Raw genomic sequence first — 57,180 nt, 5'->3', positions numbered from 1 at the left:
CGTTGCCGCAGGCGATGGGCACGTCGGTGTCCCAGGGGACGTGCTTGCGTCCCAGGACCGCGGAGTGCACCGAGGTCGAGTACACGGGCAGGCCCAGTCCGGCCACGGCGGCACTGTCGCGCAGGCCCCCGTCGGTGACGACGCCGGCCGCGCCGCGCCGCAGCGCCCGCAGGGCGAGGATGTCGCCCAGAGTGCCCGCGTCGGCCTCCCGGCGGGCGTCCATGACCAGTACCTCGCCGGGCAGGACGGACTCCACGGCCCGTTTCTGGGCGTTCATGCCGCCGCCGTGGCGGGCGAAGAGGTCGTCGCGCAGCGGAAGATAGCGCAGTGTCCGGGCGGTGCCGACCATCCGCAGATCCGGTCGGACGGGGCGGACACCGTCGACGTAGCAGCCGCTGAGGCCCCGCTTGCGCAGCTGCGAGGCGAGGGTGGCGACGGAGAGCGAGGTCAGGGCCTCCCGCCGCTCCGGAGTCAGTACCGGTTCGACGGGGGTCCCGTACGCCGCGGCCCGGTCCTCGGGGAGGGTGCGGGGCATTGCCCCGTACTCGGCCAGCGGACCCCCGGCCTCGACGACCGGGTTGGCGAGCCGGCCCGTGCTCTGCCCGGATCCGCTGACCTCGACCTCGACCAGGTCGCCCGGCCCCACCACACCGGCGCCGCTCGGCGTGCCGGTGAGGATGACGTCCCCCGGCTCCAGGGTGACGGTGCGGCTGAGGTCGGCCACCAGGCGGGCGAAGTCGAAGAGCAGGGTGTCGCTGGTGTCGTCCTGCACTACCTCGCCGTTGACCCAGGTGCGCAGGCGCAGCGCCGCCGGGTCGACCGAGCGGGCGTCCAGCAGCCGGGGGCCGAGCGGGGTGAAGCCGTCGGAGCCTTTGGAGCGCAGGTTGGAACCGCGGTCGGCGTAGCGGAGGTCGTACACTCCCGCGTCGTTCGCAGCCGTCACCCACCGGATGTGCCGCCAGGCCCGGTCCGGCGGCACCCGGTGCGCCCGTTCCCCGACGACCAGCGCGATCTCGCCCTCGAAGGACATCAGCTCGCAGCCTCGCGGGCGGACCAGTTCGTCCCCGGTGCCGGCGAGGGAGGTGGCCGGTTTGAGGAAGTAGGACGGCTGGTCGGGGACGCGACCGCGCTCGGCGGCACGGCTGCGGTAGTTCAGGTGGACGGCGACGACCTTGCCGGGGCTGACGCCCAGGGGATGCGGCATGAGGGCTCTCCGAGCGGTGGGTCTGGAAGCGGACGGGCCGGGGGCCGTACGGCCGGACGCGCCGGAGCACGCGGCGCCGTCCACGGTCTCCCGGCGGCGGCCCGGGTGGCTTGTGCGGGGACGCACACCCGTTGACCGCCAGCGAACGCCGAAGAGGCCGGACCCTTGGCGCGGGGCCGTCGGCACGGCACAGTGGGCTCAGTCGTTGGGGTTCAAACGATTGTGACCTGACCGAAATATGCGAAACGTCCAATCGGGTGCACGATGACTGACCAGTCGGGACCCCCGAGGGAGGCACCATGTCGCTGGCCCTGCGTACAGCAGATCTGCCCCAGTCCGAACGCTTCGACTTCTGGCGCGACATCGTCTGCGACGCTTTCGTCCCGCTGCGCGCCGAACCGGGCGACGGCCCCTTCCGCGGTCAACTGCGCGGCCTGAGTCTGGGGGAGCTGCAGGTCACCGAGATCGAGGCCACGGCGCACACGGTGTACCGCACACCACGCACCATCGCCTCCTCCGACGCCGACTACTTCAAGCTCGGCCTCCAGCTGCGCGGCTACTGCCTGCTCGCCCAGGACGGACGCGAGGCCCCCCTCACCCCCGGCGACTTCGCGATCTACGACACGACCCGCCCTTACACCCTGTCCTTCGACGACAGCTACCGGCAGCTCGTGCTCATGGTGCCGCGCACCGTGCTGCGTGTCCCGCCGGACAAGGTCTCCCGGATCACGGCCGTCCGGGTGTCCGGGCGCAACGGCATCGGCGCCCTGGTCTCCCCCCTGCTGCTGCGGCTCGCCGACCATCTGGACGAGTACGAGAACGTCGGCAGTCTCCGGCTTGCCGACAACATCGTGGACCTGCTGGTGACCCTGCTGTCGGAGCGGCTGGAGACAGAGGCGCCGTCACCCGACTCCGGGCGGCGCGCGCTGATGATGCGGATCGCCTCGTTCATCGAACGGCACCTGGGAGACCACGACCTCGGCCCCGAGAGCGTCGCGGCCGCGCACTTCATCTCCACCCGCTACCTGCACAAGCTCTTCCGCGACGAGGGCACCACGGTGTCCGCCTGGATCCGCGAGCGGCGCCTGGAGCACTGTCGCCGGGACCTGCGCGACCCGCTGCAACTGAGCCGCCCCGTGGGGGCGATCGCGTCCCGCTGGGGCTTCGCCGACGCCGCCCACTTCAGCCGGGTCTTCCGGTCCGCGTACGGGGCGAGCCCGCGCGAGTACCGGCTCACCAGCGAGCCGGCCGGCGGTCTCACCCTGTCGCTCGACTGATCCGCGCCGGTCACCCGCCGACTGGGCACGACCCGTCAACCGCTGTTCCCTCACGGACAAGACCCCCTGGCCCCGAACGGAGACGCTGGTCACGCAGCCTGGCAGGACCGCGTCAGCGGCCTGCGGCAGACCAGCGGGTACCAACGGGACAAGATGAGGCGGGCACCGGTATGGACGTCGTTCGGGGCAGTTTGTTCATCGGCGGCGAATGGGCCGGTGCCGCCGGCGGGGCGGAGTTCACCAGCTTCGACCCGGCGACGGGCGAGCCCGTCGGGCTCTTCGCGGAGGCCGGCCGGACGGACGTGGACCAGGCCGTGGAGGCGGCGAGCGAGGCTCTTCTCGCGCCCGGCTGGGCCGGCATCACGGCTGCCGCCCGAGCCCGACTGCTGTGGCGGGTGGCCGACCTGATCGAGGAACACGCCGGAGAACTGGCCGAGTTGGAGACCCGCGACCAGGGACAGCCGCTGGGGATCGCCCAGGGAGTGAGCGTGGCCGGCGCGGCCGAGCACTTCCGGTACTACGCCGGCTGGTGCACCAAGATCGAGGGCACGGTCGCGCCGGTGTCCTTCCCGGACACCCTGCACTACACCCGGCGCGAGCCGGTCGGCGTCTGTGCGCTGATCACACCCTGGAACTTCCCCCTGATGATCGCGAGCTGGAAGATCGCCCCGGCGCTGGCCTGCGGCAACACGGTCGTGGTCAAGCCCGCCGAGCAGACCCCGCTCACCACGCTGCGGCTCGTGGAGCTCATCGAGCGGGCCGGTGTCCCGGCCGGTGTCGTCAACCTGCTCACCGGCGGACCGGACGTGGGAAGGGCCCTGGTCGAGCACCCCGGCGTCGACAAGGTCTCCTTCACCGGCTCCACCGCCGTGGGCCGTGAGATCGTGCGGGCCTCGGCAGGCAACCTCAAGCGGGTCACGCTGGAACTCGGCGGCAAGGCGGCCAGTGTCGTCGCCGCCGACGCCGACATCGACTCCGCCGTCGAGGGCTGCCTCCAGGGCGCTCTGCTCAACAGCGGCCAGGTCTGCGCCGCCTACTCCCGCTTCTATGTGGACCGCCGTCGCGCCGACGAGTTCACCGAGAAACTCGCCCGCGCCGCCGCCGGACTGCGCCTCGGCCCCGGCATCGACCCCGACACCCAGCTCGGCCCGCTCGTCAGCGACGAGCACCTCGCCAAGGTCGACTCCTACGTCCGGCGGGGCGTGGCCGAGGGGGCGCATCTCGTCACCGGCGGCAGCCGGGAGAACGGCGCGCTGGAGCGGGGCAACTTCTACCGCCCCACGGTCTTCGGCGGCGTCCACGACGACATGGCCATCGCCCGCGAGGAGATCTTCGGCCCGGTGCTCCCCGTACTCGCCTACGACGATCCGGACGAACTGGCCACCCGGGTGAACGACAGCGACTACGGCCTCGCGGCGGCCCTGTGGACCCGGGACCTGTCCACCGCCCACCATCTCGCCGCCCGGGTCCGGGCCGGCGCGGTCTTCGTGAACATGCTGCCGATCCCGGACAGTGCGGCGCCCTGGGGCGGGTTCAAGGCCAGCGGCTGGGGCCGCGAGATGGGGAAATATGCCCTCGACGTCTACACCGAGGTCAAGGGCGTCTGGATGCATCTGGGCTGAGCCCGGTCGGAAGCGGCCTCACGGCGACGCACCGGGGGAGACGGGGTTCCGGCCGCCGTCGGTGAACCCCGGTCGGGCTCCGGCCGCGGAGCTCTGACCCGCCCGGCGCCGTGGTCGGGGAGCTGCGTCAGGCCGAGGGCGGCGGTCAAGGGGCGGTTCCGCAGGGCCCCGTGATTGCCGCCCTCGTACGCTCTGGTGCCGGTGTCCGGCTCCGACACGTGGGCGCCGGGCGGTGCGGCCTACCGGTCCGTTCCCGTCACCCGGGAGCCGCGTGATGCCGGCAGGCCCGACCACGTCCCGCGTGGCCGACGCGATGCCGCCGTGCAGCCACGAGGGACCCTTGAGCCGGGGCGCCGTGATGGTCATCTTGCCGGTGCGCCGCGCGAACTCGACGGCTGAGGCCCGGGAATCCGGCTGACTCGGTAGGGAGGGGCAGCAGCGCTAATTGCGCACGACGCGCCACCGGTTGTCGGCCGTGCCGTCGTCCGAGTCCTGGACCGCGAACGCGCCGACGGCGGTGGAGCCGCCCGCGACGGCGAGGAGTTTGCCGCTGTTCTCGTTACGGATCTTGTAGGTGCCGTCGTTCTGGTCCAGCAGGCTCCAGCGGTGGTCGGCGGTTCCGGAGTCCGACCATTGCAGGACGGTCGCGTCGTCGGCCGTGGACATGTCCTGGACGCCGAGGACCTTGCCGCTGTGGGCGTTGCGGATGCGGAAGGCGGCGCCGTCGTTGACCAGCTCCCAGTTGTGGTCGGCCGTGCCGCTGTCGTTCCACTGCAGGGCCCGGCCGCCGTCGGCCGTGGACATGTTCTGGATGCCCAGGACGAGACCGCTGCCGGCGTTGACGAGGCGGACGGTGGGGGCGGAGCCGATGCTCCAGTAGACCGTGTAGTTGTGGCCGTGCGCGTCATGGAACGGTCCGAGGTCGACGGTGGAGCCGTTCGCGGTGGCGGTGAAGGTGAGCGGGCCGGTGGAGGTCCGTTTGATCGTGGAGGTGTCCAGGGAGGGCGGGGAACTCAGCGCGGTGTCACCGTAGTCACCGGACAGGACGAGCGGACCGTAGGTGATCGCGGCGACCTTGGAGTTGTCGTTGGCCGGCCGCATGATGATCCGCATGGGCAGGCGGACGGTCACCGTGTCGCCGGCGGTCCAGGAGCGGGTGAGGGCGGCGTAGCTGCCGGGGGTGGCGGTGACGTTCTGCGGTGTGCCGTTGACACTGATCACGGCCCCGGTGGTCCAGCCCGGGATACGGATGCGCATCGTCCACGTCCCGGAGGCGTTGCCGGTGACGACCAGGGTGCTGGTGTCGGTCGCCGGGAAGGACGTGGTCTGCGTGACGGTGAGGCCGCGCTCGGTCCAGGTGAGGACGGACGGTACGAACAGGTTCACGGTGAGGGTGCTGCCACCGTCGTGGAAGTAGACGGAGTCCATCAGCCGGGTGTGCATCTCCAGGCCCGTGCCCTGGCAGCACCAGAAGGTGGTGTAGTCGGTGCTCCAGGTGCCACCGCCCCAGGCCGGGCCCACACCGCGCCGGCCCCCGGGCTTGAGGGGAGTGAAGTAGGTGACGTGGCCGTGGGGGTCGGCCGGGTTCTGCTGGCCGATCATCTGGTTGAGCCACGCCTGCTCGTAGTAGTCGAACAGAGCAGCCCGGTCGGGGGTGAGGGCGTAGAGCTCCCGGGTGAGGCTCAGCATGTTGATGGTGTTGCAGCTCTCGCAGGTGTCCTGGTTCAGGTAGGCGGCGATGGCGTTGGGAGCGCGGAAGTGCTCTGCCTGGCTGTTGCCGCCGATCGCGTAGGTGTGGGTGCCGACGCAGATGTTCCAGGCGTTGGTCGCGATGTCCCGGTAGCGCGTGGTGCCGGTGGCCTTGTACTCGCGGGCGGCGCCGATCCACTTCGGTACCTGGGTGTTGGCGTGCAGCCCGCTGAGTGCGTCCGTGCCGGCCGCCAGCGGGTCGAACACCGTGGCGTGGTCGAACCGCTTGGCCACGGTCAGCCAGCGATCGTCCCCCGTCTGCTGGTAGAGGTCGGTCAGTACGGTGTTCATACCGCCGAACTCCGTGCCGAGCATGGCCTGTGTCTGCGCCGTGGTGAGTCGGCCGGTGCGCGTGTCGACCCAGCCCGCCAGGGCCAGCAGGACGCTGCGGGCCTGGGTGCTGCCGATGTAGCGCCACACGTCCAACAGGCCGGCGAGAGTCTTGTGGATCGTGTAGTACGGCACGTTGCCGTTGCTCAGGGTGCGTGCTTCCAGGGCCGTGAAGTCGGACTCGGGGTAGCCGGAGAGATATCCGGTGCCGAAGCCGACGGTGCCGTTGTTGGCCTGGCACTTGGCCAGTTCCGCGACCATGTACGTCGCCTTGTCCCGGCACACGGTGTCGCCGGTCACGGCGTACAGCTGGGCCCAGGCGGTGAGGAAGTGGCCCTGGACGTGGCTGCGGAAGGGGAACGACGGCGCGTCCCAGCCGCCGTTCGCGGTGGCGCCGCCCGTGGACAGACCGTGGTTGGCGCGGAAGACGTACAGCAGCCGGTCCACGTCGACGAACCGCAGGTAGCTGCTGGTGCGGTTCTGGTTGTCCAGCCAACGGCTCGCGGTCAGCCGGACCTGGCCGAAGTCGAAGGGGTGTGCCAGCACCCCGATGTCGGCGCGGGCCGGAGGTACCACGGCGGCCCGGGCGGGGGCACTGCCGAGCACGGGTCCGGCGGAGGAGGCGACGACTGTGGCCCCGGCCACCTGCAGGAGGCGGCGTCTGCTGACAGAGGAAGACATCGTGTGCCCTTTCCATGACGGGGGACTCTGGTGGGTGGTTCGGACGACGCGGAAGGACCGGTCGGCGTACGAGCGCGGGTGCCTTCCTCCTGAGGGGAGGGCCGGGCCCCGCTCCGGCGACTGCGCGGCGTTGCCCGGTCAGGGGCTGGTCAGTTCGAATCGGGTGACCTTGACCGAGCCGCCGAGCGCCAGGGTGGCGTAGTTGAAGACGGCGTACCGGTAGCCCATGAAGAACCGCCACTCGTTGCCCATCGTGAACGCGGGCCCGAGACGGACGAAGGTGGTGCCGTCGGTGCTGTAGGAGAAGGTTCCCGGTCGGGCCGCGCCGGGGCGGATGTCCGCGTCCGCGCGCAGCCAGACACGGCTCCCGGAGATGCCGGCGCTCGCGACCTCGGTGCCGGTGCCGGTGGTGTTGTAGCTGTTGTCCATGGTCAGGCCGTTGACCATGACCACCCGTGTCGCGCCGCTGTCGCGCTTGACGCCGATCCAGGCCGAGGAGTTGCGCAGCAGCGCGAGCCCGGCGCGGTCGCCGTCCTTCATGGCGGAGTGGTCGAGCTGGATCGTCGCGGTGGACGTGGGGCCCTGGATGCGGTGGGTGAGGGTGTTCCGGGCCCAGTACAGGTCGTCGGTGACCGTGGCGGTCCGGAGGGTGAGGCCGTTGCTGACGGACCACTTGCTGTTGTCGGGGTTGTGGTTCCACTCCCACTTCGGTGTGAGGGTCGTCCCGCTGAAGGTGTCGACGCCGGTCAGCGGGGTGACCTGGCGGGGCGGGGCCGGGACGGCGGGGGTGGGGTAGGAGGCGCCCCAGGCGTTGCTGACGAGTTGTACGGTCGGCCAGCCGTCCGAGGTCCAGGTGATCGGGGCGAGGACGGGGATGCGGCCGCCGGGGTAGGCGTCGACGAAGGCCATGTAGTACCAGGCACCGTTCTGGGTCTGGACGAGTCCGCCCTGGTGCGGGACGCCGCCGCCGGAGACCGGTCCGGGCAGGTCGAGGAGAACCTGCCGCAGGGTGTAGGGCCCGAAGGGGCCGCTGGTGGACTTCAGGACGTACTGCCCGTTCGCCGGACGGGTGAGAAAGATGTAGTGGTTGCCGTTGATCTTGTAGAAGCGGGAGCCCTCCAGGGCGCCGATGCTCGAGGGCGTGGCGAAGACCTGCTGGGCCCGGACCTGACTGCGTCCGTCCGCGGAGAGTTGGGCGACGCTGATGGTGGTGTTGCCGTAGGCCACGTACATGGTGTCGTCATCGTCGATGAGAAGGCCCGCGTCGTAGTAGGCGTTGTCGATCGTCGTGAGCCTGCTCCAGGTGCTTTCGACGGACGTGGCGGTGTAGATGTACGTCTTGGAGAAGTCGATCTGCCCCAGCCAGTAGAACGTCTTGTTGCTCGGGCGGTAGTTGAGGGACGAGGCCCAGACGCCCCTCACATAGCCCCGCGCGCCGTTCAGGTCGTACTTCGCGCCGAAGTCCAGCGTCGGCACGGAGTGACCGGCGAACTCCCAGTTGACCAGGTCGTAACTGCGAAGGACGGGCGCCCCCGGCGAGTAGTGCATCGTGGAGGCCGAGCAGTAGTAGGTGTTGCCGACCCGGATGATGTCGATGTCCGCGAAGTCCTGCCAGATCACCGGGTTGGTGTAGGAGGCGGCGACGGCCTCGGGACTCACCGCGGCGGGCGGGGACGCTGCCGCGCGTGCTCCGGACGCGGCAGGCACCGAGGCTCCGGCCAGCAGACCGGTGGCCGTGGCCAGCGCCGAGCGGCGACTGTGCTCTTGGTTGAGCCATGACATGGGCGTTCGCTCTCCTTCGTGTGACGGGACCGGACGTCAGCGGGTGACGGGGTTACACGACGAGGTGCGTTGCGTCAGGGGAGATGCCAGGGCGTCGGTTCCCCGGTGTACAGAGCTCGGGTGTCGCGCGGGGCAGTGGGCCGGCCCGGGTTACGGACCGGCCGCCCGAGGGCTCCCGCCGGATGGTGGGAATACCCGGCTGCCGTGACATGACAGGGGGGCCCAGCAGGCGCTGCTCGTCTGGGCATACAGACTCCATGGGCGGTCGGGGCCCGCCGTACGACCACTTGCGCGTCGTCGGGCGTCCGGCGTGGTGGCGCGTGGAAGGGCCTTGCCGGTGCTGATGATGCGGGTGCTGTCGTGCCTGGGGTGTGCCGCGTGCGGATCGACCGACAGTCATGTTCGATATCACGACCATCGATCGGCCCGTCGGTCGCCTTGGATACTAGAAGGCTCAGAGGGAACGTCAATACCTCTCGCACCGAACGTCTCGTGACGGACGGCGGCCGCCTCGGCGGTGCTCCTCGCGGCCTACTGCCCTTCTCGCGTGCGGACGTCGCCGTCACCGTGCTAGCCCGGAACACAAGGGTGATCGTCCCGTGCCACGGGGTGGGTGACGGGAAGGAGAAGGCGGAAGGTGCAGCCCGGGCCCGGAAGAGTGTCCAGTTCCAGCCGACCGCCATGGTTCGCGGCGATGGCCGACGCGATGGCGAGGCCGAGGCCGGACCCCGCTTCGGCCTCCGTGCCAGGACCTGCGGCGGCTCGGTAGAACCGGTCGAACACGTGGGGCGCCTCGTCAGGTCCGATGCCGGGGCCGCCGTCGGAGACCTCGACCACACAGACCGGGACGCCCGGCGGCAACGGAGGACAGACGCTGCTCCGTCCGGGGCGGTCCGCGCCCGTGGCTCCCGCGTCAGTCCGTGTGGTGCCGACCCCGACACGGACCCACGTCCCGGCGGGGGTGTGGACACAAGCGTTGGCCACGAGGATTTCCACCACCTGAGCCAGCTGGTGCGGATCGCCGAGTGTCTCCACAACGGCGAGCTCGCCGTCCCGGCCGGCCTCGTGACCGTCGCCCATGGGCTCCAGGCCGACGCGGTGGCCGCTGTGACGTACCGCCGCCGTCGTCACCGCGTCGGCGGCCAGGGCGAGCATGTCGACGGTCTCCCGTTTGAGGCGTGGCGTGTCGCCGAGCTTGGCGAGCGTGAACAGATCGCCCACCATGCGCGTCATGCGGTCGGCGTTGTGCGCGATCTGCTCGTACGCCTCGATGCGCCGCCGGTCGCTCATCCCGGGCTCGTGGAGGAGGAGTTCCGCGAAGCCCTGGATCGAGGTGAGCGGCGTGCGCAGCTCGTGGCCCGAGTCGGTCATGAAGCGGCTCAGACGGGTCTCGGACGCCTCGGCACGTCGCAGGGCCGCGCGCAGTCGGTCGAGCATGGTGTTCAGCGCGAGACCGAGGCGGCCGACCTCGGTGTTCGGGTCGGGTGCGGGAACACCGAGGTCCAGCGCACCGTCCGTGATGCGCTGCGCCGCGTGCTCGATCCTGGTGAGCGGTCGCAGGCCGAGACGGACCGCGGCGTTGCTCAGCAGGACGACACCGAGGGCTACACCCGCGTCCAGCACGAGGCCGAACCAGAGGAGTGTGGTGGTCGCGCCGTCCACGGTGTCGAGGGGGAGCGCCACCACGGCGCGCATGTTCCGGGGCCCGGAGTCGGTCACGAGCCGCCAACTCCGTTCCCGGGTCCCGGTGTCGTCCCGTACTGTGACGGGCTCGTTGTCGGCCGGCTGCAGACCGGCGTTCGTCTCCGGCAGGGGAGGGCCCGCCCCGTCGCCGAGGGAGTCCGCGAGCAGGAGGCCGTCGGTGCCGTAGAAGTACACGTGGTAGTCCGAGGGCAGACCGTCGTCGGGGTCGGGATGCCGCAGGGCTCCGGTGTCGGCGATCTGCAGGTACACGTGGGTGGGGGGACGGAAGTCGAGGAGCCGGTCGTCGATCTGGTCGATGAGCCAGGACCGCAGCACGATCAGCCCGGCGATCTGGCAGACGAGCACCGCCGCCGCGGCCGGCAGGCAGGCCATCCAGATGAGGCGTCCGCGCAGGGAACGAGGTCGTGACGGTCGCAGCCGAATTCTCACGAGGCGGTTGTCCCGGCTCCCTGGCGGGGCAGGCGCAGGCAGTAACCGACCCCGCGGACTGTGTGGATCAGAGCGGGCGGTGTTTGGTCGATCTTGCGGCGGAGATTCTTCACGTACGTGTCGACGATGCGCGTGTCGCCCGCGAAGTCGTACTTCCACACCAGCCGTAGGATCTCGGCCTTCTCCAGCACACGCTCGGGGTGGGACAGCAGACAGGTCAGCAGCCGGAACTCGGTGGGGGACAGCTTCAGCGGCCGGTCGGCACGCAGTACGTCGTGTGTGCCCTCGTCCAGGATCAGATCGGCATAGCGCAGCTCCCGCCGAGGGCTCCACGCGGACGCGGGCGCGCTGCCTCGGCGCAGGATGGCTCGGATCCGCAGCAGTACCTCCTGTACATGGAAGGGCTTGGTCACGTAGTCGTCACCGCCGGAGCTGAGCCCGACGATCCGGTCCTCCACCTCGCCTCGGGCGGTGAGGAACAGGACAGGGGTGTACGCACCCAGCGTCCGTAACTCCCGGGTCAGCACGAACCCGTCGGTGTCCGGGAGCATCACGTCCATCAGAATGAGGTCCGGGCTGCGGCGGCCCGCTTCGAACATGGCCTCCTGCCCGGTGCCGGCCGGCACCACCGCGTAACCCGCGGCGCGCAGGGCGGACGTGAGCAGGGCGCGGATACCCGGGTCGTCCTCCACGATCAGAACGGTGTGGCGGGCACCGGGTGTCGACGGGGCGGCATCCTTCTGGCTCACGGCTCCGACTCACCTCGGACATGTAGGCAGACCGGGCCCGGGGGCCCGGTCGGGGACGGAGGCGCGATGCTATCCACGGTTTCTGTGCGGGGCATGAGCATGGGGCCCTCGCTCCCTGAACGCCCGATGAGATCGCGTCAGGTGCAAGGACCCCCGGAGGTCCGGAAGGTGACGTGGGCCGGCGTCCCGGGCGGGACTGACAGACGGGAAGCCCGGGACGCCGGTGTCTCAGCCGGTCACCTGCGTGTCCTTGGCGAGCGCCTCGGTCCGCTGGGTGACGGTCTGTTCGAGGGCCGAGGCCGCGGTGTCGAGGTCTTCGCTGTCGGCTCCGGCGGCGCGGGCCTCCTCGGAGATGGTCTGCAGCGCGTCCGCGGCGGCTCCCGATCCGTAGAGCTTCTGGTAGAGCGAGCGGTAGGCGTCCTTGTAGACATCGTCCAAGGAGTCGGACTCCAGGAACCGTTCCTTCAGGATGTGTCCCGAAGAGAATCCGCCTCCGCCTCCGCCGGTGCGGTCCTGGCCCTCCCCGCCACCGTTCTGGCCACCGCCTGCGGCTGCGCCGGGCATTCCCTGGGGAGCACCGGAGGGAATGCCCTGGGGCGCTCCGCCCGCCGCGCCGTCCTGCCCGGCCTCCGGTGCCGTGCCGTTCCCCGCGGAAGCACCCTGCTCGCCGTTGCCTCCTCTGCCCCCTCCGATGCTGAAGGTGTCGTCCGGCCCCGCTGTGGCGTCTCCGCTGAAGGTGAGGTTGTAGTCCCAGCCGAGGACGGAGAACTTCTTGGTGTCCAGGTCGTACCACAGCAAGTAGTTCTTGCCGGGGCCGGCCATGTCGTCGCCGTTCATCAGGAGGTTCTGCATGGCGACGTAGTTGGCCAACGACTCGACGTCGACGTACGTGTCGAGATCCCGCGCGAACTCCTCGTCGGAGGCGCTGTTGACCCACTTGATGAGCTGCATGACCGGTTCGAGGTCCTGACTGCCCTTCTTGTTCAGCTGCTTGAACGACGACTCGTAGTCAGTTGGGTCATCGCCGTTGTAGGCGAAGCTGCCACCGGCCTTCGCCTTGTAGAGCACTCCGTTGCCCAGGTCCTCGGCGTAGTCCGTGCCGGGGCTCTCCACCATCAGGCGGGTGACGGCCGGCCGGTTGTTCACCTGTACGGATGCGAAGCCGAAGCGCTCTGCCGCCTGGCCGCTCTCCTTGGTCAACGCCAGCGAGAGCGCCTCGTTGAGCGGCACCTGCGCCTCGCTGCCCGGCCTGAGCGAGATCTCCCGCTCGCCCTGATAGGCGCGTCCCTCGACGTACTCGTCGATCTTGACAAGCCAGGGCAGTTCCTCGGGCTTGTCCTCGGACAGGTTGTACGACACCATGCCGCCGCCCCTGCCGCCGTTACCGCCTCCGGTGGCTCCACCCGTGCCACCAGTGCCGCCGTCCGCGCCCCGGGCGCCGCCCTGACCGCCCGTTGCGTTCGTCGCCTCGCCCGACGGGCCCGCGTCGGCGTCACCGGCGCCCTGCGGAGCGCCCTGCGCGGCATTCGGCATGGTCCGGCCGCCACCGGGCATGTTCGAAGTGCCACGCAGGGACATCAGTGTGGAGTTCCCCTTCAACCGGATCCCGACGTCTTCCAGATAGACACCGTCGATGACGAGGTCGGCCTGTATGTAGTCCTTGGTGCCCTCGTCGCGGAACTCCTCCATCATCTCCTCGAACCTGCTCTGGTCGTACGTGAGCTGGATCGAGTGGGACACGGTCCGGTCGTACAGGTCCACCGTGCCCTCGACGTTCTCCGTGATGGGGTCGGACTCCACCTGCGACGCGGAGGTGACATAGGGGGTGACACGCGCGTCGCCGAGGAAGTACACCATCGACGCGAGCCCGACGCCCAGAGCGGCGGCCGGCCTCCAGTGGTGGCGCAGACGGACCGGAAGCCGGTCGCGGAGCCGTCGCCCCGGACTCCTCGGACGGCCCGCCATCACAGGTCGGTCGTGTCGTAGCCGGTCAGGACCGTCACGCGTTGCCCGGACGTGCGTGCCTGGAGGGCCGCGACCAGGTCGCCCGGCTCCGTGCCCTTCTTCATGCGGACGGTGTAGAACACCTCGGTGAGCGCCCCGCCCCGGATCGTCTCGGTGCTCACCAGCTCGAACTCGCTGGTGTACTTGATCAGCACGTCCGTGATGGCGGGGGTGTGATTCTCCCCGGCCGGCACCTGGACCTTGACGACCTGCCGCTGGACGTTGAGCGCGAACCAGTTGAACTTGAACATGACGATGACGACGGTGCAGATGACCACGGCGCCGACGGCGGCCAGGGTGTAGAAGCGGGCTCCGCAGGCCATGCCGATCGCCATGGCCATGAAGACGAAGCCCACGTCCCTGGTTTCCTTGATCGCGTTTCGGAAACGGATCACGGACAATGCGCCGACCAGTGAGAACGCCCGGGCCAGGTTCGATCCGACCACGAGCATGATCAATGCGACGATCATGCCGACGATGATCAGGGTCTGGACGTAGGACTGGCTGTAGGAGACGTTGCGGTGCGTGTAACGGTAGGTGTATCCGATCGCCGTGCTCAGGATGAACGACAGCGCCATGGCCGCCACCACGTCGGCCACGCTGAACGTGCCGCTGAGTTCCTGTAGTTCGAAGTTCACTGTGCTCCTGCCTTCATCGGCGCGCCCGGCGCCGGCCGCTGGTGTTGCGGCGGTTGTCCTGTGGGGGTGGGGGGCGGGTAGTCCGCCTCGTTGACGTGGAAGACCGACCGGGGTGCCAGGCCGAAGGCCTCGATGGACTGCACGTACTTGGAGATCCGGACGAGGTTCAGGTTCCGGCGGGCCGCGAGATCCGTGATCCAGTGCGGGGTGCGCTCGTTCACCTTGATCTCCATCACCGACAGGTGCGCCGGGATGGTGAACCGGTTCTCCGGTGTGGAGACACCGAAGTGGAAGTCCCGGTCCCGGCCGCGGACGCGCCGGTCGAAGGTCACCCGCAGTCCGGTGTCGGCGTCGCGTCCTACCAGCGCTTCGCGCTGGTAGCCGGTGATCGCCGTAGGCTGCAGATTCAGGCGCACGATCAGCTCCAGCACCTCCTGGATGAACGCGCTCTCCCTCGGCGAGTGCTCCACCATCTCTTTGCCGTCGCACAGTCTGCGCGCGACCTGGTATGGGAGGGTGATACGGCGCTTCTGAGTGACCCGGTTGACCCGCTGCTTGATCTCCACGCACACCGGCGACTCGTCTGTCACGCCGTCGAGGTCGCCGTAGTGACGGATGCGCAGCTTGCGGCGGAACTTCAGTCCCTCGATCTTCTCCCAGTAGAAGCGGAGCTGCGGGGTGTCGTAGTACAGGCTCCACACCCCGTAGCCGCCGACCGGGCTGTGCAGGTCACGGTCCATCCGTTCGGCCAGTTCGTCCCGGATCTCGGCAGCCTGCTCGACCGGTACGAGATACTTCAGCTCGAAGCGGTTGAACGCGTGCAGGCGACTGGCCACGTGCAGCGGAGCCGAATCCTCGCGTTCGACGACCTTGCCGTCGCCTTCCTGCGCCTGTGCCCCACGGGCCCGGGCATGCTTGGGCGCGGCTGCCTTCGACCGGAACACCATGTGTCTCCTTGCTCTCCTGCGGACCAGCCAGCGACGCATACGCAACCAGCGGCTCCTGAAGGGCTCATGAGAATGGCGGGTGTATTCGAGGAGTCCCTTTGGTTGACGGAAGATGAACGACCGGGGGTGGCGGCCCGATGGTCCGATCGCGGCGGCGGGGAGCGTCCCGCCACGGAGGACCGGCGTCGGCGCACCACCTGATGCCGGGCCGGATGCGCGACCGCGGCCGCCGGCCCTTCCCGGTGTGTGCCCGGCGAGTCCGTCGCCGTCGTGCACAGGGTTCCACTGGCATCCCGCCGTAGCCGGTCAAGCTGGAGGAACACTCGGGACGCGGCCCGAATCGCCTTCGCCGGAGGGCGAGTTGAGGCTCCCCGAGCCGGGACCAGCGGTGTTCGCACGACAGCGCGCGGCGGCATGTGCCGGACGGCTCCGAAGGGGAAGCGACGGACCGTGATCGACCACACCACGACGGGGACACGAACCTCGCTCCGGCCGGGGAAACGGAATCCCGGGTGTGCGGAGCCGGACCGCGCGCCCGCTCCCACCTCGTCGGCGCAACCGCTGCGCAGTTGCCTCGCGGCACCTCGGACTTGACGTCCGGTGTCCTTGAGTTGTCGGTGGGCGCACGCTTCCGGGCCCACCACTACTGCCGCAACCGGGAACGGGCCAGTCTGTCCGGAAGACACCGCTGACCGGTCAGGTCCTGGCACTGTGCCGGTGGCTCGCCGAGCGGAAGATCTCCGGAGGGCGCTCGATCCTTACACCATCAAATGATTCCGGGAAGACCTCCATCGACAGCGGCGCGGCCTGGGCCGCACGAGACCGCGCCGTGATCCAGCACCCCACGATCGGCGACGAGACGGACGAACGCCTGGTGCTCGTGGAGGGGCGCGGCAGTCAGGTCCGCGACATGGACGGCCGAGAGTACCTGGACGCCTACGCCGGCGGACGGTTCACCCAGATCGGTCACGGCCGCGCGGAGATCGCCGACGTCATGGCCGAGCAGATGCTGACGCTGGAGCACTTCGGGACCGGCGGCAACGTCACCAATCCTCCGGCCATCACCCTGGCGGAGCGCATCGTGGCTCACGCACCGGCCGGGATCCGAAAGGTGAGTTACCTCAGCAGCGGGTCCGAGGCGTGCGACGAGGCGGTCCGGCTGATCCGCGAGTTCCAGCACCGACGCGGGCACCCCGAGCGGCACTGGATCATCTCGGTGTCCGGTTCCCACCACGGCCGGACCCTTGCCGGGGCCGCGCTCCGCGGCTGGGGGGAGGACGCCGGGTACGGGCCCGTACTCCCGGGGTTCGTCCAGGTGGCGGCGCCGCGCGAGCGTCCGTCCGATCCGGCGGGGACCTCCGTCGAGCACTGTCTGCGGGAGCTGCGCGCCATTATCGAGTCGGTCGGCCCGAACCGGGTCGCCGCCTTCTTCGCCGAACCCGTCCTGGGCGCGCGGGACCTGGTCGTCCCGCTGCCGCGGCGCTGGTGGTCCGGCGTGACCGCACTGCTCGCCGAGTTCGACATTCCGCTGGTGCTCGACGAGGTCGTCACCGGGTTCGGACGGACCGGCACCTGGTTCGGGGCGGAGCACCACGGTCTGGCGCCCGACCTGGTGATCACCGCGAACGGGATCGCCGGCGGCTACCTGCCGCTCGCGGCGATCCTCTACAGCGAGCGCGCCGCCGAGGTGCTCGCCGGCGCCGACAGCGGGGGCTCCTACGGAGGCCACGGCGCCGCCTGCGCGGTGGCGGGCGCGGTCCTGGACGTGATCGACAAGGAGGCGTTGGTCGCCAACGCCGAGGCGGTGGGGCACCACCTGGCGAGGGCGCTCGCACCTCTACGGCGGCTGGACGCCGTGGGCGACGTCCGCGCCCTCGGTCTGCTGGCCGCCGTCGAACTCGTCGCGGACCATGCGACCGGGGAACCCTGCCCGGTGGACCCGATACTGCTCGAACGGGTCATCCGGCAGGACCACGGCGTGATCGTCGGCGTCCACGCCAACATCGTCACGATCGCACCACCGCTCGTCCTCACCGAAGCGCAGGCCGAGTTCCTCGGCACGGCACTGCAGGGCGCCCTGTCCAGGGTCCGGCCCGACGGATCGATCCTGAGGGGGCAATCGTGAGCACACCCGCGACCTGGGCCGAACGCGACCGCGCGGTCGTGCAGCACCCGTGGCTCGATGCCGCCGTCACCGAGCGCGCGGTGATCGTGCGAGGCGAGGGCGCCACCGTATGGGACAGCGACGGCCGCGCCTTCCTGGACGGGGAGTCCGCCGCCTGGCTGACGCATGTGGGACACGGCCGGGCAGAGCTCGCGCAGGCCGCACGCCGGCAGGCCGAACGGCTCGGTCACATCTCGACGGAGGGGGTCCTCACCAACAGGCCCGCCATCGAACTCGCCGAACGGCTGCTGGCGAAGGCTCCGGCGAACATGGCACGCGTCCGCTTCGCCAGCTGTGGCTCGGAGGCCGACGACGACGCGTTCCGGCTCGCCCGGCTCTACCACGCCCGGCGCGGCGAGCCGGATCGCACTTGGGTCCTGTCCCTGGAGGGATGTTTCCACGGGCGTTGTTACTCCGGGGCGGCCCTGCAGGGATTCACCTCCGACATGGGCCTGGGCCCGATGCTGCCCCGGGTCCGTCAGGTGATCTCACCGCTGCGGCAGAACACGGCCCGCTTCGAGGGGGCCGACCCCACCGACCACTGCATCGAGGCGCTGCGGCGCACCATCGACGACCTGGGCGCGGAGAACATCGCCGCGTTCTTCGCCGAGCCGGTGATGGCCGGTCCCGGCATGGTCGAGCTGCCCGCGGACTACTGGCCGCGGGTCAGCGAGGTCCTCCGGGCCAACGGCATCCTGCTGGTGTTCGACGAGGTCGTGACGGCCTTCGGACGCTGCGGTGACTGGTTCGCCGCCAACCTCTACGGAGTCGAGCCGGACATCATCGTCGTGGCCAAGGGCATCGCGAGCGGTTACGCGCCGCTGGCGGCGCTGCTGCTCTCCGCGGAGGTGGCCACGGCGATCACCGGTGCCGAGGGCGGCGGCACCTACGGCGGGCACGCGGTCGCCTGCGCGGTCGCCTGCGCCAACCTCGACGTGATCGAAGCGGAGGGCCTGGTGGGGCGGTCCGCGGAGCTCGGGCGGCGCATGAAGGAGCGGCTCGCCGCCGAACTCGCGGCGGTGCCGGTCGTGGACTACGTCAGCGGCTGCGGTCTGATGCTCGGGGTGCACCTGACCTCGGACCGGGCGACCGGGGCGGAGCTGGTGATCGGCGAGGAGGTCATCGACTCGGTGCTCAGGGACGACTACGGCGTCCTGGCGATGTACTACCACGGCTCGGTCAACCTGGTGCCCCCGCTGGTCCTGACGGACGCCGAGGCCGACCGTATCGTCGCCGCCGTCGTGGCCACCGTCCGTCGGATCGGCCCCGACGGCTCACTGGCGCCCGCGGACGGCGCACGCTGATGGCACGGACAGGAGAGGACGCTCCCGGCGGTCGGTGGCGCGGGTCGGGGCTGGGCGGCTGGCTGCTGAGGCGAGTCCTGAGCGGTGTGGTGGTCCTGCTCGTGGTGTCGCTGCTGGTCTTTCTGGCCACCCAGGTACTGCCCTCCGACCCGGCGCAGGCCATCCTGGGGCGCCGCGCCACGCCGGAGCAACTCGTACGTCTTCGGCACCAGTTGGGGCTGGACCGGCCACTGTGGGAGCAGTACTGGCACTGGCTTCGGGGTGTCCTGACCGGAGACCTCGGGCAGTCACTGGCCGCCGGCCGGCCGGTGAGCAGCGTGGTCGCGGACCGTCTGCGGGACTCGCTGGCCCTGATGACGTACGCGGCGGCCGTGGCCATCCCGCTGCCCATCGTGATCGGGACGTGGCTGGCGGTGCGCCGCGACCGCTTCACCGACCGGGTGACGAGCCCCGTCGTGCTCACCCTGCTGGCGCTGCCCGACTTCGTGATCGCCACCGGAGTGGTCCTGTTCTTCGCGACCTCGGTGTTCACGGTCCTGCCCGCCAGCACCATCCTCCCGCCGGGAGCGTCGGCGTTCACCCAGGTGCGGCAGCTCGTGCTGCCGGCACTGGCACTGACCCTCATCTCCGCCCCCTACACCATCCGGCTGTCGCGGGCGGCGATGATCGAGGAACTGGACTCCGAGTACGTGGCCATGGCACGGCTGCGCGGAATCTCCGAGCGGAACGTGGTGTGGCGGCACGCGCTGCCCAACGCGCTGGTCCCGGCCATCCAGTCCTCGGCCCTGACCCTCAGCTATCTGCTCGGCGGCATCGTGATCGTCGAGGTGATCTTCAACTACCCGGGCCTCGGAACGCTGTTCCAGAACGCCGAGTCCACCCGGGACCTGCCCGTCATCCAGGCCGTCTGCATGGTCTTCGCGGCCGGGATCGTGGTCGCCAACATCGCGGCCGACGTGCTCACCGTGCTCCTCACCCCGAGACTGCGTACCTCTGGAGGCATGCGATGACGTCCGTCGTGAGCGACACCCGGCCGGCGCCGCGGCGCCGCGGCAGGTCCCGCTGGGTGGCCAGGTATCTCGCCGACCGCGGGGCGAGGTCCGGAGCGGTCGGTACCACGCTGATGGTACTGGTCGGGGTCTGCGGGCCCTGGCTGGCACCGCACTCGCCCAGCGCGATCGTCGGCGTGCCGTTCCAGGCACCGGGCCCGGCCATGCCGCTCGGCGGCGACTTCCTCGGCGAGGACGTACTGTCCCGGATCCTCTGCGGCGGCCGGTCGGTGATCTGGATGTCGTTCGCCGCCACCGCGATCACCCTCGTGGTCGGCGTCACCGTCGGGATGATCGCGGGCTACTCGGGGCGCCGGACCGACGCGGCCACCGTGTGGTCGATGGACGTGCTGCTCGCCCTGCCCGACATCGTGATGGTCCTGATGTTCATCGTCCTCCTCGGGCGCGACCCGTGGATCATCGTGATGATCACCGCGCTGAGTTTCCTGCCCGTGGTGGTGCGGCTGGTACGCGGGCTGACGCTCGAGGTGGTGGGCCGGGAGCATGTCGAGAGCGCGCGTGCCATGGGGTTCTCCCGGCGGGACATCGTCCTGCAGGAGGTCCTGCCCAACGTCCTCACCCCCGTACTGGTCCAGGCGGGCGCCCTGCTGACCTGGTCGATCGGCCTGGTCGCGGGCATCAGCTTCCTCGGGTTCGGCGTCCAACCGCCCGCCGCCGACTGGGGGTTGATGATCTCCGAGAACTTCTCGGGGGTGACCGTGCAGCCCCTCGCGGTGCTGGCCCCGATCGTCATGATCACCCTGTTCACGATCGCCACCAACACCCTCGCCGAAGGCGTCGGACGGAGCTTCACCGGAGTCGAACGGAGTACCGCCTCATGAGCAGCGGCCTGGAGGTACGGGACCTGCTGGTGGAACTCGCCGACGGGACACCGGTGGTCCAGGGGGTCTCCTTCGATGTCCGGCCCGGCGAGATCGTGGCACTGGTCGGCGAGTCGGGCTGCGGAAAGACCACCATCGGCACCGCACTGCTGGGCCACGCCCGGCGCGGGGCGCGGATCGCGGGCGGCAGCGTCCTGCTCGACGGCGTCGACCTGCTGGCGCTGAAACCGGACGAACTCGGCAGGTTGCGCGGGGCACGCATCGCGTACGTCCCCCAGGACCCCGCCTCGGCGCTGAGCCCGGGCAGACGGGTCGGCTGGCAGTTGCACGACGTGCTGCGCGAGCACGCCGCCGGCCTCTCGGCACAGCAGCGCTCGGACGCCGTCGCGTCGGCGCTCTCCGATGTGCGGCTTCCCTCCGACGAGGGGTTCCTGGCGCGGTTCCCGCACCAGCTCTCCGGCGGACAACTGCAGCGTGTGCTGCTGGCGATGGCCTTCCTGCTGCGGCCCACCGCGATCGTGCTCGACGAGCCGACCACCAGCCTGGACGTGACCACCCAGGCCCGGATTCTGGAGATCGTGCGCGAACAGTGCCGTTCCCGGAAGGTCGCGGCGGTGCACGTGACGCACGACCTCGCCGTCGTACGGCACCTGGCGGACCGGGTGCTGGTCCTGTACGGCGGCCGGATCGCGGAGGTCGGCACCCGGCAGGCCATCTTCGAGGCGCCCGCACACCCCTACACCGGTGCCCTGCTCTCCGCCGTCCCCGACGTCGCGGGCCGTCGGATCCTGGGCCGGCTCCCCGGCACCGCGCCGCGCCCCGGAGACCGGCCCGCGGGGTGCCCCTTCTCGCCCCGCTGCCGGCACGCCACCGAACACTGCGCGGACGAGCACCCGCCCGTCACCCACATCGGTCCCGCCCACCAGGTCGCCTGCTGGCAACCGGTACAAGGGCCCCAGGCCGCTCAGCCCGCCTTCGCCTCCTCGGCCGAAGGCCCCGACGCCGCCCAGGCTCCCCCGGCACTGCTGGAGATTCGCGGCCTCAGCGCGCGCTACGGGTCGGCGCAGGTGCTCTTCGACGTCGACCTCGACGTCCGGCAGGGCGAGTGCCTGGCGCTGGTCGGTGAGTCCGGTTCGGGCAAGAGCACCCTGTCCCGGTCACTGGTCGGGCTCACCGGACAGTGGACGGGTACGGTCCGCTACGCGGGCGCGGAGCTGGCCAGGCACGCGCACGAGCGCGACCGGCAGAGCCAGCGCACCATCCAGTACGTCTTCCAGAGCCCGGACCGTGCGCTGAACCCGCGGCGCACCGTGATCAGCAGCGTCGTGGCCCCGATCCGGCACTTCTTCGGTGTCTCCGAGGAGGAGGCCCGCGCACAGGCTCGGGAGGCGCTCTCACTGGTCTCGCTCTCTCCCGGTCTGGCCGAGCGGTTGCCCCGTGACCTCTCCGGCGGTGAGCGGCAGCGAGCGGCGATCGCACGGGCCGTCGCCTGCCGGCCGACGCTGATGATCTGCGACGAGATCACGTCGGCACTGGACGTGTCGGTGCAGGCCTCGATCCTCGAACTGCTCGGACGGCTCCAGGCGGAGCAGCAGTTGACCATGCTCTTCGTCACGCACAACCTCGCTGTCGTCCGGCAGATCGCCGACCGGGTGGCCGTGCTGCACAACGGCAGGCTCGCGGAGGTCGGTCCGGTGCACGGGATCCTCGACCACGCCACGACCCCCTACACCATGACGCTGATCCGCGACTCCCTCTCGCTCGTCGACGCCCCGGCCGCATCCGGTGGTCCCGACATACCGGCAGACAGTTCTTCGTTGAAGGAGCCCAGATGACCGATGTGCGGACCGCAGAGTCGTTCCCGAGCCGCCGTGAGCTGCTCAGGTACGGCGCTCTCGGCGGGGCAGCGCTGCTCGGCGGAGCGGCGCTGACCGCCTGTGGCGGAGTACAGCCCGGGAAGTCCGAGCCGGGGGCCGGAAAGGAGAAGCTCCGCTACGGTGCCCCCAAACGTGGCGGTGTGCTGCGGCACGGCATGACCGGAGGCAGCTTCAGCGACACCCTCGACCCCGCGAAGGGCATGAACGCCCTGGACACCGCGAGGGCGGGGGCACTGTTCGACAACGTCTGGAGCCCCGACGCCGACTACCGTATACAGAAGTGGCTGGCCGAGGAGTACAGCTCCAACGCGACGGCCGACGTGTGGACGGTGCGGCTCAGGAAGGGTGTGGAGTTCCACAACGGCAAGACCCTGACGGCCGACGACCTGATCCACACGATCCGACGGACCCTCGACCCGTCCATCGCGTCCCCCTATGCGGGGAGCCTCGCGATGATCGACCCCAAAGGGCTGCGGAAGCTCGACGACCGCACCGTCCGTATCTCACTGACCTCGGGCTTCGTACCGCTGCCCGAGGCGATGTCGACGTTCGTCTACGTGGTCCCGGTCGACTTCGACCCCCACCGTCCGGTGGGGACCGGGCCGTTCAAGTACCAGAGCTTCCAGCCCGGCCGGCAGTCGGTGTTCACCCGGTTCGAGAACTACTGGCGCCCCGGCCACCCGTACGTCGACGAACTGCACATCATCGACTTCGCCGACGACACCTCACGGCTGAACGCGCTCAAGACCGGGCAGATCCACATCGTCGACGGCGTGCCTTATCCGCTGGCGGCCACCCTGTCGGGGCAGACGGGCATACGGGTCGTCAAGTCGCCCAAGGCGGCCATCGAGGCGTTCGGCATGCGGGCGGACGTCGCACCCTTCGACGACAACCGCGTCCGCGAGGCGTTCCGGCTGATCGTCGACCGGCCCGCGCTGATCAAGTCGTCGGTGCTCGGCTACGCGACCGTCGCCAACGACCTGTTCGCCTGGCAGGATCCCGCCTTCGACCACGCGATCCCGCAGCGCCACCAGGATCTGGACAAGGCGCGGTCGCTGCTCAGGCAGGCGGGACACGGCAGCGGTCTGGAGGTCCGGTTGACCACCAGCGACCTGCTGTCCGGCATGATCAGCGGCGCCGAGGTATTCGCCGAACAGGCCAAGGCCGCCGGGGTGACGGTCCATGTGGACAAGGTCGACCCCGGCACCTTCTTCGGCAGCCAGGGCCTCAACTTCCCCTTCGCGGCCAACATCCCCTCCACCGGGAACATCCTGATCTCCGCGACGTACACCGACGGCCCCGGCTCGACCGCCAACTCGACGCACTTCCACGACGCCGAGTACGACAGCCTCTTCAAGCAGGCGATCCGCCAGACCGACGACGCCAGACGCACCGAACTCATCCACCGGATGCAGGAGATCCAGTTCGAGCGGGGCACCTTCATCATCCCCGCCTACGTCGACATCCTCGACGCCTCCCGGGGTGTCTCCGGTGCCGAGCCCGAGGTCGGCGGCATGCCGTACTACCGGTACGGAAACCTCTGGCTCGCCTGACCGGCGGCGGGGTGGGCCTCATCTCCGCAAGGCCTACAGACATGGGATGCCTGAAAGAAAAATAGCGGAAGAAATGGGATGCAAGCGTTCAAATGCATCATCCGAAACGCTTTTCATCCCAGCAAGACAGTTGACATGGTCCGGTTACATGCAAGAGGTTCATGCCGTACATCCGGCGACGCCCGCACCGTTGCCGAGATGACGTCCCGCGTCGGCGTGCAGTCGTCGGCACCGCGGGCCGTCATCTGTTCGACGGGCGGCTCCACATGGTCCGTGGACCGGGAGGAACACCCCACGGCCGCACCATGCACCGATGCCCCGGAGGCGCGACCTCCGGTGCCGGGCGCCGTACCCCTCCGAGCTCGGGAGCCAGACCATGCCGTCAGGAAGTCCGTCCCGCCGTTCCGTCCTGACCGCTGGCGGCGTCACCGCCGCGGCGGCGGCGCTGCCCGCTTTCTCCACCTCCACGGCCCAGGCCGCCGAAAAGCCGGGCAGCGCGCTGAGAAGACTGGCCGACCTGCGGTTCGGCATGTTCAACCACTTCAACATGGGGACGTTCACCGACGAGGAGTGGGCAGCGCCCAACCAGAACCCCGCCCAGTTCGCTCCGTCCCAGGTGGACTGCGTGCAGTGGGCCAAGGCCGCCAAGGCGGCGCGGATGAGCTACGGCGTGCTCACCACCAAGCACCACGACGGCTTCTGCCTCTGGCCGACCAAGTACAACAAGTACAACGTCGCCAACAGCGGATACCGGCGGGACATCGTCGACCAGTACGTGAAGGCATTCCGGGCCGAGGGGCTCCGTGTCGGCCTGTACTTCTCGATCTGGGACCGGTCGTACAACGTCCAGGGCTACGACACCCGGCACGGGGTGGGCGCGGACCAGACCATCGTGCCCGGTGACCTGACCTACATACTGAACCAGATCACCGAACTGCTCACCGGCTACGGCACCATCGACATGTTCGTCACCGACGGCTACGCCTGGCAGATGGGCCAGCAGGCCGTCTCGTACCAACGCATCCGCGAACACGTGAAGTCCCTCCAGCCGGACATCGTCATGATCGACCACGGCGGACTGTCCGTGCCGTTCCTCGGCGACGCCATCTACTTCGAGGAGCCTCTGGGCATCACCGCGCCGGAGGGGAACACCCACGCCGCCCTGCAGGGGCAGACGATCAGCAACGGCTGGTTCTGGCACCCCTCGACGCCGACCACCAACCCCATCAGCAAGGTGTCGATCCTGTCCCATCTGGTCGACCTGGAGCCTAAGTACACCTCGTTCATCCTCAACTGCCCGCCCAACCGCGACGGCCGACTCGACGACAACATCGTCAAGAGGCTGGCCGAGGTCGGGGACGCCTGGCGGCCCGACAAGTCCCGCCCGCCGCTCCCCGCGCAGACGCCGCGCGCCGAGCACCCGGTGACACCCGTCAGCGCCTACGCCACCGGTTTCCACGACGGCGAGGGCCCGATGAACGCCATCGACGGACTCAGCGACCGGAACTTCGAGACCTGCTGGTCGACGTGGAGCCTGAACCTGCCGCACTCGATCACCATCGATCTCGGCGGGGTCTGGAGCAACGTGTCCACGCTGGAGTACCTGCCCAAGCAGTGGGGCCGCAACAACTCCACCGACGGCGACATCATCTCGTACAAGATCTCCACCAGCACCGACGGCAGCCGCTTCACGCAGGTGGCCGACGGCATCTGGGCCGGGAGCATGGCCCTGAAGGTAGTCGAGTGGAGCCCCCGCAACGTCGGGTACGTGCGGATCGAGGCCGAGGAGGGCACGGGCGGCTACACGAACATGGGCGGCGTGCGGATCGGCGGCAGGAGGAAGAAGCCGGCCCTGGTGTCGCGGGTGCTGCCGGGCGATTCGACGGTGTACCAGCTGGTCAACCGCGCCAGCGGCAAGGTGGCCGACGTCCTCGCCGACGGCACCGCCAACGGCACCGAAGTGCGCCAGCAGCCCTGGCGGAACCAGGCGAACCAGAAGTGGACCTTCGTCTCCACCGGCGACGGCTACTACACCGTCCGGAGTGCGAGCAGCGGCAAGGTCCTGGAGGTGGGCGGGCTCTCGCGGGTGAACGGCGGGAAGGCCGACATCTGGTCGGACGACAGCGTTCCGCAGCAGCACTGGGCGGTGACCCCGACCGGCGACGGCTATTTCTACCTCACCAACAGGCTCTCCGGGCTCGCCCTCAACGTCGACAACGGATCGACGGCGGACGGAGCGGCCGTCAACCAGTGGACCTACACCCGTGCAGAGCGGCAACAGTGGCGGATCGTGTCCGTGTGACGGATTCCGGCCCCGTCCGCGTCGCGGACGGGGCCGTTGTCGTATCTGCGTTCGGTCGGTGGCCGAGCCGCCCCTACGGGCTTCGGAGGCTTCCCCCATGGGCACCCGGCGCACATCCGTCGGCCTCGCCCGGCACGGGTACGTCGGGCCCCAGCAGCCCGGCTGTGCGCAGTTCGTGCCAGAGCGCGTCCGGAACCGGCCGACGGAACTGCTCGACGGCGTCCCGGACCTGCAGAGCGCTGCGCAGTCCGATCAGCACCGCGGTGACGGCCGGGTGCCCGAGGGGGAAACGCGCGGCGGCGGCCCGGAGCGGCCGCCCGTGCCGCTCGCAGACCTCCTGGAGCCGCATCGCCTGCCGCAGCAACTCCTCCGGCACGGGCGCGTAGTCGTAGGTGATGCCGGGCGAGGGAGCGGCCAGCAGGCCGGAGTTGAAGACGCCCCCGACGATGACCGAGGTGCCGCGCCGATGAGCCTCCGGCAACAGGTCCGCGAGACCGCTCGGGTCGATCAGGGAGTAGCGGCCCGCCAGCAGTACGACGTCGATGTCGGTCTCGCGGACGAAGCGTACGGGGACGGCGGTCTGGTTCGTACCGATGCCGACAGCCTTTACCAACCCCTCGCCGCGGAGGCGCTCCAGCGCCGGGTACGCCTCGGTGAGGGCCTGCTCGGTGTGGTCGTCGGGGTCGTGCAGGTAGACGGTGTCCACGTGGTCCAGGCCGAGGCGTTCCAGACTGGATTCAAGGCTGCGTCGTACGCCGTCGGCGCTGAAGTCCCACACCCGCCGGTGGGTCGCGGGTACGGCGAAGCCGTTGGCGAGGTCGTCGCCCGCCACATCGGCCACGGGTTCCAGCAGACGGCCGACCTTGGTGGAGACGGTGTAGTCCGCGCGGGGCCGGTCGCGGAGCGCGGCACCGAGGCGGCGCTCCGAGAGCCCGAGCCCGTAGTGCGGAGCGGTGTCGAAGGAGCGGATGCCCGACTCCCAGGCCACGGCCAGGGCCTCGGCGGCCTCCTGGTCGCTCACCGGGGTGAACAGGTTGCCGATTCCGGCGGCGCCGAAGGCCAGTTCGCCGACCCAGGCGTCGCCGCGGCCGAGCCGCCTGCGCCTGATCTGTCCCGTCTCTGTCATGGCAGGGCCGTCAGCTTCCGGTCGGCCGCAGCCGCAGGCCCGCCATGCCGCCGTCGACGGCCAGCGCGACCCCGGTGACGGAAGCTGCGGCGGGGCTGGCCAAGTACGCGATGGCTGCGGCGACTTCACGGGCGGTGACCAGGCGCCCGGTGGGTTGACGGGCGTTGAGAGCGGCGCGGTCGGCCGCCGAGCCGAGGAGCCGGGCGACCCACGGGGTGTCGACGGTGCCCGGATTGACACAGTTGACTCGGACGCCCTCCCGTACGTGGTCCGCTGCCATCGCCAGGGTGAGCGCGTGCACCGCGCCCTTGCTCGCGGAGTACAGGGCACGCTGCGGAAGTCCGGCGGTCGCCACGATCGAGCAGGTGTTGACGACGGCCGCGTGCCGCGATCGGCGCAGATGGGGGAGAGCGGCACGGGTCGTACGGACCACACCCAGCACGTTGACGTCCAGGACCTGATGCCACTGCTCGTCCGTGTTGTCCTCCACTGTTCCGGTCGCGCCGATGCCCGCGTTGTTGACCAGGATGTCGATCCCGCCCAGGGCAGAGGCCGCGGCCTCCACCGCCGTACGCACCGACGCGTCGTCACTCACATCGGCCCGGAACCCGTGGACGGCGTCGCCCGGATCGAGGTCCAGCACGGCGACCACCGCACCGCGTCCGGTGAGTTCCTCGACCGTGGCGCGTCCGATGCCGGAGGCTCCGCCGGTGACGATCGCCCGCAGTCCGTCGATGTCGGTCATGCGCGCACCCCCATGGCGGCGGCCGTGACAGGGCCCGGCTCGATGGGCGCGGCGGGGTGGCCGGGGCCGTGCGGGATGGTGGTCGGCGTGGTCATGGAGTCCTCCCTCTCAGGCCTGGGCGAAGGTCTGGCGCTGGGTTCCCAGGCCGTCCACGGTCAGTTCGACGACATCGCCGGAGCGCAGGAACGGTGTGCCGGGCAGACCGAGGGCGACGCCCGCAGGGGTGCCGGTGTTGATCACGTCACCGGGCTCCAGGACCATGTACTGGCTCAGATACCAGACGATGTACGCCACGTCGAAGATCATGTTCTTGGTGTTGCCGTCCTGGTGCCGCTCCCCGTTGACGGACAGCCGCAGGCCCAGCGCCTGAGGGTCGGTGATCTCGTCGGCGGTGACCAGCCAGGGGCCGAGGGGGTTGAAGGTCTCGCACGACTTGCCGAGGTCCCACTGGCCCGAGTACTCCAGCTGGAACTCACGCTCGGAGACGTCGTGGCTGATCGCGTACCCGGCGATGACGTCCGCGGATTCCTCGGGGGAGTCCAGGTAGCGGGCGGGCCGCCCGATCACGACGGCCAGCTCCACCTCCCAGTCCGTCTTCACCGACTTGCGGGGGATCAGGACCTCGTCATAAGGGCCGACCACGGTGGACGGAGCCTTCATGAACACCACTGGACGAGGCGGGATCGGCGCACCGGTCTCCTCCGCGTGGTCGCGGTAGTTCAGCCCGATGCAGATGATCTTGCCCGGGCGGGCGACGGGTGCGCCGGTCCGCAGCCCGGTGGTGTCGGTCTCCGGAAGTGCGTCGGCGGCCAGGGCCTCGCGTACCCGGGCCGTCCCGTTTGCGGCGAGGAAGGCCCCGTCGATGTCGTCGGTCAGGGACGTCAGGAGTATGTCCGGCCGTCCGGTGCGACGACGACGGGGGTTTCCCCGCCGGGCGGGCCGACGCGCAGAAGCTTCATGGGGTACCTCCAGAAGGTCCGGAGGTATGGCCTCGGGACGGGATCGGAACAGGGGATTCGGTTCGGTAGGGAGGGGAGGCGCGCCGGTGGTCGCCCCGGGGGCCGATGTCAGTGCCAGGGTGGTGACGGTGGTTCCGGCCGCTCGCCGGCTCACCGCGGGCGAGCAGGCTGTCAGGGGGCGATGGCGGAGCGGATTCGTTCCAGCGCCGCCTGGAGGTGGGCGGTCATCGCGGCTTCGGCCGCGACGGCGTCGCCCTGTGCGATCGCCTCGGCCACGGCGCGGTGTTCCTGCCAGGCCAGTTCGGTTGCGCCAGCCTGGTGGTAGGCGTGGAACTGGCGCAACTTGGGAGCGAGCCGGCGCAGCACGTCCCCGAGGACGACGTTCCCGGAGGCGTCGGCGACCAGGCCGTGGAAGGTGAGGTCCTCGTCCTGCACACCGCCGTAGTCGTGATAGGACGTTGCGCCGGAGGGCGAGGGCGGCGCGCCGCACATCGTCTTGAGCCGGTCCAGCTGTTCGACGGTGGCGTGCTCCGCGGCCTGGCCGGCTGCCCACGGTTCCAGACGGAGCCGTACGGCGTAGAGACTCTGCAGCGTGGAGTGGTCCAGCAGGTCGCCCACGACGTAGCCCTGACGCGGCCGCTTGGCCACCAGGCCCTCGCCCTCCAGCAGGGAGAGCGCCTCGCGCACCGGTGTCGGGGAGACCCCGAACCGCTGCGCGAGGTCGGAGACGAGCAGCCTGTCGCCCGGGAGGAGTTCCCGCGCCAGCAGGAGCCGGCGCAGGCCGTCGCGGACCTCGTCCGCCACTCGGGGCCTGCGGGCGATCTGCTCGCTGTCTCGCTGATTGACCGGCTGTGTCATGGACTCTTCGCTCTTCTGGATCCGCGGCGCACCGGCGGGGCGCGACCGTCCACGCCCACAATAGATTCCGGATTTGGGATTTCCAAGGGGGGTTCTGTCCTGCTCGGGCGGTCATTCCTTCGAGGCACCCGCGAGCATTCCGGAGACGAGGGAACGCTGCGAGAAGAGGAACACCAGCAGCACCGGGAGGATCGTCACCAGGGCGGCGAGGGCGAGTTCGGGGCGGCCCATGCCGCTCGCGGCCGCCGGATAGACGATCTGGGAGGAGGCCAGCAGATTGCTCAGGCCCACCTGGGCCGGGTACTGCGAGCTGGACGGCAGCATCACGAACGGCAGGAAGAAGTTGTTCCAACTGCCGACGAAGCTGAAGAACCCGACCAGCGCGATCACCGGCCGGGCCAGCGGCAGCGCGATCCGGGTGAACACCTGCCACTCGCCGCAGCCGTCCATGCGGGCCGCGGCGAGGACGTCCGCCGGGATGGTCGACGAGAAGTAGATGTAGGTGAGGTAGACCCCGAACGGGAAGAACGAGAGCGGCATGACCACCGACCAGATGGTCCCGGTCAGATGGACGGCGTTGACCTCCAGGTAGATGGGGAGCACCAGGACCGACGCGGGCATGATCATCACGATCAGCGTGATGGTCAGGAGCAGCTTCCGACCGACGAACTGTGTGAGCGCGAGGGCGTAGCCCGCGGGGACCGAGGTGACCAGGGTCAGGGCGAGCGCGCCGAACGAGTAGACGGTGGAGTTCCTGATCCAGGTGAGGACGGCCCCGTCCTGGTAGCCGTACAGCTTGTGCCAGGTGCGGGCCAGGCCGTCGAGCGAGCCCAGGGCGAAGGGGTTGCCGCCGATGATCTGGGCGTCGGACTTGGTGGGGGCCAGCACCAGCCACACGATCGGCACCGCGAAGAACACCACGAAACCCGTCGAGCAGAGCCACCACAGACCGCGTGCCACGGCCGAGCGGGCTGTGATCCGGCGGCTGGCGGACGGCCCGGCAGGGGCCGCCGGCACGCTGCGGACGGGCGGGGAGTCGATGACGGACACAGGGCATCAGTCCCTCTCGAACAGACCGCCGCGGAAGACCACGGCCGCCGCGGCGATCACACCGATGAGCAGCAGGTCCACCGACAGGGCGGCGGCGCCGTTGAAGTCGTCGGCCTGGAAGGCGTACTGGAGGCTGAGTTGGTTCAGCGACCAGGAGTCGGCGACCATCCGCTGGCTCGCCGTGGTGACCAGTTGCGGCTCCACGAACAGCTGGGTGCCGCCCGCGAAGGCGAGGATGACCATGTAGGTGATCCACTTCCGCAGCATCGGCAGCTGGATCCGCAGCACGGTCTGCAGCACACCGGCGCCGTCCATGCGGGCGGCTTCCAGGAGCTCGGCCGGGATGTTGTTGAGCGCCCCGTACATGACGATGATCCAGCCGCCGGCGCCGGTCCAGAAGGCGATGACGGCGAACACGACCGGCAGGTGCTCCGGGAGGATGACCGTGGGCAGGGAGTCCTGGCCCATCGCCCGCAGGAGGAAGCCGGCGGGGCTGACGGCCGGGTCGAGCATGATCAGCCACAGCACCACACTGGCCGCGCCCGCCAGCGCCCCGGGGACGTAGTAGACGAACCGCAGCACCTTGCCGGTGCGCGGCATCCGGCCGTGCAGCATCAGGGCCGCGGCCAGGACCAGGACGGTCAGCGAGACCAGCCAGACGGTGACGTACAGCAGTACGTTGCCCAGTGCGGAGGCGAAGCGGTAGTCGGCGAAGGTGCGGGTGAAGTTACCGAGGCCGACGAGCTGGTGACGGCTGTTCGACAGCGCCAGCCAGAGCGCATACGCGGCCGGCAGGACCCCGAAGGCGATCAGCAGGACGGTGTAGCCGCTGACGAAGAGGTAGCCGGCCCGGCCGGAGAGCCCCGAGCGGGGGCCGGGCGCCCGCTCGCCGCTGCCGCGGCGGGCGGGGACGGTTGTCAGTCGCATGGTGTCACTTCACCTTGTATCCGAGCGACGAGGCCTTGTCCTCGATCGCCTGCTGCAGATCAGGCAGCAGCGAGGTGATCGTGGCGCCCTGGGTCACCTTCGACAGGACGGTCGACTTGTACAGCTCGGTCACGTTGAACTCGGTGGTGTCGGTCCAGCCGGGCCAGATCTGGGCGGAGGCCTGCTGGAAAACGGGGGCCACGTCGCCGGCGAAGTACGAGGTGTTCTTCGGGTTCACCAGCCAGGCCTCGGCGGCCTTCGTGAATGCCGGGAAACCCGGGTTGACCACCTGGACGGAGTTGTCGGTCGTCAGCCACTTCACCAGGCCGGAGGCGCCCTTGAGGTTCCTGCTGTGGGAGGAGACGAGCCATACGCCGCCGCCGTAGTCGCCGGTGTAGGTCCGGTCGTCGTCGGACCACTTCAGCGGAGCCGCCGCGGCCATCCGGCCGGCCGGGACCTTCAGCGGGCCCGCGAACAGGTACTGGCCGTACCAGGTCGGACCGGGCATCATCAGCACCTTGTCCGCTTTCGTCTTGGCGAACGAGGCGTCCCAGGGGCTCTCAGTCGTGAGGGAACCGGACTTCAGCAGTGTGTCGAGCATCCTGGTCATGCGGGTGCACTTCGGGTCCGTGAGATCGACGTGGATCTCCTTCGGTCCGGTGAGTCCCTCGGCCGGACAACGGCTGGGCCACAGGTAGGTGTTCGGGGCGACGTCGACGGAGCCGACCAGGTAGCCCGGGTGCTCCTCGGCGACCTTCTCGCCCAGCTCCCGGTACTCCTCCCAGGTCGTCGGCACCTGGTAGCCCCACTTGGTCATCAGCTTCTTGTCGTACCAGAGCAGGGTCGGGGCGACGTCGTTGCGCAGGCAGTGGACGGTGCCCTTGGAAGTGCAGGGGTCGAGCGCGCCCTTGGAGAAACCGGAGAGGGTCGCCTCGGGCAGCAGTCCCTTGTTGAGTGGGGCGGCGTAGGGGTGCGCGCCGGTGCTCGTCCAGGAGGCCGTGGTCAGCGAGGTCGAGAAGACGACGTCCGGCCAGCCGCTGCCGGAGCGGTCGAACAGCTGGATCTTGGTGCGCAGGTCGCTGTCCTGGCCGCTGTAGGTGACCAGGTCGATCTTCACGTCGGGGTGCGCCTTGCGGTAGGCCTCCACGGCCGGCTGCCGGGTGGAGTCGGCCCAGACGGTCAGGGTGCTGCCGGGCTTCTGCTTGACCGGCTTGAAAGCGGCCGCGTCAGGGGCCGTCGACTGGTCCGGGGGCGTGGCGTCGCCGCAGGCGGCGGAGAGGGCGAGCGCGGCGACCAGCACGGCAGCGCGGAGCGGAGTTCTTCTCACGGGTGACCTCGCAGGGAGGGAAGGGACGGTCGGCTCGGGTGGGGGAGGTGTGTCTGCTCGTGGGGCGACGTCTGGCCCGGTGAGCGATGGATCTGGGGGGATTGACGCAAGGGAAGCACGACACCTACTGTCCGACAAGAGATTTGAGATCTGAGATTTTAAATTTAGTTCCTGAGCGCGATCGCCGCCCACCCGCCGAAAGGACCCGCACCGTGCGCATCACCAGCGTCGATGTCCATCTCGCAGACCCGAAGGACATCGGACCCCAGTTCAAGTGGCGAGACGGACTGCCCGGCTCGGAGCGCGTCAACACCACCGGTTACCTCGTGATCGGCACCGACGAGGGCATCAGCGGGATCGCGCCGGTCGCCCGCGGAGCGATCCTCGCCGACATCGTCGAGCGACGGCTGCGCGAGGAACTGCTGGGCGCCGACGCCCTGATGCGCGAGTTCCTCTGGCATCGGGTGTGGGAGCTCGACCGCGTCGAGGAGATGCCGATCTACGTCCTCGGGGCCGTCGACATCGCCCTGTGGGACATCGCGGCCCAGGCCGCGGGACTGCCCCTGTACCGGATGCTGGGAGGCTTCCGCCACGCCGTCCCCGCGTACGCCTCCACCGTCACCTTCGACAGCATCGAGCAGTACCTGCACGTCGCCGACCAGTGCCTCGACCTCGGCTACCCCGCCATCAAGCTGCACGCCTGGGGCGACGCCCGACGCGATGCCCGCCTGGTGACGGCCCTGCGCGAACACGTGGGCGACGACATCCCCCTGATGTACGACGGCTCGGCCGGCTTCGACCTCGCCGACGCCGTCTACCTCGGCCGGGCCCTCGACGACTCCGGATACCTCTGGTACGAGGAGCCCATGCGCGAGTTCAACGTCACCGCGCACAAGTGGCTCGGCGAGCGGGTGCGCACACCGTTGCTGGTCGGCGAGTGCTCGGACGGCGCGCACATGAACACCGCCGACTTCATCGCCTCGGGCTGCGCCACCATGGTCCGCACCAGCTGGCACCTGCGCGGTGGCATCACGGGCGCCCTGCGTACGGCCCACCTCGCCGAGGCCTTCCACCTGCGGGCCGAGGTCCACAGCCCGGGCCCGATCAGCGCTCACCTCGGCGTGGCCATCCCCAACAACACGTACTACGAGTCGCTGATCGACAGCGACCCCGTCCGCCGGGAGCCGGCGGTCGGGGTCGACGGCCTGGTCCGCCCGCCCCAGGTCGCTGGCATCGGCTACGACGGGAAGGTGTTGGAGACGTGCGGGCTGCGCGCGCGCGGCCACTAGCGTTGGATCGGGGGCGGGCCGAGGGGCCCGGGATCGTGGGTGCCATCGGAAGGGCGACTCGGGGCAGGCTCGGGCCGGTCCACACGCGACGAGCGAGGGAACGGGGTTGGGGCAGGTCCGTCAGCTTCGGATGCGCCCAGGCGGTCCCGGTCGCTGCTGTCCGCTGATGTGCGGGCCCTGTTGGAGCGGTGAACGCGTCGGGCGACGTCGGCCCAGTGCCCTGGCTCTGCGTGCGCGGCGGATTGTAGTGGCGTGAGCGGGGACGGAGGTGCCACCCATTGTCGCGGTCGCCCGGGAGCTGTGGGTGACCGCCGACGCGGTCCGCAAATGGCGGCGGCGGTCTATCGCCGACCGCCTGGACGGCTTTGTTGACGAGCCTCGGTTTGTCCGGCCGCCCACCATCGGTGTCGATCAGGTTGAGGCGGTGGTGGTCACGATCTTGGAGGAGCTCCCGAAGAACGCCACCCACTGGTCGCGGAAATCGATGGCGGATCGCAGCAGGCTGTCGAAGTCGACTCCCGCCCGAGGGTGCGGTGGTCCTCCGCGTGAGTGTCAACATGCTGAAGCAGCCTGGTGATGTCCTGGCCGCCCCTGACTCCGGACAGTCGTTCTTGGGCTGCCGAAGCCCTCGCCAGCCGGTGAGGGCTGAAGGCGAGGGCGGCGAAGGCGTCGTGAAGTTGGCGCCGTCGCACGGCGAGGCGTTTGAAGCGGTGAAGCAGGGCGAACGTCTGCTCGACGACATAGCGGAGTTTGCCCATGCCCTGGATGTTCTGCGATCCCTTGCGGGAGATGACGGGCAGGATCCGCCGGCGACGCAACTCGTCGCGGTAGGCGTTGGAGTCGTAGCCCTTGTCACCGAGCAGAGCTTCGGGCCTGCGGCCGGGCCAGTCGGGGCGCCCGTGGCGGGCGAGATGCCGTCGACCAGGGCCAGGTTCTGGGTGACGTCGCTGACGTTGGCCCCCGCCCCATGCCCGGAACAGCGACGCCCCACTACCTAGGACACGATCTTGGAGAGCGAAGGCGGTGTAGGTGCCGGCTGTGAGGCCGGAGAAGGTGATGAGTTGGCGGGGCTTGAGGCAGGTGAATGCTGTGTATCCCGATGCCAAGAGCGATCGCCCATGGGGTTGTGGCGGGGACGAGCAGTGCCGGCGGCAAGGCCATCTCTGCTGCGATGACAGCGGTTGAGATCATCTGCCACAGCCGTACGTCGCGCTTGCTGAGGTTGCCGAGATGACGGCGGATGGGGCCGGGGACGGCGAACTGGCGTCGGTGCGGGAGTTGTTCGCTGACCTGGGTGAGGACGTGTACCCACTGGGCCAGGTACAGCCCGGTACGGAACTGCGGTGAACGAAGCTTCTGCCAGGCGCTGTTCCAGTAGATGTCCGTGGTGATCAGCACGAGGAGGCATTGGGCCCAGGTGTTGGCGGTGCTCAGGGTGTGCTCGATGGCCAGTCCGCGACCGAGATCGCCTGCGACCAGGAGACAGCTGCCGATCAGCAGGGTGTACCGGACTGCATTGGGGCTCCGGAGGTAGAGCAGTTCCATGGCGGCTCTGGCCAGGACTGCTGCCAGAGACAGCAGCGGTAGCAGCCCGGCTGTGAGGGCGATGGCGGCAGCCGTCCGGATGATGAGCGCTGGCCGGTACGAAGCCGCGAGGAGGCGGGCTCGGCCAGGACCGAACCGCTGCTCCGCGAGGTGGAGGCTGAGTGATCCGGGGATGAGCCGGCCCAGCCGCCTTGTCAGCCTTTTGCCTGCTGCGGACAGGACGCGGCCGGTGCCGTCGATCCGGTTGTAGTGGCCGCTGCTGGTCAGGTAGGTGATGACCGCCTGGAGCTGGGGCGGGCCGAGGAGGAAACTGCCTGGTGACAGGTGTCGGTAGACGTTGACCGGCTCGGTGCGGCTGTCTTTGGTGCCGGTGAGTGTGACGATGGTGAATGTGGCCTGACAGAACATTTTCCAGCGTAGCCAGCGGCCGGGCAGGCGGGTGAATCCGGTGATCATCCACACCACCAGGGCGCCGGTGACGGCGAGTTCGGCAGGGGACAGTATCGATGCGGACGTGACGGAGCCTCCGGGAAGGGGAGGGTGATGGGGGAAGCCTTGGCCGGTGGGCGGATGGGTCAGCGTTCGGGCTTGGCAGGCCGCTGCATGAGTGCGGCCGTGGCTTCGTCGAGGCTGATCTTGCCGTGCAGGAGTGCCGTGATGGCCTCGGTGATCGGCATCTCGACACCGTGCGTGCGGGCCAGGTCGAGGATCGTTTCGGCTGACTTGACGCCTTCGGTGGTCTGCCGGGTTGCGGCGGTTGCTTCGTCGACGCTCATGCCCTGGCCGAGGTGGGTGCCGAAGGTGCGGTTGCGGTACAGGGGAGAGGTGCAGGTGGCGATCAGGTCGCCGCTGCCGGACAGGCCAGCGAGGGTCTCCGGGTGTGCGCCGAGGGCGGTGGCGAGCCGGGTCGTCTCTGCGAGACCGCGGGTGATGAGGATGGCTTCGGCGTTGTGGCCGAGGCGCATGCCGTGGGCGATGCCGGTGGCCAGGGCGATGACGTTCTTGACCGCGCCGCCGAGTTCGCAGCCGATCACGTCGGTACTGGTGTAGGGGCGGAAGTACGAGGTGTGGCAGGCGATCTGGAAGCGGCGCGCGGTGGCTTCGTCGGGGCAGGCCACGGTCGCGGCGGCGGGCTGCTCGGCCATGATCTCGCGGGCCAGGTTGGGCCCGGACAGTACGGCGATCCGCTCCGCGCTCAGACCGGTCACCTCGGCGATGACCTCGCTCGCCCGCTTCCCGGTGTCCCGCTCGATGCCCTTCATGAGCGAGACGATCACAGTGCCGGGTCCGATGTGTGGTGTCCAGTCGGCGAGGCTGGTGCGCAGGGACTGGGCGGGGATGGACAGCACGAGGTAGTCGGCGCGGTCCAGCGCGGTCGCCGGGTCGGTGGTGGCCGTGAGTCTGGCGGGCAGGTCGATGTCCGGGAAGTAGCCGGGGTTGCGGCGCGTCGTGTTGATCGCGTCGGCGATGTCGCTGCGGCGGGCGTGCACGGTGACGGTGGTGCCGGCGTCGGCGAGGATCTTCGCGGCGGCGGTGCCCCAGGAGCCGGCGGAGAACGCGGCCGCGCGGGCCGGGGACTGGCTCACTGCGGACTCCTCTTGGGGGAGCCTCGTGGGCTTCGCGCAGCATGTTCTGAGTCTGTACCGAGGCAGGAGACGGGCCCCCGGTAGCTTTTTCGAAGGAAGCGGGGGCGTCATGTACTCAGAGGACCGCGTCGTGCCTGCGGGGGACCAGGGGCGGTGCGGCCGATCAAGGAGAAAGGGCGTGCGGGCCCGTCTGCTGGCCTTTCTCGCGGTCCGTGGCCCATGCCTGGGCGGCGGCGGTGAGAGCAGCTCTATGAGGCATGGGGCGCGTTCGTTCCCAGTCCTGCCATGCGGCGTGGACGGTGCGCGCGAACGTTGTGACGGTGGCAGGGTCGGCCGCACGGTATGCGGGCACCTTGAGTGCGATCGTCTCGGCCTGTTCCGGCGTGTGGCCGGCGGAGATCAGACGGGGCACCGTTAGCGCCGTGTCGGCCCATGTGGGGGCGGGGCAGGAAAGGGCCCAGTCCAGTAGCAGCAGCTTGCCGCTGTGCGTCACCAGCATGTTGTGCGGGGACATGTCCGTGTGGGAGAGCGCTCGGCCTTGGAGCCCGGGCGGTATGTCCTGGGGCAGGAACTCGGTCCACCGTGTGTGAAGCGGCTTCTTGTTGAGTGCCTCGGGCCATGGCGCCTCGGACGTAACGGTAAGCGTGTGCAGGAGAAGGGCGAGATCGTCGGACCCTGGGGCCAGGTTTGGGTGTCGGCCGGCGATGTACTCGTATCCGTAGAGCATCCATCCGCCGGCGTCGACCCCCCACAGCACGCTGGCCGCCAGGGGTGCGCATCGGGTGACTCGCGCCTCGTGGCGATAGACCCACGCTTGTGGGACATCGTGCCGAGTGCCCTTGACGAATGCCCGCCCCGCTGGTGTCTGGATGGTGCAGGCGAGCCGAGACATGACGCCGTGCGGCGCGGTCTCGGCCGTCTCGACCGGGCCGGTGTACCGCTCGACGGCAGCCCGGGTCGATGGTGGTAGGTCGTGCCATTCGATGCGGTCCACCCGCGGTCTCCTGCGTTGGTCGAGCGGGAACGGGGTTGGCCCCCGGCCTGGCCACAGCGTGGCACAGACCGAGGACCGACAGGGGAACCCGCTACGGGTGGTTCGGGCTGTCCGAACAGTTCGCGTGGCACTGCGAGCAGTCGGCGAGGTCCAGCTCGGGCCAGAACTCCATGTCGATCTCGTACCCGGCGAGGGTGATCGAGTCGACGGTCAGCGCGGACAGGGCCCTGCCGCCGCCGTGCTCCTCCTTGTCGAGGAACCCGGGTTGGTGGTGCAGGAAGCGGCCGAACCGCTGCTCGCAGAACTCGGCGACGCCTGGTGTGTAGCAGGAAGGCGTGCCAGAAGTTGCCTGGTCCAGAGGAATCACGACCCAGGCACGTCACCACAACCGATGCACGCACCCTGATCAGCACCGAAATGCGCGAGATCCTGGTCGACAACATGCGCGCCAACTTCCCCCAACTGACCGCGGCTTCGGCTCGGGCATGACCTGTTGGCGGCGTCTTGCGGCCTGGAACGAGGCCGGCGTGTGGGACCAACTGCACCAGCTGCTGCTGAACAAGCTGCGGTCGAAGAACCAGCTGGACTGGTCGCGGGCGGTGATCGACTCTTCCCACGTCCGGGCCGCCCGCCGGGGCCCAAAAGCGGACCCAGCCCGGTCGACCGTGCACGACCGGGCAGCAAGCACCACATCATCACCGACGGCCAGGGCATCCCGCTCGCGGTGTCGCTGACCGGCGGCAACCGCAACGACATCACCCCACTGCTGCCCCTGCTGGACAAGATCCCGCCCGTGGCCGGCGTCGTCGGCCGACCCCGCAGACGGCCCGACATGCTCTTCGCCGACCGCGGCTACGACCACGACAAGTACCGCCGGCTCTTGCGGCAGCGTGGCATCCGGCCCGCGATCGCCGAACGCGGCCAGCCGCACGGCACCGGCCTGGGCACGTTCCGGTGGGTTGGCGAGCAAACGATCTCCTGGCTACACGGCTTCCGCCGCCTGCGCATCCGCTGGGAACGACGCGACGACATCCACGAGGCCTTCCTCGGCCTCGCTGTCTGCCCGATCACCCACCGGCACGTCCAGAGGCTTTGTTAGGGCCAGTTATGAGAGGTGAGACACCCCCGTGGCTTGTTCCGGCGAGGGCGTCTGCATTCGAGGCTGGCGGTCTTTCAGGACGTCAGCTCTTTAGGGCTGATACGTCGCGTGGGCGGGTTCCACGGCTTGAGCCTTGCGCGCGGCGGCGAAGACAGCTCTGCGGGCACTGAACGGGTCGTGGGTCGAGGGCAGCCATGGGTGGGCCGTCAGGGCGGAGGCCAGTCGCCTGCACTCTTCCTGGGCTGCGAGCCACTGCTCTCGTCGTACGTGCGTGATGTCGAATCGTCCCGCCGCGATGTCCGCTCCTGCCGGGAGGGTGTCGGCGAGTGTCGCAAGGTGCTGTAGGGCGGAGTCCAACGCTAGCCTCGCCGCAACTACGTCGCCCGGAATCTCCCAGCCGTCCACGTTCCACGTGGACCTGTACTCCGGTGGCGGCTCCTTCGACAGCCAGTCGGAGGCATCGATGGGATCGCCACTGTCGCGGGGCCGCGCGAGTTCCGCACGTATCCCGCTGTCCTCGCCGTAGTGGCACTGCAGGTCGGGCGGGAGCGGCTCGGCGGGCAGGAGAGCGGTGGCCGAGTCGGCAGCCGACGCTGGCAGATAGGGATCCGATTCCGGACGGCCCTGCAGGAACTCCGCCTTGTCCGACGGCTTCACCCACATGTGCCATCCACGCCGCCGCCCTGTGCGCGCTCGCATGAACAGCGTCACAAGCTCGCCCGTGGCGGTCATGCGCACCATGTCGTCGTAGTGCGCCTGCGTCGGTTCCCACGTGGCGTGCCAGCCGCCACACCGAGTACCCGTCCTGGGGCATTCGCGCTGAGTGCTCCAGTCACAGCGGACCATGCGCAACGCCTTCACGCCTCCTCGTACGCGCAAGGCGTCCCGACTGCCCACGTCCTGCCATCGCTGGATGTTCAGCCTGGCCCAAGGGGCCCGATCAATGGCGAGCGAGTTCTCGTTTGTCACGAGCCACAGTGGTGTAAGGCCGTCGTTCACCGCGGTGCGGGTCCTGCTGTCCACAGAGCCACTCGCGATCGGCGAGATCTGGATCTCGTAGCCGATCTTCTTTCCGCTGGGAGTCATTGTCAATACCTGTGGATCTCAGCTGCGCTCACGTCACGGTGGGCTTGCGGGCGAGTATCTGGATCCCTGCTGATTCATGCCCGTTCATGGTGGCCACCGTGATGGTCCGGGTGTCGACGGTTTCGAACCCGGTCAGCAGGGTGGAGAGCCACTCGCGGGAGTGATGGCGGCAGACGGCGCCGTCGCCGGTTTCGAACACGCCGTAGGCGCCGTAGTGGTGGGCATAGCGGCTGTAGCGGCTGCGGTTGCTTTCGTCGTCTTGCAACAGTAGATCGCTGATGTAGAGGATTCCGCCGGGCTTGAGGATGCGGTTCAGCTCGGCGATCAACCGGCGCTGGGCTTCATCGCCGGGGACGCAGGTCAGCACGGCAAAGAGCAGGACCGCGTCGAAGCCGGCGTCCGGGTAAGGCGAGAGCGGCGGTGCATCCAGGGCTGCAAAGCGCATGGTGGGATGCAGGTAGCGTGCCCGTTTGATCATTCCTGGCGAGATGTCGGCGCCCGTGAGGTTGTCGAAGCCGTGCTGTTCGAGCTCCTCCATGACGCGGCCGTAGCCGCATCCGTAGTCGAGGATCGCGGCGTGCCTGCTGATCCCGTCGAGCCAGGACAGATGGAGCGGGTGGGTGAACGTCTTCGTGGCCGCGGCGGCGTCCCAGTAGGGAACCTGGCTGTCGAGGTCGGACATGGCGGATGCCTCCCTGGGGGCGTGGCTGGAGCCGGTCATGCTGCCACGGCGGTGGGACGCTCGACGAGCTGGCCGCGCTCGAAGCGGGCACCTGCCCGGACAAGAGCAACCAGGTGAGGCGCGTTCACGGCCCGCCACCGCTGCTGGGCGGACTCCACCAGCTTGAAGACCATCGCCAGGGCGGCGGTGCGGGAGCCGGCCCCGCGGGTGACCTTGGTCCGCAGGCGGACGGTGGAGAACGTGGACTCGATGGGGTTCGTGGTGCGCAGGTGGATCCAGTGCTCGGCGGGGTAGTTGTAAAACGCCAGCAGCTGCTCCTGGTCGTCGGTGATCTTCTTGACGGCCTTGGGGAACTTCGCGCCGTAGAGCTTCTCGAACGTCTTGACCGCCGCCGCGGCGTGGTCGCGGTCCTCGGCGTTGTAAATGTCCTGGATCGCTTTCTTCGCTCCGGGCTGCGCGGACTTCGGCATGGAGTCGAGGACGTTGGCCGTTTTATGAACCCAGCACCGCTGCTCGCGGGTAGCGGGGAACACCTCGGCCAGGGCCTTCCAGAAGCCAAGAGCGCCGTCACCGACCGCCAGGACGGGGGCGCGCATGCCCCGGCGGGCGCAGTCGCGCATCAAGTCGGCCCACGATTCTGCCGATTCGCGGTAGCCGTCGGCGAGGGCGACCAGTTCCTTGGAACCGTCGGCTCGGACCCCTATAAGGACCAGGACGCAGGCTTTGGCCTCCTCCAAGCGGATGTTGAGGTGGATGCCGTCGGCCCACACGTACACATAGTCGACCTGGGACAGGTCACGGTCCATGAAGGCGGTGTGGTCGGCCTGCCACTGCTGGGTGAGCCGGGTGACCGTGGCCGGCGAGAGCCCGGCAGCGCTGCCGAGGAACTGCTCCAAGGCCGGGACGAAGTCCCCCGAGGAGAGGCCGTGCAGGTAGAGCAATGGCAGCACCTCGCTGATCTTCGGGGACTTGCGGCACCACGGCGGCAGGATTGCCGAGCTGAATCGCTTGCGCTCGCCTGTCTCCTCATCCACACGCTTGTCGTTCACCCGCGGGGCCTTCACCTCGACCGTCGCGGCCGCGGTGGTGACCCTCCTGGGCTGGTGGTAGCCGTTGCGCACCACGAGCCGCCGGCCGGTGTCGTCGCGCTGGTCGGCCAGCTCGGCTATGTACGCGTTGACTTCGGCCTCCAGGGCCGCCGCGAGCATCCGCCGGGCGCCCTCTCGGACGATCTCGTCGATCGAGGAGCCTTTCGGCGTGGAGCCGTCGTCGTTGACTACGCTGAGCACGAGCGTGCCTTCCCGACCGGTGCTGCGAACACCGGCCTACTCGATGACCATCAGTCGATCACTCGGGAAGGTACGCCCTTCGCGTGCTCCCCGAGCTCGATCCACAGGTCTTGAGCATGGCTCTCGCCGCACTGTGGGAGACGTCAGACGATTCGAGCGCCGTCTTCTTCGACTGCTTCTATGATGCTCTAGCCCGTGGCTTCACAGTAGGCGCCTCACTCACCTACGCCCAGCAGGAGATCTCCCGGGAACCCCATGGTTTCGAACTACCTGTGGACTGGGCCCCGTTCGTCCTGATCGGCAACCCCGATACGACACTGACAGGGGAGCCGCCGCAGGCGCCGCTCCGCACCTCGCACGGCGGACAGACGATATGGATCCGCGGGGGCTGATCAACCGATCACCGGCCCGAAGCGGCAGCCAAACAACGGGACTCCTCGACGATCATCAGTCTTGGCGGACCACCTGATCAATCGACGGCCACGACAGCATCGCCGCCAGCGACATCTACAGCCTCGGACAACTCATCGGCTGGATCTTGTCCACTCCCAGACCATCCGAGCCAGGACGTCCTCGTCGTACCGGATGGTCAAGGGCCGTGCGGAGACTGGGCAGTTCGGTGCGACGGCCCGGGCCGGGCCACGTGTGGTGATGGGCAGCGGCTGTTCCACGTGCCACAGCTCGATCGTCTCCATCACCGCCGAGAGCGCCGCGAGGAGGTCGGTGGCGCCTTGCCCTGCGATCCGCTCAGTGTCCGGGATGCGGGCCGGATCGCGGTCCACACCGGAAGCCCGATGCAATCCAGGCTGGTCAGTCTCGCGACCCTGGTGATCCCGAACGCGGTGAGGAAGGGAGTCACGGCCTGCCAGGTTTCTTCCGGGAAGCAGGCTCGCACCGTGCCCCGTAGCGCAAGCATGTCGAAATGGCGCACTGCTGAACTCCTCCTCCGTGTGGCTGTTCCTCTCTTCGAGGTAGCCGGGGACCAGTCGCTTCGCTGTCTCGATGGCGTGTGCCGCGGAGACCAACCCGCGCGCCGAGGCCTCGGCATCCAACCGATCGGCGGGCCATCCCCACACCTCCAGGAGCATCCGGCGGGAGAGATCGCCGCGTACGGCGTCGGTGCAGAAAGGGGGCCGGCTGCGGTGGGCCAGCGCGATCGCCTCGGAATACCGGGCGACTGAGCGGCGGTCCTCGGGTGTTTCCCGGGTGAGCAGCAGGGCCACGGTCACCCTGTCCCGAGGGTCGACCGGTGGGCGGAAGACGCTGTGGGCGGGAAGCCGAGCAGAATGAGCAGTTCGATGCCGGACATGATCATCTGGGCGTGGACCGTCAGTCGCGCCCCCATGAGCACGACGACGAGCATCACCAGGAACCAGGCCGCGCCGACCGCGGTCGCCAGTGCGGTCTTCTCGGCCATATCCGGGGCGAAAGGGACAACGTCATGCTGCCCGCCGGCAGCGACCCCCCACGACCATGAAGATCGTGGCCGAGACCATCAGCACCCAGCCACTGAGGAACCCCAGGGAGGGGTGGAGGGCGCGGGCCACCCAGGAGTAGCTGGCGCCGGCGTTGATGTCCAGCCGCCCCAGGTAGGCGAACGCCCAAGCGATGCCGAACATCGGTATCGCGCAGTAGAGCAGCGCGGCAGGGGCGGCGAAGCCGACCGTGCCGACGAGCACCGCAGTGGTCACCGCGAGCGAGTACGCGGGGGCACTGCCCGCCACGGCCATGACGATGCCTTCGAAAGTGCCCAGGACGTTCGCCCGGAGCCCTTTGGGTCTACTCACGCGGTTCAGCGGTGCCCTACGACACAGCTGCTGTTTGTTGGTGCCCCGACAGGAGCGGGGGCCAGCCCCCGCACGGTCACTGGGCTGGCCGGAGTGCCCCGTGGCCTACTGGAAGATGGCGGTGGAGTCGAGGAGTTGAGGGCTTTACTCAGTCGACAACTCATCCACCACGGCGGGTTCAGCTTGGTCCGTCGATCGCCGGTCGTCAGACGTGATCGGCACAGTAGACCGCCCCATCGGCAAAAACGCCCGCGGCACCCTCCCGCTGCGATTTTGCGTGTTGGATTACGCAGTTGATCGAAGACGGCCGTGACCTCACGCGTACGCATCCCGGGAAGACGTCGGTGAACCACGCAATCGCATACCTGACTCGTGATCTGGACGCCGTGCTCATTTCTCTCTGGGCTAGCCTCACCGCATGCCTCTCACCGTTGATCAATTGGTCGGGTACGTGAATCGGGATCTGGACGCCGACCTGGCGCGCTGGTTCCCCGACGAGCCGCGGGTCGACATCGCGGCGTCGACCCGTCCGGTCGAACCGTTCCTCGCCAGGCTTCCGCGTGACGCCGCGACGGCGTTGGCGGGCTTCGACCGCAGGGTCCGATCGGGAACCATGCCAGCAGGGTTTCTTGATATATACGACTGGTCGTACGGCTTCGACTTCGCGGCCAACGAGTGCCAGATCCTCGACTCCGACTATGAGACGGAGCTTTCCGATGACGATGTGTGGTCCCTCGGCGCCGACGGAGGAGGCAACTACTACGTCGTGCTGGCCAACGGCCGGGTCGGGGTGTGGTTCCACGAGGAGGAGGTCATAGAGGCCGAGACGCAGTTCGACAACCTCGACGTTTTCCTGTGGTCGGTCGTCCGATACCGCGCCGTGCGCGCCGGCGCCCTCGACCTGGCAGCGGTCGAGGCCGACTTCCGCGCCCTCGGGCAGCCTGGAATGCTGGCGGGAGGGACCGGGCTCCTCGCCTCACTTTCGTGACGCCGGGGCCCGGCAATCGGCAGCGTCGGTTGGGCACCTCGAACACGGGGCGGGCACTCAAGGGCGCGTGCTGATTTGACGTTCCGACTCCGATCCGCCTTGACCGGCTTCGAACACGGCATCTGGTCGCTGGAGACGGCCGTCGTGGTCGGCCGGCCCGTCGCCGTCACCTGCGGCCACGACAAGACAGTGCGGGTATGGGACCTGACCGGGCTCAGGGCGCCCGTCCGCGGACACACGAGTTGAACACCCCGCTGTCGCCGGACCGGCAACAGCGGGGCGAACTAGGCCCACAACGCCTTGTGTTCATCGAGTCGGCGATGCGGGCGACGGTGCAGGCCAGCGCGGTGGCCACGGGCGGGACGTGGGCTTTCGCCAAGCCGCGGTAGCCGGTGTTGCGCAGGCTGCGGGCGCGGACATTCTGCGAGAGGGTGGCTTCGATATCGGCAACACACAAGGCACCCGAGGCGGGGAAGATCGGATCGCGACCAGCTGTCTCGCTCGTGGTAGTCGGCGTACTGGGCCGAGTACTCCTCGACGCGGAAGCCCTCGAAATCGCCCGCCTCTTCGGACTCAAGCAGCCGCTGTTGGGCCGCCTTCGCTTCCGGTGTACGAAGGAGCGAGAGGTATGCCTTTGTCTCGGCGAGTCCCTGTCCGCACAGCAGCTGGACATCGATCGAGCACGCGGCGTCCATACTCGCGGTCTTCGCGATCCAGATGAGGAGTACGTCATCGATGACGCCGGTATTGAACAATTGGACGCAGCAGAGCCTCATCAGTTCCCGTGCCGCCCGCGCCTTGAGAGCGTCGCTCACGCTCCGTCTGACCTCTCAGCAGTTCGCGCACTTCGATGCCCGACGGAGCGATCATTCACCGTTCACATGTGGCCGCCGGGTCGTCGTAGGCGTCGAGCGGCCACACCTGGCGAGCCACCCCGACTGGGTGCCGCCCCGCCCTTTGTCAGCAGGACGGGGCAGGACGCAGCGATTCGATCCAGGACGCGAAATCCGCGGACACGACGTCGAAGTCCGCAGGCTCCAGATCGCCCAGACCGGAGGAGAAGACGGCGGAGTCCGGGTCATCGGCACGCAGGAGGAATCCTCGGCCACCACCGTCATCGCCGACGAGGAGGAAACCTGGCGCGTATCGCACGACTTCGTAAGTGGCGTTGCGTTCACCGATGTCACCCGCCGAGTACACCGCGACACCGGACTCTGTGAGAAGGCCGTCCCTCATACTCCACAGTGCCACCAACGGAGCTGGAAGGCTCATCGCCGTCTCTGCCCGTGCCCGCATCACATCAGTCGGCGTTGCCGCCGCCCTCGAAACCGACCCCGGCACCCTGGACCCCTCCCAACAGACTCCGGCCGCCCTGACCAGCAGCGGCACAGCCCCCAGGGCCGCTCCGAAGCAGACCACTGAAACTGAGCAGGTGGCGGCCCCAACATGATCACGATTTACGGTTACTATCCCTGCACGATGAGCCGTGCCTCGTCGAATCGGTGGGCGGCGAGGTCTTCGGAGCGGATGAGCCAATAGAGGGCGCCCTCCTCGCCCCAGGTCATCTTCGCGTCGCTGTCGCTGCCGAACTGGGCAAGCAGAACCCAGCGTTCGGCTTCCTGGTCCAGCGGTCGGTCGCCCAGTGTGTGCATGCCGCCGAGCGTCGCGTTCGCGATCTCGTACTCCACCGGGCCCTGGACGGGCACGCCGTGGCCGCCGATCTGGTGGCCGATACGGGTACGCAGCTGCCCGAAGGCGCGGACGAACGGTTTGAGCTCGGCCGGGGTGTCGCGGGGGTGGGGCCAGTGCCGGGTGTCGCCGAGCAGTGCGCGCCGGGCCTGGGGCAGCCACAAGTCCGGGGCGCTTTGGCCGGGGTCCGCACTGAGTTCCACGCGTGGGAATGCCTCCAGGGCAGGGGGAGTGTCTGTCGGCAGGACGGGGGTGTTCTCCGGGATGTACAGCACCTGGGCACCTGCCCAGGTTTCGGGGTCGTCGACGGACACGAAGGCGTGTTCGTCCACCTGGCCTTCGAAGTAGAAGAAGAGCAGGGTTCCGTCCTGGGGGAACTCCGTGGCAAGTTCGTCTCGGGGCAGTGCGGCACACCGCACTGAAGCGACGAAGGACAAAGGGCCATACCCGGGCCACTCGGGCCAGGCGACCCCAGCCGGAAGCGCCGGGGCCCCACCGAGGACAGCCACGATCTGCTCGTCGGCTTCGGCCTGGCGCAGGCGTGCGCACAGGCGCAGGAGAGCCGTCCACCGCTGAACGAGATCGCCGGGAAGATGTTGGGCAGCAAGCCGGGAGTATCGCTCATCAGTCATGACATCCATCATTTCCGGCCCCGCTGACACCCCCCTGAACCCGGGACCCTCACCACAGGATTACGTAGCCGGATACGTGGTTCCCCCCAGCCCCCAGCAGGCGGGACGATCCACAGTCCGCCCTCTGCCACACCCAATCAACCCATGCGGCTTTCCACTTCGGCGAGCGGGTGCCGTCCAGTTCGGCTGTTGGTGGCCTGCCGTGCAGCAGCCTCTCACTTACATGGGGTCACCGTGCCGGCTGTGTCGGCCTCACGCCGGTTTGAGTGGAAGTCCTGAACGCTCGCGCAGCGATTCGAGTGCGCTGGGCGAAACCGCCGCGATGCGCAGCGTCGAGGTGTTGTAGGAGTCGCCGATGAGTGTGATCGCTTTCTCCGCGAGGGTGCGGGGGGCGCCAGAGGACTCGATGGAGGTGCGGGCTATCGCGGCGAGTTGGTGGTCCGTGAGGGCGAGAGTCGTGCGGGCTGTCGCGTACTCTTCCAGCAAGCCGGGGCCGAACAAGAGAGGGTCGTCGGCGTTGAGGGTGCAGCGGACGCCGGCATGTAGCAGCTTCGGGAGGGGATGGGCAGAGAGGGATTCCACGACGCCGAGGGCGACGTTGGATGTGGGGCAGACGTCGAGGACCACGCCTTGTGCAGCCAGGCGGGCCAGGAGCGAGGGGTCATCGACTGCCCGTATCCCGTGGGCAATGCGTTGCGCGCCGAGCGCGTCGAGTGCGGAGCGTACGCTGGCTGGACCGGCGAGTTCCCCTGCGTGCGGGGCGGATATCAGCCCGGCGTCACGGGCGATGGTGAATGCCTCGGCAAACGGCTCCGGGGAACGAGGCTTTCGCCAAAGCGCACATGTTCTGGCCAACGTGTGCGAGGTGGCGCCGAAAGTCAACAGGTTCCAGATGGAGACTCCGTGCTGCTGACGACTGCGGCGGTTATCAGCGCCACCAAGTTGTCGGTCCAGCAGTCCGATTCCTTGGTGGCAACCTCGGCGCCGCAATCTGCGCAGACGAGGTTGGGACCGTCCTGGCCGTGAAGTCCGCAGCAGCCGCCACGACGTCCTGAGTCGGGATGCAGAGCGGTGCCTGGCACGTCGTCAGGATGCAGGATGAACAGCGTGGCGTCGTAGTGGATCGCATAGGTGCCCTGCGGCACCCGCGGGTCGGCGATGCGATGGCCGGACTGGTGATCGCTGGCCGGGGCGGCCTGTGATTCCTGCAGATCGCAGGTGAGAGGGTGCTCGCAGTTCGCGCAGGTAAAGAGGGTCACCGGGACATTGTGCCGGTCACGCAGTGCCTGACCCCGGTGCGTTCTCCTTGCGCTGCGCGAGCCGACCGGCGTCGACGTGATCGGCGAGGTAGATCATGACGCCTTCGGGGTCCATGCCGAGCGCTGTGGGATCGAGGGTGTTCACCAGGTCGGCAAGTCGGGTGCTCCGCAGGGTTCGGGGTGGGATGCTGCAAGGGTCCAGGAGGTGGCTGAGAGGTCTTGGTGATCCGGGTGACGATCACGTAGGGGTTGTCGGTGCCCCAGTTCGCGCGGTGGGCCAGCCAGCGTTGCAGCGTCGACCAGCTGACGGGGCGCATGGGCACCGGATGCGGCCGTTTGCCCAGGCGGATGGTGCCGTTGGTGGGATCGAGGTCGTCCAGGCGCAGGAGCCGGACCTCGCTGCTGGAGGCCGCGTGGAGGAGGACCAGGATTCCGAGTAGCGCCTCATGAGGGTGCGCGTCGGTGGTGGTCCAGCGGCGGAACAGTTGTCGCTGCTGGTCGACGGCGACGGTGGTGCCACTGAACCCCGACGGGCCCTTGGCCTTGACTCCCAGCGTGGGGTCGATGAGCACGATCTTGTGGGAGCGGGCGAAGCGGAAGTACTGCCGCAGCACGATCAGTCCACGTTGACGGGCCTTGGTCATGGCCGCACGGAAGGCTTCGACATCGTGGACGTCGGTCAGGGCCCAGTCCTGCTTGTTGCGCGTGCCGGTCAGGAAGCGGGCGAGGTCACGGACGATGGCCAGAGCTGTTTCGATGGTGCTGTCGGTGCGAGGCAGAGTGCCGGCCTTCCTGGCGCACTCGCGTGCTCGCGGCATGGACTCGGCGAACGCCTGCACCGGCGTTCGCAACGGGAGCGGGATGGCGTCGATGCGGCATCGTCGGCGTCCGGCGGCGAGCCGTTGCGCCTGATCGGTGGGAAGGGCGAGGCCGTGCTGAGTAAGGAAGGCTTCGAGTGCGCGAGCGAGGGAGCCCATCAGTTGGTGACGGGCCCCGGCACCTTCGGCGCGCTTCCTGACCCCCGCCTCGTGCAGCGTGGCGACGGCCGTCGATCCTGGTCTGCCACGGCACTGCCCACTCCTGGACCAGGTGTGTGAGATGGCTCCGGGAGATCCCCGTGAACAGCCGATGTGCCAGCACTGCCCGATTGACCATGATCGCCATCTCCGGATCATGCCATCGATCAGGCACGACGCCTCACCCTCTATCACGCACCAACTCGTAGGGCTTGGACGCAGATCAGGCGGCCTGCCAGTACGTGAAGCCGAGCGACGTCAGCCCCTCGGAGCGGCATAGATGATCTGAGGCGCCTGCGACCTCGGTCTGGAGAAGCTGGTACGCGGCTCCGTGGTTTTGTCCCCAGTGCATCGCGGCGCGCCACATCAGGCGTCCCAGTCCCTTGCCGCGGTGCTCGGAAAGGATGCCGAAGTACTGCGGCATCAGCTGAGGGACGCCGATCGCGTCGGGTCTGACCTCCATAGGGCCGATGGCGCCGGCCACCCGGCCCTTCACGACGGCTGTCAGGACGGGGCCGACCGTTGCGGCCTGCATCTGCTGGTGGAGGAAGGCGAAGCCGTGGGCGGCCATCCGTTCGGCGAAGCCGGCGAAGGTGTCTCGTACGCCGGCCGGCCACTCATGGAAGAGACGGACAGGGCCATCAGGAGCCGGGCAGACGGCCGTCTTGAAGTCCTGGAGCTGGATGCGCGTACCGCGCCCGTCCGGAGACTCCGGACCGAGGAAGCGCACGATCCGTGCCGTCGCTGCCCCATGTTCGGCGGCTAGCTTGTGGGCCAGCTCGGTCGCCGCGAGAGCGCTGCCGGGCTCAATGCCGTAGAGGTGGACCTTGACGACGCCAGCGCCGCGTCGGGACAGCGTGGGAATGAGCGTCTCGCCGGGTTGGTGGGCGATGTCCTGGACAAGGACGGTCTCGTCCTTGCTGTCGGACCAGCGGATGTCCTTGTCGTAGCGCAGGAACCAGCGCTCGGTGGAGGCCGCGATCAGGGTGTCCGTGAACAGGTCCTCGGTCAAGACGGACGGATGGACCGGTCCGATGGTTGGCACGTAGGGCGCCAGCAGCACTGGACGAAGCCAGTCCCAGCGGAATCGCATGTGCTTAGGGTACTCATCTCGTACTCGAAGGCTCAGGTCCTGACGCGATTGCGTCAGGACCTGAGCACTGGTGACCGGAAGGGTCAGTTCGGGTTGTCGTCGCCGGCCGCGCAGGAGCAGGCGCTGGCCTCCATCAGGGCATCGGCGTTTGTTTCGATGACGACCGCCGTGGTCGCGACGAGCGTGGCGGACACGGTCGGGCGGACGACCGGCGGGCGGCTGGTGAGGATCTCGACGGGTACGGGACTCATGCGTGCACCATCTCCTTGGTGTCTGCGTGCTGGCAGTAGGTGTTCAGCGGTGCCTTCGCCTCCTGGTAGACCTTGGCGAGCGGTCGGCACACCCGGCAGGAGCCGGAGAGCGAGCAGCCCGAGCAGCCACCGGTGCGAAGCATCAGCCGGTCGGAGATGGCTCCGAGTCGGCGAAGTCCCTCGAGGCCTTCGGCCATGAGGTCGATCTGGTCATCGCGGCCGATCTTGCAGATCGAGACCTTGGCGTGGGGGTCGGCGTGGAAGAAGGTGACGCCGGCGTTGCAGCCCTGGAAGACCGGTCGCTTACGCAGGTGCTCCGTGGACTGGACGAGCAGGGGCTCGCCGGTGCCGGAGAAGGTCGGCTGCATGTTGGTGTAGACGTGGTGATCGAGACCCCAGCTTTGGACGAGGGCCACCATGGCGTCGACCTCGTGAGCGTTGTCCTCGGTGACCACGACGGAGGCCCGCAGGGGCAGACCGGCGTTGCGGGCCGCGACCATGCCCTTCTGGAAGTTCTTCCAGGCGCCCCTGCGCTGGGTGAGTTCGTCGAACGACTCCTCCGTGGCGCCGTACATGCTGACGACGACGCGATACGGCGGGCAGTCACGGAACAGTCGCAGCAGCTCGGGCCTCCACAGACGCGAGGCGTTGGTGGAGACCGTGAGCATCATGCCCTGGCGGTAGGCGTACCGGTACGCGCCCTCGAAGTCGGGGTCGACCGTGGGTTCACCGCCCGTCATCTGCAGCCACAGCACCCCGGCATCGCGGAAGGTGTCGATGAGCTTGACCTTGTCTTCCCAGCTGAGGCCAGCCAGAGGGCGCTCGCCGAGGTAGCAGTGCTTGCAGCCGAAGTTGCAGTAGAGGTTGATCTCCCAACTCGCCCGGGCAAATCCGAACTCGGTCGGTGCGCGTACCAAAAGCGCCGAACCGGCGTTCTGACCGTCCAAGTCAAGGCCCCAGGCTTCGGCGGCGGTGGTCGCCAGCCAGTCAGGTACGTGGTCGTCCGTCTGGGCACAGTGCTGTATGTCCTCGTAGCGCTCGGCCGGCAAGCGCACACAGGTGGCACTGCCGGGCCGGACAACCAGGTAGCCGTCCAAGAACGGGCTGACGATCAGCTGGTGCATCCAATACCTCCTGGGGCTCAAGCCCCACCCCGGCTCGCACAGGGGAACCAAGCCGGAGTGGGAGCTACACGGCAGGACGCGCGTCCCGCCGCTGGTTGTAGGAGCAAACGACGTGGCGACACCACGCGCAGCGGTCGCCACACGCGAAGGCGGGGGTTGACAGGCCGCCTACCGCGACTGGGCCTATGAAGATCACGAGCTGATCGGGGCGACGGCAGAGCAGACATGTGCCCTGGACCCACTGGCGAGGGGTCATGCCCCGGCCTGGATGCGCTCCTGGCGAGTCCGTGTCACAACGAGCTGGTCTGGGTTGTCGGCTGGCCACTCGGAACGAGCCGCGGCCCGGAGGATGGGCACGCCGTGGTTGACGTCCGTCACGATCGCTCGGCATCCGGGCTGGTACTCGACCTCGTCACCCACGCCAGGCAGCCTTCTGTCAGTCATCGTGGCACCCCGCCGTTTCTCTCGGCGTAGACCCACATCAGGCGCCGGGTGAGGTTGGCTACGTCGCGCATGAAGAAGAAGGCCGCGAAACTCGGCGTCTGTCTGCCGGGGCGGTTGGTCAGCTCCAACAGCTTGTACGCCTGGCGGAACAGGTCCATGGCTTCGTCATCGTGATCAGCGCCGAGGTCTTCGGCCAGGAGCAGGCTCAGGAGACCGAGGAGCCTGGTGGTCTTGAAGTCGATGTCCTCTCGGGTCGACGTGCTCAGCTCCATCTTCAGCACGTCATCTGTGGTGTCCGAGAGCAGCTCCACATCGATGGGCAAGCTGTCGACGCCGGCCTCGGGTTCCTCGGTCACGCTCGCCACCACTCTTCTCCCCTCGACGCTGCCTGCGCGGACTTGGGTTCGAGAACGACCGTAGAGCGGCCGTCGTCCAACTCCCAAGAAGATTGCGCGAGTTTGCAGCAAGCCGATTGACGGCCTTGAACAGGCCCTCGACCATCGGGCTGTCGCGCAAACAAGCGCAAGGCAGCAGACAAGGAGAGCGCCATGAAGCTACGGTTCCTTGGTAAGAACTCCACCGTGGGCGACTGCCCCACTCTGTACGCCACGGACCAGGACACCTACCTCGTCCAGGGCTGGAAGATCTTCGCGAACGACCTGCTGATGCAGCTCGACGTCCCCGAAGGGCAGACGGCTGTAGAGGTGCCGACGGAATTGTTCGAGTTCCTGAAGGAGGACGGACTGACGGCCGGCGAGTTCAAGCGGCTCGAGGACCCAATCATGATCCTCACGCCCGGCGGCACCTACGTCGTCCAGGGCGCGGAGGTGACCGACCCCGAGGCCCTGTCCCAGATGGAGATTCCGGACTACGAGACCGTGGTCGAGGTCCCCAAGACCGCGATCACCACCCTACTGGAGGAACCGCGTGGAGCTGATCGCCAGCGCCAAGCGCAACCAGCTCTTTGAGACCTTCACGTCCGACGCCTTCCACCTGGAGCTGAAAGACGACTACTCCGTCCCGGACGAGGACGGCCCGTACCAGAGTTGGCTGCGCGGCGAGCCTGTCGACTACTCGTACATGGAGCCGTGGACGCAGCTCATCAAACGGGTCACCAGCGAGGGCAAGACCGTCCGACGCGTACGGGTCGTCACCGAGCCCCACTCGTCCTACATCCAGTGGGAGCACAGGGCGACCACGCACAACGAAGAGGCCGGCGAGGACATCCGGTGGCTGCCCCGTCACTTTCTTCCCGACGAGTTGGTCATCCCCATGGGCGGCAACGACTGGTGGCTGTTCGACGGCCGCCTCCTGGCCGTCGGACACTTTGACGCCGACGGCCGCGTGCTCGGCTCGGAGCTGATTGAGGCTTCCGAGGTCGTTGCCGAGTGCGTCCGCGTCCGGGACCTGCTCTGGAGCCTGGCCACCCCGCACCGCGAGTACAAGTCCTGAACCATCCGTGAGCAACCAAGCACAAGAAGCGCGCGAGGCACTGGGCGCCCGGCTGCGTGGTTTCCGGAAAGATGCCGGATTCACCAGCGGTCGGGCCCTGGCCCGCGCCCTCGGGTGGCAGGAATCGAAGGTGTCCCGACTGGAGCACGGTAAGCAGAACGCCAGTGAGCAGGACATCCGGGCCTGGTGTATGGCGACCCGGCAGGAGGAGCACATCCCTGACCTGGTAGCCACCGTGCGCCACATCGACGAGCTGTGGCTGGAGTGGCGCCGGCAGGTCCAGACGGGTGCCGCGACCAGGCAGAAGAAGTCTCTGCCTGTGTACGCCAGGACCAAGGTCTTCCGGATCTGGCACCCCAACCTGGTCTGGGGCACCTTTCAGACGGCGGACTACGCCGCCGAGATCTTCCACCAGGCGGTCCGCTTCCTCGAGTTCCCCAACGACACCGAGTCGGCGGTAGGCAAGCGCCTCGAACGTCAGCGGTACCTCTACGAGGGCAACCGGATCTACAACGTCCTCCTGGGCGAGCAAGCCCTGTACTCCAACGTCGGCGGGCCCGAGGTGATGAAAGCCCAACTCGACCGCCTACTGGCCTTGATGGGATTGCCCCGTATCAGCCTCGGCATCGTGCCTCGCGCCGCCGCTACACAGATCTGGCTCGGTCACGGCTTCTCGATGTTCGATGACAAGCTCGTCCTGGTGGAGACCTACTCGGCCGAGTTCTCCGTCACTCAGCCTCGAGAGATCGACCTGTATGCCAAGGCCTTCGCCCTGTTGAAGCAGTCATCGGTCTACGGCACCGCCGTCCGCGACCTCATCCTCAACGCCGTCCAGTACTTCGATCAGCTACCGAGCGATTAGGAGATCACCATGCAGCGCGTGGGCCCGAACTGGCGTACAAGCTCATACACCGGGACCGAGAACTGCGTAGAAGTGGCCGACAACACCACGACGAGAGTGATGGTCCGGGATACAAAGGACCGCAGCCGCGGCTTGCTGGCCGTCGAGCCGAAAAACTGGGCGGCCTTCGTCGAGTTCGTCAAGAAGAGGTGGGACTGTAAGACGTTCGGTGTAACTCCCGATCATGGAAGATGCATCGATGACCAGTGAGAACGTGTCCGAGGCCGAGGGTGGCGAGTCCGCAAGTGCAGTGTCGGCGAAGGCTGTGGACGACCAGTTGATCGACGAGTTGGTGCACCGGGCCCAGGCGGAGGGGCTGCAGCTGACTGGTGAAGGCGGTCTGCTGCAACAGTTGACCAAGCGGTTGCTGGAGTCCGCCCTGGAAGGCGAGATCACGGACCATCTCGGCTATGACAAGCACGACCCGGCCGGCAAGAACGGCGGCAACTCCCGCAACGGCAAGCGCTCCAAGACCGTGCTGACCGACGTCGGCCCGGTCGAGATATCGGTGCCGCGCGACCGGGAAGGCTCCTTCGAACCGAAGATCATCAAGAAGCGACAGAAGCGCCTGACCGGCGTCGACGAGATGGTCATCTCGCTCGCCGCGAAGGGCTTGACCACTGGCGAGGTGCAAGCCCACCTGGCCGAGGTCTATGGCGCCGAAGTCTCCCGCCAGACCATTTCGACCATCACCGACCAGGTCCTCGAGGGCATGGCCGAATGGCAGAGCCGTCCTCTCGACGCCGTCTATCCGGTGGTCTTCATCGACGCCATCCACGTGAAGATCCGCGACGGCGCGGTCGCCAACCGGCCCATCTATGTGGCCCTGGCCGTCACCACCGAGGGTCGGCGGGAGATCCTGGGGTTGTGGGCTGGCGATGGCGGCGAGGGCGCCAAGCACTGGCTGCACATCCTCACCGAGATCAAGAACCGCGGCGTCAGCGACGTGCTCATGCTGGTCTGCGACGGGTTGAAAGGCCTGCCCGAGGCGGTGGAGACGGTCTGGCCCAGGACGATCGTGCAGACCTGTGTCGTGCATCTGCTGCGGAACTCCTTCCGCTATGCCGCCCGTCAGGACTGGGACAAGATCGCGCGTCTCCTCAAGCCCGTCTACACGGCTCCGACCGAGGAGGCCGCCCTGGACCGGTTCGCGGAGTTCACCGACTCGTGGGGCAGGAAGTATCCGGCGATCGTGAAACTGTGGGAGAACGCCTGGGAGGAATTCACCCCGTTCCTGCGGTTCGACACCGAGATCCGCCGCATCGTCTGCACGACGAACGCGATCGAGTCGGTGAACGCGCGGATCCGCCGGGCGGTCAAAGCTCGCGGGCACTTCCCCAACGAGCAAGCCGCCCTGAAGTGCGTCTACATGGCGATCATGTCCCTCGATCCCACGGGCAAGGGCCAAGCCCGATGGACCATGCGCTGGAAGACCGCCCTGAACGCCTTCGACATCACCTTCGACGGCCGCCTGTCGGCGGCCCGTCAGTAATCTCAACTACCCAGTTACACCACTCGTTTGACAGTCCCGAAGAGGTAGCGGCGGGCCCGTAGGGCCGCTGCCAAAGCTCCGCAACCGCTGTTGGCCGGCAGTTATGGACGTGTCTGACACCTCGCTGCGCCTTCTTGGAGTTCCACGAGCCCTCAATCCTCACTTACCGTAGCGTCGGTGAGAGAGGCGGGCGTGCCGGTGGGGCGGGTGTCGTACTGGTCGGCCTGGTCGATGAGTTCGTTCTTCTTGCGCCGTACTTGGTCGCGGGCTTTCTCCGCCGGGA

Annotated in this window: 51 protein-coding genes and 4 pseudogenes (1 of these 55 only partly in view); 20 read left to right on the top strand and 35 right to left on the bottom strand. The window is 68.7% G+C overall.

From position 1 onward, the window contains the following. A protein-coding gene (locus ACFULQ_RS25390; protein ID WP_383547449.1) for a fumarylacetoacetate hydrolase family protein crosses the window boundary here: on the bottom strand, positions 1–1,204 show its 5' portion. It extends 305 nt beyond the left edge of the window; the window shows 1,204 of its 1,509 coding nt (coding positions 1–1,204); its start codon is at positions 1,202–1,204; its stop codon lies beyond the left edge, outside the window. 299 nt (positions 1,205–1,503) lie between these two features. Between ACFULQ_RS25390 and ACFULQ_RS25385 the strand changes: the two genes are divergently transcribed. Then, positions 1,504–2,481, top strand: coding sequence for a helix-turn-helix domain-containing protein (locus ACFULQ_RS25385; protein WP_361277249.1), 978 nt, complete (start codon positions 1,504–1,506; stop codon positions 2,479–2,481). Between the two features lie 170 nt (positions 2,482–2,651). Then, complete coding sequence (locus tag ACFULQ_RS25380) at positions 2,652–4,103, top strand: aldehyde dehydrogenase family protein (RefSeq protein ID WP_383547446.1); 1,452 nt, start codon at positions 2,652–2,654, stop codon at positions 4,101–4,103. Positions 4,104–4,544: 441 nt separating this feature from the next. Here the strand turns inward: ACFULQ_RS25380 and ACFULQ_RS25375 are convergent, their stop codons facing one another. The 7 genes from ACFULQ_RS25375 to ACFULQ_RS25345 form a co-directional block, all read right to left on the bottom strand. Next, on the bottom strand, positions 4,545–6,863 hold the full coding sequence (locus ACFULQ_RS25375) for a beta-L-arabinofuranosidase domain-containing protein (protein ID WP_383547444.1): 2,319 nt from the start codon (positions 6,861–6,863) through the stop codon (positions 4,545–4,547). 138 nt (positions 6,864–7,001) lie between these two features. After that, complete coding sequence (locus ACFULQ_RS25370; RefSeq protein WP_383547442.1) at positions 7,002–8,645, bottom strand: glycoside hydrolase 43 family protein; 1,644 nt, start codon at positions 8,643–8,645, stop codon at positions 7,002–7,004. Between the two features lie 570 nt (positions 8,646–9,215). Continuing rightward, on the bottom strand, positions 9,216–10,721 hold the full coding sequence (locus tag ACFULQ_RS25365) for an ATP-binding protein (protein WP_383547440.1): 1,506 nt from the start codon (positions 10,719–10,721) through the stop codon (positions 9,216–9,218). 53 nt (positions 10,722–10,774) lie between these two features. Beyond that, on the bottom strand, positions 10,775–11,527 hold the full coding sequence (locus ACFULQ_RS25360; protein WP_383547438.1) for a response regulator transcription factor: 753 nt from the start codon (positions 11,525–11,527) through the stop codon (positions 10,775–10,777). 228 nt (positions 11,528–11,755) lie between these two features. After that, on the bottom strand, positions 11,756–13,492 hold the full coding sequence (locus tag ACFULQ_RS25355; protein ID WP_383547436.1) for a CotH kinase family protein: 1,737 nt from the start codon (positions 13,490–13,492) through the stop codon (positions 11,756–11,758). Then, positions 13,492–14,169, bottom strand: a complete 678-nt coding sequence (locus tag ACFULQ_RS25350; protein ID WP_383547434.1) for a DUF4956 domain-containing protein — start codon at positions 14,167–14,169, stop codon at positions 13,492–13,494. The genes ACFULQ_RS25355 and ACFULQ_RS25350 overlap by 1 nt, the downstream gene beginning before the upstream one ends. Further along, entirely contained in the window at positions 14,166–15,005 is an 840-nt protein-coding gene (locus tag ACFULQ_RS25345) for a polyphosphate polymerase domain-containing protein (protein ID WP_361277262.1), read from the bottom strand. Before ACFULQ_RS25345 ends, ACFULQ_RS25350 begins: the two co-directional genes overlap by 4 nt. A gap of 940 nt (positions 15,006–15,945) precedes the next feature. Here ACFULQ_RS25345 and ACFULQ_RS25340 point away from each other — a divergent pair. From ACFULQ_RS25340 to ACFULQ_RS25310, 7 genes are all read left to right on the top strand, one after another. Further along, positions 15,946–17,241: an aspartate aminotransferase family protein gene (locus ACFULQ_RS25340; RefSeq protein WP_383547432.1), complete on the top strand. Its 1,296-nt coding sequence runs from the start codon at positions 15,946–15,948 to the stop codon at positions 17,239–17,241. Then, positions 17,238–18,584, top strand: a complete 1,347-nt coding sequence (locus ACFULQ_RS25335) for an aspartate aminotransferase family protein (protein ID WP_383547430.1) — start codon at positions 17,238–17,240, stop codon at positions 18,582–18,584. The genes ACFULQ_RS25340 and ACFULQ_RS25335 overlap by 4 nt, the downstream gene beginning before the upstream one ends. Further along, entirely contained in the window at positions 18,584–19,594 is a 1,011-nt protein-coding gene (locus ACFULQ_RS25330; RefSeq protein WP_383547428.1) for an ABC transporter permease, read from the top strand. Before ACFULQ_RS25335 ends, ACFULQ_RS25330 begins: the two co-directional genes overlap by 1 nt. After that, entirely contained in the window at positions 19,591–20,475 is an 885-nt protein-coding gene (locus ACFULQ_RS25325) for an ABC transporter permease (protein ID WP_383547426.1), read from the top strand. Before ACFULQ_RS25330 ends, ACFULQ_RS25325 begins: the two co-directional genes overlap by 4 nt. Further along, the gene (locus ACFULQ_RS25320) at positions 20,472–22,310 is read left to right on the top strand and encodes an ABC transporter ATP-binding protein (RefSeq protein ID WP_383547424.1); all 1,839 of its coding nucleotides are present in this window, start codon (positions 20,472–20,474) and stop codon (positions 22,308–22,310) included. Before ACFULQ_RS25325 ends, ACFULQ_RS25320 begins: the two co-directional genes overlap by 4 nt. After that, positions 22,307–23,905: an ABC transporter substrate-binding protein gene (locus ACFULQ_RS25315; protein ID WP_383547422.1), complete on the top strand. Its 1,599-nt coding sequence runs from the start codon at positions 22,307–22,309 to the stop codon at positions 23,903–23,905. The genes ACFULQ_RS25320 and ACFULQ_RS25315 overlap by 4 nt, the downstream gene beginning before the upstream one ends. A 376-nt stretch (positions 23,906–24,281) precedes the next feature. Further along, the gene (locus tag ACFULQ_RS25310) at positions 24,282–26,207 is read left to right on the top strand and encodes an alpha-L-fucosidase (RefSeq protein ID WP_383547420.1); all 1,926 of its coding nucleotides are present in this window, start codon (positions 24,282–24,284) and stop codon (positions 26,205–26,207) included. A gap of 73 nt (positions 26,208–26,280) precedes the next feature. On the opposite strand, the gene ACFULQ_RS25305 is transcribed toward ACFULQ_RS25310, so the two are convergent. The 7 genes and pseudogenes from ACFULQ_RS25305 to ACFULQ_RS25275 all read right to left on the bottom strand — a co-directional run bounded on the left by ACFULQ_RS25305 (position 26,281) and on the right by ACFULQ_RS25275 (position 33,199). Continuing rightward, on the bottom strand, positions 26,281–27,333 hold the full coding sequence (locus ACFULQ_RS25305) for an aldo/keto reductase (protein WP_383547418.1): 1,053 nt from the start codon (positions 27,331–27,333) through the stop codon (positions 26,281–26,283). Positions 27,334–27,343: 10 nt separating this feature from the next. Further along, complete coding sequence (locus tag ACFULQ_RS25300; protein ID WP_383547416.1) at positions 27,344–28,078, bottom strand: SDR family NAD(P)-dependent oxidoreductase; 735 nt, start codon at positions 28,076–28,078, stop codon at positions 27,344–27,346. Positions 28,079–28,186: 108 nt separating this feature from the next. Next, a pseudogene (locus tag ACFULQ_RS25295) lies at positions 28,187–29,037 on the bottom strand (fumarylacetoacetate hydrolase family protein). 171 nt (positions 29,038–29,208) lie between these two features. Beyond that, a complete protein-coding gene (locus tag ACFULQ_RS25290) occupies positions 29,209–29,895 on the bottom strand; it encodes a GntR family transcriptional regulator (RefSeq protein ID WP_383547414.1) in 687 nt (228 codons plus the stop codon). Between the two features lie 111 nt (positions 29,896–30,006). Beyond that, a complete protein-coding gene (locus tag ACFULQ_RS25285) occupies positions 30,007–30,873 on the bottom strand; it encodes a carbohydrate ABC transporter permease (RefSeq protein ID WP_383547474.1) in 867 nt (288 codons plus the stop codon). A gap of 78 nt (positions 30,874–30,951) precedes the next feature. Beyond that, positions 30,952–31,872 (bottom strand): carbohydrate ABC transporter permease, encoded by a 921-nt coding sequence (locus ACFULQ_RS25280; protein ID WP_383547412.1) that lies wholly within the window; start codon positions 31,870–31,872, stop codon positions 30,952–30,954. Positions 31,873–31,876: 4 nt separating this feature from the next. After that, a complete protein-coding gene (locus ACFULQ_RS25275) occupies positions 31,877–33,199 on the bottom strand; it encodes an ABC transporter substrate-binding protein (RefSeq protein WP_383547410.1) in 1,323 nt (440 codons plus the stop codon). Between the two features lie 212 nt (positions 33,200–33,411). Between ACFULQ_RS25275 and ACFULQ_RS25270 the strand changes: the two genes are divergently transcribed. Next, a complete protein-coding gene (locus ACFULQ_RS25270; RefSeq protein ID WP_383547408.1) occupies positions 33,412–34,488 on the top strand; it encodes an enolase C-terminal domain-like protein in 1,077 nt (358 codons plus the stop codon). 268 nt (positions 34,489–34,756) lie between these two features. After that, positions 34,757–34,993: pseudogene (locus tag ACFULQ_RS25265) on the top strand (helix-turn-helix domain-containing protein); the annotation flags it as partial. On the opposite strand, the gene ACFULQ_RS25260 reads toward ACFULQ_RS25265, so the two are convergent. The 5 genes from ACFULQ_RS25260 to ACFULQ_RS25240 form a co-directional block, all read right to left on the bottom strand. Continuing rightward, complete coding sequence (locus tag ACFULQ_RS25260) at positions 34,920–35,594, bottom strand: transposase (protein ID WP_383547406.1); 675 nt, start codon at positions 35,592–35,594, stop codon at positions 34,920–34,922. The pseudogene ACFULQ_RS25265 and the gene ACFULQ_RS25260 overlap by 74 nt on opposite strands. Continuing rightward, positions 35,479–36,489, bottom strand: coding sequence for a hypothetical protein (locus tag ACFULQ_RS25255; protein ID WP_383547404.1), 1,011 nt, complete (start codon positions 36,487–36,489; stop codon positions 35,479–35,481). Before ACFULQ_RS25255 ends, ACFULQ_RS25260 begins: the two co-directional genes overlap by 116 nt. Positions 36,490–36,608: 119 nt before the next feature. Continuing rightward, complete coding sequence (locus ACFULQ_RS25250) at positions 36,609–37,619, bottom strand: NAD(P)H-dependent glycerol-3-phosphate dehydrogenase (RefSeq protein ID WP_383547402.1); 1,011 nt, start codon at positions 37,617–37,619, stop codon at positions 36,609–36,611. A gap of 163 nt (positions 37,620–37,782) precedes the next feature. Further along, positions 37,783–38,613, bottom strand: a complete 831-nt coding sequence (locus ACFULQ_RS25245; protein WP_383547400.1) for a phosphotransferase — start codon at positions 38,611–38,613, stop codon at positions 37,783–37,785. Positions 38,614–38,704: 91 nt separating this feature from the next. Then, positions 38,705–38,980 (bottom strand): hypothetical protein, encoded by a 276-nt coding sequence (locus ACFULQ_RS25240; protein ID WP_383547398.1) that lies wholly within the window; start codon positions 38,978–38,980, stop codon positions 38,705–38,707. A gap of 91 nt (positions 38,981–39,071) precedes the next feature. On the opposite strand from ACFULQ_RS25240, the pseudogene ACFULQ_RS25235 reads away from it, so the two are divergent. Next, positions 39,072–39,712, top strand: a pseudogene (locus tag ACFULQ_RS25235) (IS5 family transposase); the annotation flags it as partial. 90 nt (positions 39,713–39,802) lie between these two features. On the opposite strand, the gene ACFULQ_RS25230 reads toward ACFULQ_RS25235, so the two are convergent. From ACFULQ_RS25230 to ACFULQ_RS25220, 3 genes are read right to left on the bottom strand one after another with little or no spacing between them, the layout of a single operon-like run. Beyond that, complete coding sequence (locus ACFULQ_RS25230) at positions 39,803–40,798, bottom strand: hypothetical protein (RefSeq protein WP_383547397.1); 996 nt, start codon at positions 40,796–40,798, stop codon at positions 39,803–39,805. A 28-nt stretch (positions 40,799–40,826) separates the two neighbouring features. Beyond that, positions 40,827–41,480 carry a class I SAM-dependent methyltransferase gene (locus tag ACFULQ_RS25225; RefSeq protein WP_383547395.1) on the bottom strand — a complete coding sequence of 218 codons (654 nt, stop codon included), beginning with the start codon at positions 41,478–41,480 and terminating at the stop codon, positions 40,827–40,829. Positions 41,481–41,515: 35 nt separating this feature from the next. Further along, complete coding sequence (locus ACFULQ_RS25220) at positions 41,516–42,769, bottom strand: IS256 family transposase (protein WP_383547394.1); 1,254 nt, start codon at positions 42,767–42,769, stop codon at positions 41,516–41,518. Positions 42,770–42,852: 83 nt separating this feature from the next. On the opposite strand from ACFULQ_RS25220, the gene ACFULQ_RS25215 reads away from it, so the two are divergent. Then, positions 42,853–43,161 (top strand): CHAT domain-containing protein, encoded by a 309-nt coding sequence (locus tag ACFULQ_RS25215; RefSeq protein WP_383547393.1) that lies wholly within the window; start codon positions 42,853–42,855, stop codon positions 43,159–43,161. A gap of 132 nt (positions 43,162–43,293) precedes the next feature. Here the strand turns inward: ACFULQ_RS25215 and ACFULQ_RS25210 are convergent, their stop codons facing one another. Next, positions 43,294–43,998, bottom strand: a complete 705-nt coding sequence (locus tag ACFULQ_RS25210) for a hypothetical protein (protein WP_383547391.1) — start codon at positions 43,996–43,998, stop codon at positions 43,294–43,296. A 44-nt stretch (positions 43,999–44,042) separates the two neighbouring features. Continuing rightward, positions 44,043–44,499 (bottom strand): annotated as a pseudogene (locus ACFULQ_RS25205) (amino acid permease); the annotation flags it as partial. Positions 44,500–44,974: 475 nt separating this feature from the next. Here ACFULQ_RS25205 and ACFULQ_RS25200 point away from each other — a divergent pair. Together ACFULQ_RS25200 and ACFULQ_RS25195 are read left to right on the top strand one after the other, a co-directional pair. Next, complete coding sequence (locus tag ACFULQ_RS25200; protein ID WP_383547389.1) at positions 44,975–45,544, top strand: hypothetical protein; 570 nt, start codon at positions 44,975–44,977, stop codon at positions 45,542–45,544. Between the two features lie 99 nt (positions 45,545–45,643). Beyond that, entirely contained in the window at positions 45,644–45,790 is a 147-nt protein-coding gene (locus ACFULQ_RS25195) for a hypothetical protein (RefSeq protein ID WP_383547387.1), read from the top strand. 38 nt (positions 45,791–45,828) lie between these two features. Here the strand turns inward: ACFULQ_RS25195 and ACFULQ_RS25190 are convergent, their stop codons facing one another. From ACFULQ_RS25190 to ACFULQ_RS25145, 10 genes are all read right to left on the bottom strand, one after another. Beyond that, positions 45,829–46,359, bottom strand: a complete 531-nt coding sequence (locus ACFULQ_RS25190) for a hypothetical protein (RefSeq protein ID WP_383547386.1) — start codon at positions 46,357–46,359, stop codon at positions 45,829–45,831. A gap of 145 nt (positions 46,360–46,504) precedes the next feature. Continuing rightward, positions 46,505–46,744, bottom strand: a complete 240-nt coding sequence (locus ACFULQ_RS25185; protein WP_383547384.1) for a hypothetical protein — start codon at positions 46,742–46,744, stop codon at positions 46,505–46,507. Positions 46,745–47,010: 266 nt separating this feature from the next. Beyond that, complete coding sequence (locus tag ACFULQ_RS25180; protein ID WP_383547383.1) at positions 47,011–47,865, bottom strand: YwqG family protein; 855 nt, start codon at positions 47,863–47,865, stop codon at positions 47,011–47,013. Positions 47,866–48,117: 252 nt separating this feature from the next. Then, a complete protein-coding gene (locus ACFULQ_RS25175; RefSeq protein WP_383547382.1) occupies positions 48,118–48,747 on the bottom strand; it encodes a hypothetical protein in 630 nt (209 codons plus the stop codon). Then, on the bottom strand, positions 48,744–49,124 hold the full coding sequence (locus tag ACFULQ_RS25170; RefSeq protein WP_383547380.1) for a hypothetical protein: 381 nt from the start codon (positions 49,122–49,124) through the stop codon (positions 48,744–48,746). Before ACFULQ_RS25170 ends, ACFULQ_RS25175 begins: the two co-directional genes overlap by 4 nt. After that, positions 49,121–50,101 (bottom strand): hypothetical protein, encoded by a 981-nt coding sequence (locus ACFULQ_RS25165; RefSeq protein ID WP_383547379.1) that lies wholly within the window; start codon positions 50,099–50,101, stop codon positions 49,121–49,123. The genes ACFULQ_RS25170 and ACFULQ_RS25165 overlap by 4 nt, the downstream gene beginning before the upstream one ends. A 262-nt stretch (positions 50,102–50,363) precedes the next feature. Next, positions 50,364–51,233 (bottom strand): GNAT family N-acetyltransferase, encoded by an 870-nt coding sequence (locus ACFULQ_RS25160; RefSeq protein ID WP_383547377.1) that lies wholly within the window; start codon positions 51,231–51,233, stop codon positions 50,364–50,366. A gap of 83 nt (positions 51,234–51,316) precedes the next feature. Then, positions 51,317–51,484: a hypothetical protein gene (locus tag ACFULQ_RS25155; protein ID WP_383547376.1), complete on the bottom strand. Its 168-nt coding sequence runs from the start codon at positions 51,482–51,484 to the stop codon at positions 51,317–51,319. Further along, positions 51,481–52,608, bottom strand: coding sequence for a radical SAM protein (locus tag ACFULQ_RS25150; RefSeq protein ID WP_383547374.1), 1,128 nt, complete (start codon positions 52,606–52,608; stop codon positions 51,481–51,483). Before ACFULQ_RS25150 ends, ACFULQ_RS25155 begins: the two co-directional genes overlap by 4 nt. 440 nt (positions 52,609–53,048) lie before the next feature. After that, positions 53,049–53,408, bottom strand: a complete 360-nt coding sequence (locus ACFULQ_RS25145; RefSeq protein WP_383547372.1) for a hypothetical protein — start codon at positions 53,406–53,408, stop codon at positions 53,049–53,051. A 192-nt stretch (positions 53,409–53,600) separates the two neighbouring features. On the opposite strand from ACFULQ_RS25145, the gene ACFULQ_RS25140 reads away from it, so the two are divergent. The 5 genes from ACFULQ_RS25140 to ACFULQ_RS25120 are packed head-to-tail and all read left to right on the top strand — an operon-like array spanning position 53,601 to position 56,897. After that, positions 53,601–54,020 carry a hypothetical protein gene (locus ACFULQ_RS25140; RefSeq protein WP_383547370.1) on the top strand — a complete coding sequence of 140 codons (420 nt, stop codon included), beginning with the start codon at positions 53,601–53,603 and terminating at the stop codon, positions 54,018–54,020. Continuing rightward, a complete protein-coding gene (locus ACFULQ_RS25135; RefSeq protein WP_383547369.1) occupies positions 53,980–54,504 on the top strand; it encodes a DUF6879 family protein in 525 nt (174 codons plus the stop codon). The genes ACFULQ_RS25140 and ACFULQ_RS25135 overlap by 41 nt, the downstream gene beginning before the upstream one ends. Positions 54,505–54,511: 7 nt before the next feature. Continuing rightward, complete coding sequence (locus ACFULQ_RS25130) at positions 54,512–55,366, top strand: helix-turn-helix domain-containing protein (protein WP_383547367.1); 855 nt, start codon at positions 54,512–54,514, stop codon at positions 55,364–55,366. A 9-nt stretch (positions 55,367–55,375) separates the two neighbouring features. Further along, positions 55,376–55,615, top strand: coding sequence for a DUF397 domain-containing protein (locus ACFULQ_RS25125; RefSeq protein ID WP_383547366.1), 240 nt, complete (start codon positions 55,376–55,378; stop codon positions 55,613–55,615). Beyond that, positions 55,605–56,897, top strand: a complete 1,293-nt coding sequence (locus ACFULQ_RS25120; protein ID WP_383547365.1) for an IS256 family transposase — start codon at positions 55,605–55,607, stop codon at positions 56,895–56,897. The genes ACFULQ_RS25125 and ACFULQ_RS25120 overlap by 11 nt, the downstream gene beginning before the upstream one ends. The last annotated feature ends 283 nt before the right edge of the window (positions 56,898–57,180 follow it).

The sequence above is a fragment of the Streptomyces sp. NPDC057253 genome, from assembly GCF_042669125.1.
Taxonomy (GTDB): Bacteria; Actinomycetota; Actinomycetes; order Streptomycetales; family Streptomycetaceae; genus Streptomyces.
The sequence above is the reverse complement of the archived record's forward strand: the minus strand, read 5'-3'. Positions and strand labels throughout refer to the sequence as shown.

Bases quoted from the DNA above. Each gene is read 5' to 3' on its own strand.
- ACFULQ_RS25225 (WP_383547395.1), bottom strand. From the start codon at position 41,480: ATGTCCGACCTCGACAGCCAGGTTCCCTACTGGGACGCCGCCGCGGCC.
- ACFULQ_RS25300 (WP_383547416.1), bottom strand. From the start codon at position 28,078: ATGACCGACATCGACGGACTGCGGGCGATCGTCACCGGCGGAGCCTCC.
- ACFULQ_RS25365 (WP_383547440.1), bottom strand. From the start codon at position 10,721: ATGGCCTGCCTGCCGGCCGCGGCGGCGGTGCTCGTCTGCCAGATCGCC.
- ACFULQ_RS25120 (WP_383547365.1), top strand. From the start codon at position 55,605: ATGACCAGTGAGAACGTGTCCGAGGCCGAGGGTGGCGAGTCCGCAAGT.
- ACFULQ_RS25150 (WP_383547374.1), bottom strand. From the start codon at position 52,608: ATGCACCAGCTGATCGTCAGCCCGTTCTTGGACGGCTACCTGGTTGTC.
- ACFULQ_RS25140 (WP_383547370.1), top strand. From the start codon at position 53,601: ATGAAGCTACGGTTCCTTGGTAAGAACTCCACCGTGGGCGACTGCCCC.
- ACFULQ_RS25325 (WP_383547426.1), top strand. From the start codon at position 19,591: ATGACGTCCGTCGTGAGCGACACCCGGCCGGCGCCGCGGCGCCGCGGC.
- ACFULQ_RS25375 (WP_383547444.1), bottom strand. From the start codon at position 6,863: ATGTCTTCCTCTGTCAGCAGACGCCGCCTCCTGCAGGTGGCCGGGGCC.
- ACFULQ_RS25255 (WP_383547404.1), bottom strand. From the start codon at position 36,489: ATGATCACCGGATTCACCCGCCTGCCCGGCCGCTGGCTACGCTGGAAA.
- ACFULQ_RS25310 (WP_383547420.1), top strand. From the start codon at position 24,282: ATGCCGTCAGGAAGTCCGTCCCGCCGTTCCGTCCTGACCGCTGGCGGC.
- ACFULQ_RS25330 (WP_383547428.1), top strand. From the start codon at position 18,584: ATGGCACGGACAGGAGAGGACGCTCCCGGCGGTCGGTGGCGCGGGTCG.
- ACFULQ_RS25380 (WP_383547446.1), top strand. From the start codon at position 2,652: ATGGACGTCGTTCGGGGCAGTTTGTTCATCGGCGGCGAATGGGCCGGT.
- ACFULQ_RS25305 (WP_383547418.1), bottom strand. From the start codon at position 27,333: ATGACAGAGACGGGACAGATCAGGCGCAGGCGGCTCGGCCGCGGCGAC.
- ACFULQ_RS25320 (WP_383547424.1), top strand. From the start codon at position 20,472: ATGAGCAGCGGCCTGGAGGTACGGGACCTGCTGGTGGAACTCGCCGAC.
- ACFULQ_RS25200 (WP_383547389.1), top strand. From the start codon at position 44,975: ATGCCTCTCACCGTTGATCAATTGGTCGGGTACGTGAATCGGGATCTG.
- ACFULQ_RS25155 (WP_383547376.1), bottom strand. From the start codon at position 51,484: ATGAGTCCCGTACCCGTCGAGATCCTCACCAGCCGCCCGCCGGTCGTC.
- ACFULQ_RS25290 (WP_383547414.1), bottom strand. From the start codon at position 29,895: ATGACACAGCCGGTCAATCAGCGAGACAGCGAGCAGATCGCCCGCAGG.
- ACFULQ_RS25125 (WP_383547366.1), top strand. From the start codon at position 55,376: ATGCAGCGCGTGGGCCCGAACTGGCGTACAAGCTCATACACCGGGACC.
- ACFULQ_RS25370 (WP_383547442.1), bottom strand. From the start codon at position 8,645: ATGTCATGGCTCAACCAAGAGCACAGTCGCCGCTCGGCGCTGGCCACG.
- ACFULQ_RS25355 (WP_383547436.1), bottom strand. From the start codon at position 13,492: ATGGCGGGCCGTCCGAGGAGTCCGGGGCGACGGCTCCGCGACCGGCTT.
- ACFULQ_RS25165 (WP_383547379.1), bottom strand. From the start codon at position 50,101: ATGGGCTCCCTCGCTCGCGCACTCGAAGCCTTCCTTACTCAGCACGGC.
- ACFULQ_RS25160 (WP_383547377.1), bottom strand. From the start codon at position 51,233: ATGCGATTCCGCTGGGACTGGCTTCGTCCAGTGCTGCTGGCGCCCTAC.
- ACFULQ_RS25315 (WP_383547422.1), top strand. From the start codon at position 22,307: ATGACCGATGTGCGGACCGCAGAGTCGTTCCCGAGCCGCCGTGAGCTG.
- ACFULQ_RS25385 (WP_361277249.1), top strand. From the start codon at position 1,504: ATGTCGCTGGCCCTGCGTACAGCAGATCTGCCCCAGTCCGAACGCTTC.
- ACFULQ_RS25230 (WP_383547397.1), bottom strand. From the start codon at position 40,798: ATGACTCCCAGCGGAAAGAAGATCGGCTACGAGATCCAGATCTCGCCG.
- ACFULQ_RS25280 (WP_383547412.1), bottom strand. From the start codon at position 31,872: ATGCGACTGACAACCGTCCCCGCCCGCCGCGGCAGCGGCGAGCGGGCG.
- ACFULQ_RS25180 (WP_383547383.1), bottom strand. From the start codon at position 47,865: ATGACTGATGAGCGATACTCCCGGCTTGCTGCCCAACATCTTCCCGGC.